The 57,166-nt window shown below is 66.3% G+C and carries 51 protein-coding genes (1 of these 51 only partly in view); 25 read left to right on the forward strand and 26 right to left on the reverse strand.

The window, feature by feature from the left end; translation table 11 throughout:
• Window positions 1-393: 393 nt before the first annotated feature.
• Window positions 394-822 (reverse strand): GFA family protein, encoded by a 429-nt coding sequence (locus IE266_RS07935; protein WP_189679535.1) that lies wholly within the window; start codon window positions 820-822, stop codon window positions 394-396.
• 207 nt (window positions 823-1,029) lie between these two features.
• Here IE266_RS07935 and IE266_RS07940 point away from each other — a divergent pair, with 207 nt between their 5' ends.
• A complete protein-coding gene (locus IE266_RS07940) occupies window positions 1,030-1,263 on the forward strand; it encodes a DUF1289 domain-containing protein (RefSeq protein WP_189679536.1) in 234 nt (77 codons plus the stop codon).
• A gap of 112 nt (window positions 1,264-1,375) precedes the next feature.
• Here IE266_RS07940 and IE266_RS07945 read toward each other — a convergent pair whose 3' ends face one another.
• Window positions 1,376-2,200: a sulfite exporter TauE/SafE family protein gene (locus IE266_RS07945; RefSeq protein ID WP_189679537.1), complete on the reverse strand. Its 825-nt coding sequence runs from the start codon at window positions 2,198-2,200 to the stop codon at window positions 1,376-1,378.
• A 187-nt stretch (window positions 2,201-2,387) separates the two neighbouring features.
• On the opposite strand from IE266_RS07945, the gene IE266_RS07950 reads away from it, so the two are divergent.
• Entirely contained in the window at window positions 2,388-3,563 is a 1,176-nt protein-coding gene (locus IE266_RS07950; RefSeq protein WP_189679538.1) for a multidrug effflux MFS transporter, read from the forward strand.
• A gap of 3 nt (window positions 3,564-3,566) precedes the next feature.
• Here IE266_RS07950 and dusA read toward each other — a convergent pair whose 3' ends face one another.
• From dusA to IE266_RS07975, 5 genes are all read right to left on the reverse strand, one after another.
• Entirely contained in the window at window positions 3,567-4,556 is a 990-nt protein-coding gene (dusA, locus tag IE266_RS07955; protein ID WP_189679539.1) for a tRNA dihydrouridine(20/20a) synthase DusA, read from the reverse strand.
• Between the two features lie 168 nt (window positions 4,557-4,724).
• A complete protein-coding gene (locus IE266_RS07960; protein WP_189679540.1) occupies window positions 4,725-5,216 on the reverse strand; it encodes a hypothetical protein in 492 nt (163 codons plus the stop codon).
• 19 nt (window positions 5,217-5,235) lie between these two features.
• The gene (locus IE266_RS07965) at window positions 5,236-9,330 is read right to left on the reverse strand and encodes a hypothetical protein (RefSeq protein WP_189679541.1); all 4,095 of its coding nucleotides are present in this window, start codon (window positions 9,328-9,330) and stop codon (window positions 5,236-5,238) included.
• A gap of 16 nt (window positions 9,331-9,346) precedes the next feature.
• Window positions 9,347-9,814, reverse strand: coding sequence for a hypothetical protein (locus tag IE266_RS07970; RefSeq protein WP_189679542.1), 468 nt, complete (start codon window positions 9,812-9,814; stop codon window positions 9,347-9,349).
• Between the two features lie 233 nt (window positions 9,815-10,047).
• Window positions 10,048-10,866, reverse strand: coding sequence for an IclR family transcriptional regulator (locus tag IE266_RS07975; RefSeq protein ID WP_189679543.1), 819 nt, complete (start codon window positions 10,864-10,866; stop codon window positions 10,048-10,050).
• 116 nt (window positions 10,867-10,982) lie between these two features.
• Between IE266_RS07975 and IE266_RS07980 the strand changes: the two genes are divergently transcribed.
• The 7 genes from IE266_RS07980 to IE266_RS08010 all read left to right on the forward strand — a co-directional run bounded on the left by IE266_RS07980 (window position 10,983) and on the right by IE266_RS08010 (window position 18,133).
• Complete coding sequence (locus IE266_RS07980) at window positions 10,983-12,131, forward strand: acyl-CoA dehydrogenase family protein (RefSeq protein WP_189679544.1); 1,149 nt, start codon at window positions 10,983-10,985, stop codon at window positions 12,129-12,131.
• Window positions 12,132-12,165: 34 nt separating this feature from the next.
• Complete coding sequence (locus tag IE266_RS07985) at window positions 12,166-13,215, forward strand: acyl-CoA dehydrogenase family protein (protein ID WP_189679545.1); 1,050 nt, start codon at window positions 12,166-12,168, stop codon at window positions 13,213-13,215.
• On the forward strand, window positions 13,212-14,438 hold the full coding sequence (locus IE266_RS07990; RefSeq protein WP_189679546.1) for a CaiB/BaiF CoA transferase family protein: 1,227 nt from the start codon (window positions 13,212-13,214) through the stop codon (window positions 14,436-14,438). The genes IE266_RS07985 and IE266_RS07990 overlap by 4 nt, the downstream gene beginning before the upstream one ends.
• The gene (locus tag IE266_RS07995) at window positions 14,435-15,217 is read left to right on the forward strand and encodes an enoyl-CoA hydratase/isomerase family protein (protein WP_189679547.1); all 783 of its coding nucleotides are present in this window, start codon (window positions 14,435-14,437) and stop codon (window positions 15,215-15,217) included. Before IE266_RS07990 ends, IE266_RS07995 begins: the two co-directional genes overlap by 4 nt.
• Before the next feature lie 24 nt (window positions 15,218-15,241).
• Window positions 15,242-16,264 (forward strand): TRAP transporter substrate-binding protein DctP, encoded by a 1,023-nt coding sequence (gene dctP, locus IE266_RS08000; protein WP_189679548.1) that lies wholly within the window; start codon window positions 15,242-15,244, stop codon window positions 16,262-16,264.
• A 73-nt stretch (window positions 16,265-16,337) separates the two neighbouring features.
• On the forward strand, window positions 16,338-16,847 hold the full coding sequence (locus IE266_RS08005) for a TRAP transporter small permease (protein WP_189679549.1): 510 nt from the start codon (window positions 16,338-16,340) through the stop codon (window positions 16,845-16,847).
• Window positions 16,847-18,133, forward strand: a complete 1,287-nt coding sequence (locus tag IE266_RS08010; protein WP_229863938.1) for a TRAP transporter large permease — start codon at window positions 16,847-16,849, stop codon at window positions 18,131-18,133. Before IE266_RS08005 ends, IE266_RS08010 begins: the two co-directional genes overlap by 1 nt.
• A gap of 164 nt (window positions 18,134-18,297) precedes the next feature.
• Here IE266_RS08010 and IE266_RS08015 read toward each other — a convergent pair whose 3' ends face one another.
• Together IE266_RS08015 and IE266_RS08020 are read right to left on the reverse strand one after the other, a co-directional pair.
• Window positions 18,298-19,035, reverse strand: a complete 738-nt coding sequence (locus IE266_RS08015) for an amino acid ABC transporter permease (RefSeq protein WP_189679550.1) — start codon at window positions 19,033-19,035, stop codon at window positions 18,298-18,300.
• Window positions 19,035-19,775 (reverse strand): amino acid ABC transporter ATP-binding protein, encoded by a 741-nt coding sequence (locus IE266_RS08020; protein WP_308434576.1) that lies wholly within the window; start codon window positions 19,773-19,775, stop codon window positions 19,035-19,037. The genes IE266_RS08015 and IE266_RS08020 overlap by 1 nt, the downstream gene beginning before the upstream one ends.
• Before the next feature lie 144 nt (window positions 19,776-19,919).
• Here IE266_RS08020 and IE266_RS08025 point away from each other — a divergent pair, with 144 nt between their 5' ends.
• The 3 genes from IE266_RS08025 to IE266_RS08035 are packed head-to-tail and all read left to right on the forward strand — an operon-like array spanning window position 19,920 to window position 22,055.
• A complete protein-coding gene (locus IE266_RS08025; protein WP_189679551.1) occupies window positions 19,920-20,699 on the forward strand; it encodes a transporter substrate-binding domain-containing protein in 780 nt (259 codons plus the stop codon).
• Between the two features lies 1 nt (window position 20,700).
• A complete protein-coding gene (locus IE266_RS08030) occupies window positions 20,701-21,330 on the forward strand; it encodes a glutathione S-transferase family protein (RefSeq protein ID WP_189679552.1) in 630 nt (209 codons plus the stop codon).
• An 11-nt stretch (window positions 21,331-21,341) separates the two neighbouring features.
• On the forward strand, window positions 21,342-22,055 hold the full coding sequence (locus IE266_RS08035; RefSeq protein WP_229863939.1) for a creatininase family protein: 714 nt from the start codon (window positions 21,342-21,344) through the stop codon (window positions 22,053-22,055).
• On the opposite strand, the gene IE266_RS08040 is transcribed toward IE266_RS08035, so the two are convergent.
• On the reverse strand, window positions 22,037-23,083 hold the full coding sequence (locus tag IE266_RS08040) for a hypothetical protein (RefSeq protein ID WP_229863940.1): 1,047 nt from the start codon (window positions 23,081-23,083) through the stop codon (window positions 22,037-22,039). The two genes, IE266_RS08035 and IE266_RS08040, sit on opposite strands and share 19 nt — an antisense overlap.
• Window positions 23,084-23,253: 170 nt before the next feature.
• Here IE266_RS08040 and gcvA point away from each other — a divergent pair, with 170 nt between their 5' ends.
• Window positions 23,254-24,192 carry a transcriptional regulator GcvA gene (gene gcvA / locus IE266_RS08045; RefSeq protein WP_189679555.1) on the forward strand — a complete coding sequence of 313 codons (939 nt, stop codon included), beginning with the start codon at window positions 23,254-23,256 and terminating at the stop codon, window positions 24,190-24,192.
• Here gcvA and IE266_RS08050 read toward each other — a convergent pair.
• On the reverse strand, window positions 24,182-25,228 hold the full coding sequence (locus IE266_RS08050) for an aromatic ring-hydroxylating dioxygenase subunit alpha (RefSeq protein ID WP_189679556.1): 1,047 nt from the start codon (window positions 25,226-25,228) through the stop codon (window positions 24,182-24,184). The two genes, gcvA and IE266_RS08050, sit on opposite strands and share 11 nt — an antisense overlap.
• A gap of 89 nt (window positions 25,229-25,317) precedes the next feature.
• Here IE266_RS08050 and IE266_RS08055 point away from each other — a divergent pair, with 89 nt between their 5' ends.
• The gene (locus IE266_RS08055) at window positions 25,318-26,295 is read left to right on the forward strand and encodes an amidohydrolase family protein (protein ID WP_189679557.1); all 978 of its coding nucleotides are present in this window, start codon (window positions 25,318-25,320) and stop codon (window positions 26,293-26,295) included.
• Window positions 26,296-26,418: 123 nt separating this feature from the next.
• On the opposite strand, the gene IE266_RS08060 is transcribed toward IE266_RS08055, so the two are convergent.
• From IE266_RS08060 to IE266_RS08115, 12 genes are all read right to left on the reverse strand, one after another.
• Window positions 26,419-27,288, reverse strand: coding sequence for a YihY/virulence factor BrkB family protein (locus IE266_RS08060; RefSeq protein ID WP_189679558.1), 870 nt, complete (start codon window positions 27,286-27,288; stop codon window positions 26,419-26,421).
• Window positions 27,289-27,478: 190 nt separating this feature from the next.
• Window positions 27,479-29,380 carry a response regulator gene (locus IE266_RS08065; RefSeq protein ID WP_189679857.1) on the reverse strand — a complete coding sequence of 634 codons (1,902 nt, stop codon included), beginning with the start codon at window positions 29,378-29,380 and terminating at the stop codon, window positions 27,479-27,481.
• Window positions 29,370-30,242, reverse strand: coding sequence for a CheR family methyltransferase (locus IE266_RS08070; RefSeq protein ID WP_229863941.1), 873 nt, complete (start codon window positions 30,240-30,242; stop codon window positions 29,370-29,372). Before IE266_RS08070 ends, IE266_RS08065 begins: the two co-directional genes overlap by 11 nt.
• A complete protein-coding gene (locus IE266_RS08075) occupies window positions 30,239-33,337 on the reverse strand; it encodes a hybrid sensor histidine kinase/response regulator (protein ID WP_189679560.1) in 3,099 nt (1,032 codons plus the stop codon). Before IE266_RS08075 ends, IE266_RS08070 begins: the two co-directional genes overlap by 4 nt.
• Before the next feature lie 310 nt (window positions 33,338-33,647).
• Window positions 33,648-34,823: a M20 aminoacylase family protein gene (locus IE266_RS08080; protein WP_189679561.1), complete on the reverse strand. Its 1,176-nt coding sequence runs from the start codon at window positions 34,821-34,823 to the stop codon at window positions 33,648-33,650.
• Window positions 34,824-34,826: 3 nt separating this feature from the next.
• Window positions 34,827-35,318, reverse strand: a complete 492-nt coding sequence (locus IE266_RS08085; protein WP_189679562.1) for an L-2-amino-thiazoline-4-carboxylic acid hydrolase — start codon at window positions 35,316-35,318, stop codon at window positions 34,827-34,829.
• Between the two features lie 11 nt (window positions 35,319-35,329).
• Window positions 35,330-36,628, reverse strand: a complete 1,299-nt coding sequence (locus tag IE266_RS08090) for an NAD(P)/FAD-dependent oxidoreductase (RefSeq protein ID WP_229863942.1) — start codon at window positions 36,626-36,628, stop codon at window positions 35,330-35,332.
• Window positions 36,628-38,250 carry an aminotransferase class V-fold PLP-dependent enzyme gene (locus IE266_RS08095; RefSeq protein WP_189679563.1) on the reverse strand — a complete coding sequence of 541 codons (1,623 nt, stop codon included), beginning with the start codon at window positions 38,248-38,250 and terminating at the stop codon, window positions 36,628-36,630. The genes IE266_RS08090 and IE266_RS08095 overlap by 1 nt, the downstream gene beginning before the upstream one ends.
• Before the next feature lie 9 nt (window positions 38,251-38,259).
• On the reverse strand, window positions 38,260-39,906 hold the full coding sequence (locus IE266_RS08100) for an ABC transporter ATP-binding protein (protein WP_189679564.1): 1,647 nt from the start codon (window positions 39,904-39,906) through the stop codon (window positions 38,260-38,262).
• Window positions 39,903-40,778, reverse strand: coding sequence for an ABC transporter permease (locus IE266_RS08105; RefSeq protein WP_189679565.1), 876 nt, complete (start codon window positions 40,776-40,778; stop codon window positions 39,903-39,905). Before IE266_RS08105 ends, IE266_RS08100 begins: the two co-directional genes overlap by 4 nt.
• The gene (locus tag IE266_RS08110; protein ID WP_189679566.1) at window positions 40,775-41,764 is read right to left on the reverse strand and encodes an ABC transporter permease; all 990 of its coding nucleotides are present in this window, start codon (window positions 41,762-41,764) and stop codon (window positions 40,775-40,777) included. The genes IE266_RS08105 and IE266_RS08110 overlap by 4 nt, the downstream gene beginning before the upstream one ends.
• Window positions 41,765-41,845: 81 nt before the next feature.
• Entirely contained in the window at window positions 41,846-43,441 is a 1,596-nt protein-coding gene (locus IE266_RS08115) for an ABC transporter substrate-binding protein (protein ID WP_189679567.1), read from the reverse strand.
• 195 nt (window positions 43,442-43,636) lie between these two features.
• Here IE266_RS08115 and IE266_RS08120 point away from each other — a divergent pair, with 195 nt between their 5' ends.
• The 5 genes from IE266_RS08120 (at window position 43,637) to IE266_RS08140 (ending at window position 48,173) form a co-directional block, all read left to right on the forward strand.
• A complete protein-coding gene (locus IE266_RS08120; protein ID WP_189679568.1) occupies window positions 43,637-44,347 on the forward strand; it encodes an SDR family oxidoreductase in 711 nt (236 codons plus the stop codon).
• Between the two features lie 31 nt (window positions 44,348-44,378).
• Entirely contained in the window at window positions 44,379-45,239 is an 861-nt protein-coding gene (locus IE266_RS08125; protein ID WP_189679569.1) for a VOC family protein, read from the forward strand.
• Entirely contained in the window at window positions 45,236-45,748 is a 513-nt protein-coding gene (locus IE266_RS08130) for an Lrp/AsnC family transcriptional regulator (RefSeq protein ID WP_189679570.1), read from the forward strand. Before IE266_RS08125 ends, IE266_RS08130 begins: the two co-directional genes overlap by 4 nt.
• 148 nt (window positions 45,749-45,896) lie before the next feature.
• Window positions 45,897-47,621, forward strand: coding sequence for a peroxidase family protein (locus tag IE266_RS08135; RefSeq protein ID WP_189679571.1), 1,725 nt, complete (start codon window positions 45,897-45,899; stop codon window positions 47,619-47,621).
• A gap of 24 nt (window positions 47,622-47,645) precedes the next feature.
• On the forward strand, window positions 47,646-48,173 hold the full coding sequence (locus tag IE266_RS08140; protein WP_189679572.1) for a hypothetical protein: 528 nt from the start codon (window positions 47,646-47,648) through the stop codon (window positions 48,171-48,173).
• On the opposite strand, the gene IE266_RS08145 is transcribed toward IE266_RS08140, so the two are convergent.
• Complete coding sequence (locus IE266_RS08145; protein ID WP_189679573.1) at window positions 48,167-50,632, reverse strand: adenylate/guanylate cyclase domain-containing protein; 2,466 nt, start codon at window positions 50,630-50,632, stop codon at window positions 48,167-48,169. The genes IE266_RS08140 and IE266_RS08145 overlap by 7 nt on opposite strands.
• Window positions 50,633-50,702: 70 nt before the next feature.
• Here IE266_RS08145 and IE266_RS08150 point away from each other — a divergent pair, with 70 nt between their 5' ends.
• Window positions 50,703-51,869, forward strand: a complete 1,167-nt coding sequence (locus IE266_RS08150) for a YcaO-like family protein (protein ID WP_189679574.1) — start codon at window positions 50,703-50,705, stop codon at window positions 51,867-51,869.
• A 240-nt stretch (window positions 51,870-52,109) separates the two neighbouring features.
• On the opposite strand, the gene IE266_RS08155 is transcribed toward IE266_RS08150, so the two are convergent.
• Together IE266_RS08155 and IE266_RS08160 are read right to left on the reverse strand one after the other, a co-directional pair.
• A complete protein-coding gene (locus tag IE266_RS08155) occupies window positions 52,110-52,910 on the reverse strand; it encodes a class I SAM-dependent methyltransferase (protein ID WP_189679575.1) in 801 nt (266 codons plus the stop codon).
• Window positions 52,911-53,067: 157 nt separating this feature from the next.
• Window positions 53,068-54,024, reverse strand: a complete 957-nt coding sequence (locus IE266_RS08160) for a LysR family transcriptional regulator (protein ID WP_189679576.1) — start codon at window positions 54,022-54,024, stop codon at window positions 53,068-53,070.
• 146 nt (window positions 54,025-54,170) lie between these two features.
• On the opposite strand from IE266_RS08160, the gene IE266_RS08165 reads away from it, so the two are divergent.
• The 5 genes in view from IE266_RS08165 to IE266_RS08185 are tightly spaced (at most 55 nt apart) and all read left to right on the forward strand, a layout consistent with a single transcriptional unit that may run on beyond the window.
• Window positions 54,171-54,956, forward strand: coding sequence for a transporter substrate-binding domain-containing protein (locus IE266_RS08165; protein ID WP_189679577.1), 786 nt, complete (start codon window positions 54,171-54,173; stop codon window positions 54,954-54,956).
• A 55-nt stretch (window positions 54,957-55,011) separates the two neighbouring features.
• Entirely contained in the window at window positions 55,012-55,803 is a 792-nt protein-coding gene (locus tag IE266_RS08170) for a creatininase family protein (protein ID WP_189679578.1), read from the forward strand.
• Between the two features lie 10 nt (window positions 55,804-55,813).
• Complete coding sequence (locus IE266_RS08175) at window positions 55,814-56,461, forward strand: amino acid ABC transporter permease (RefSeq protein ID WP_189679579.1); 648 nt, start codon at window positions 55,814-55,816, stop codon at window positions 56,459-56,461.
• 7 nt (window positions 56,462-56,468) lie between these two features.
• Window positions 56,469-57,125, forward strand: a complete 657-nt coding sequence (locus IE266_RS08180) for an amino acid ABC transporter permease (RefSeq protein WP_189679580.1) — start codon at window positions 56,469-56,471, stop codon at window positions 57,123-57,125.
• Window positions 57,126-57,138: 13 nt separating this feature from the next.
• Window positions 57,139-57,166, forward strand: partial view of an amino acid ABC transporter ATP-binding protein gene (locus IE266_RS08185; protein ID WP_189679581.1) — the start only. The gene runs 743 nt beyond the window's last position; only the first 28 of its 771 coding nucleotides appear in the window; the start codon lies at window positions 57,139-57,141; its stop codon lies off the right edge, out of view.

The following is a 57,166-nucleotide window of genomic DNA, read 5'->3' on the forward strand; positions in this document are numbered from 1 at the left end:
CTCCCCTCGGGGGAGAGGGTCAGGGTGAGGGGGCGCACCCCCTCCACCCAAACCACAATTCCGCCAAAAGCCCTCCCCTCTCCCCTCGGGGGAGAGGGCCAGGGTGAGGGGTTCCGCCCCCTCCACCCAAGCCACCATTCCGGCAAAAACCCTCCCCTCTCCCCTCGGGGGAGAGGGTCAGGGTGAGGGGGCGCACCCCCTCCACCCAAACCACAATTCCGCCAAAAGCCCTCCCCTCTCCCCTCGGGGGAGAGGGCCAGGGTGAGGGGTTCCACCCCCTCCACCCAAACCTGCATTCCGGCAAAAGTCCTCCCCTCTCCCCTCGGGGGAGAGGGTCAGGGTGAGGGGGAACCGCTTCCCACACCCCCCCGGCATCCAGTTGCAGCGCGCCCCCTACTCCGGCACGCTCTCGCCGCTGCCGCCCAACTCGGCCGGGAAATCCCTGAGCTTCGGCAACCCGTCCTTCATAGGCAGCACGGTCTCGGCGTAATTGACATGCACCCCCGGCGCGAAGGCGATGGTCGGAATCGTCGCGGCATAGACATCCATCAGCCCCCAATGCGGATGATAGGTCATCACGTGCCCGCCGCACCTGGTGCAGAACTGGCGGTCGCTGCGCTCGGTCTTCTTGTAGTGACCGAGGCTGTCCTGCCCCTTGGTCACCTTCACATTCTCGTTCTTGAACAGGGTAAAGGCGTTCACCGGCCCGGCCGACCACGACCGGCAGGATTCGCAATGACAATAGCCCATGGCCTCGGGTTGACCGGTGACTTCAACTTCAACTGCTCCGCAGAAACAGCTGCCTTTGGTCTTGTCGGACATGTTCCACCCTCCATCGCGCGGCGGCCGGGCAATGCGCCAGGCCCTCACGGCGCGCCGGAATGCTAGCATCTCTCATGCCATTCACAGAATGTTTTCCGGGATTTGACCGCGCGACGCCGCCGCCCGACCCAGGCGCGTCGCTTCCGGACAGGTTGACTCGCAGGCCCGCGCCTATATCTGTCGCAGGATCCTTCAGGGCCCGACGTGATGACCGACGACATCTGGAAACGCGACGAGATCGAATCGCCCTGCGTGCGGGTCTGCATCGTGCATCCGGTCGAAAAGCTCTGCGTCGGCTGCCTCCGCACCACCGACGAGATCGCCCGCTGGTCGCGGATGAGCCCCGAAGACCGCCGCGCGGTCATGGCCGAGCTGCCCGCCCGCGCCCCCCGCCTCGCCCGCCGCCGCGGCGGCCGCGCCGGACGCGTGGACCCCGCCTAGGGTGGGTAAGACCCCCCAGACCGCGCCCGCAAAAAGCGTCCCGGATTCACTCCCCGGAAAATACAAGCGAATCCAATAGCTTGAAAAGCGTCCTAGCTGGGACGCCTGAAAATCACCCCCAGAAGGCCTTCCGAAGCATGTTCAGGGCCACCAGGGTCAGGAAGACCGCGAAGACCCGTTTCAGCGGCTTCGGGTCCATCGCATGGGCCAGCTTCACCCCCCAGGGCGTGGTGATCAGCGTCATCGCGATCACCACCAGGAAAGCCGCTCCGTTCACCGCCCCGACCGTCAGCGGCGGCCGCATCGCCGGGTCGATGTCCAGCATCAGGAAGCCGATCACCGAGGGCACCGCGATCACCACCCCAAAGCCCGCCGCCGTCGCCACCGCCCGGTGGATCGGCGTGTTGAACAGGCTCATCAGCGGCACCCCGAAACTGCCGCCGCCGATCCCCATCAGCACCGACAGGAAGCCGACCAGCGGCGAGAGCAGCACCCGCAGCGGTCCCTTCGGCATCGCCTGCCCCAGCCGCCACTCCGACCGTCCGAGCCCCAGATAGGCGCCGATCACCAGCGCCAGCACCCCGAAGATCCCCTGCAGCGTGGCCGACCGCAGCGAGCTGGCCACCAGCACGCCCGCCACCGCCCCGATGGCGATCCCCGGTGCCCAGCCGCGCAGGATCTCCCAGTCGACCGCACCCTTCTTGTTGTGGCTCGCCACCGAGCGCAGCGAGGTCACGATGATCGTCGCCAGCGAGGTGGCGAGACACATCTGCATCAGCTGCGGCCCGTCATAGCCCAGCGTCTGGAAGGCGTAGAAGAAGGCCGGCACCAGCACGATCCCGCCGCCGACGCCCAGCAGCCCCGCGAGCACCCCCGCCCCCGCGCCGATCACCATCAGCAGAACCAGCATTTCTCCGAGGAGTATCGTATCGGGCATCCTGCTCTCCGCCTTGCCTGCAATCGGCCGGAATAGAGCGAAAAAGCCACAGGACGGCAAGCGCGGTTTGAACATGTCCGCGAAATGCGCCATAGGAGGGCAGCGCCCCGCATTACGGGGGCGTCCCCAAGTGCGCGCCCTGCCCTGCAACGGCCCGTGCTCCCGGCCACATCGGAAGGACTACCAAATGCTGCGCACCGGACTGGTGCTGGGCCTGCTCGCGCTGGTCGGCCCCTTTGCCATCGACATGTATCTGCCCGCGATGCCCGGCATAGCCGCGGCATTCGGCACGCCCGAGACCGCCGTCCAGGCGACCCTGACCGGCTACTTCATCGCCTTCGGGGTGGCGCAGCTTGTTTACGGGCCGCTGGCCGACCGCTACGGGCGTCGCCTGCCAGTCTTCCTTGGCCTTGCCGTCTTTGTCGCGGGTTCGATCGGGGCCGCCACGGCGGGCTCGATCGGCGCGCTGGTGACCTGGAGAGCGGTGCAGGGCCTTGGCGGCGCCGCGCTGATGGTGGTGCCGCGCGCCATCGTCCGGGACATGTATACCGGCCCGCAGGCAACCCGGCTGATGGCGATGATCATGCTGGTGATCTCGGTCTCGCCGATGCTGGCGCCGCTGGCCGGCAGCGCGGTGATCGCGGTCGCCGACTGGCGGACGATCTTCGCCGTGCTCGCCGTCGCCGGCCTCCTCTCGCTGCTGGTCACCGCGCTGGTCCAGCCCGAGACCCTGCCGCCCGAGCGCCGCCTGCCGATCAACGCCGCCGCGCTGATCCGGGGCGGGCGCGACCTGCTGCGCGATCCCGGTTTCATGGGGCTGACCCTGATCGGGGGATTCGGCATGGCGAGCTTCTTCGTCTTCATCGCCTTCGCCCCCTTCGTCTATGTCCGCGAGTTCGGCCTCACCCCGACCGGGTTTTCCGTCGCCTTCGCGGTCAATGCCATCGGCTTCTTCTCGGCCTCGCAATGCGCAGGCTACCTCGGCGAGCGGATGGGGATGCGACAGCTGGTGCGCCGCGGCACCGCCGGCTTCGCACTGTTCACCATCCTGCTCTTCGCGCTGGCGCTGGCCGGGCTGACCTCGCTGCCGCTGGTGGTGGCCGGGCTGTTTTGCGCCAATGCCTGCCTTGGTGTGGTGATCCCGACCGCCATGGTGCTGGCGCTCGACGATCATGGCGAGAATGCCGGGCTTGCCTCGTCGCTGGGCGGCACGCTGCAGATGGTGGCGGGCGGCGTCATGATTGCTGCCGCCGGTCCCTTCTTCGACGGCACCGCGCTGCCGATGCTCGGGGCGATTGCCGTCTGCGGGCTGGCAGCGATGGGGCTTACCGCCACCATGCTGCCGCGCGAGCAGGTCGCCTGAGGGTCAGGTGACGGGCGCGCCCGTCACCGCCTCCAGCGCCTCTTCGAGCAGGGCCAACCCCGCACCCGGACGCGAAGCGCCCTCGGAGAGGATGCGCCGCCAGCTGCGCGCACCGGGTCGTCCGGTGAACAGGCCCAGCATGTGCCGCGTGACCTGGTGCAGCTTGCCCCCGGTCGCGAGATGCGCCGCGATATAGGGCATCATCGCCCGCGCCGCTGCCTCGGCTGAGACCGCTTGCCCCGCGCCGAAGATCACCGGATCGGCCGCACCCAGCACGGAAGCCGGGTCGTGGTAGGCCGCCCGCCCGATCATTACCCCGTCCATCCCGGCGTCGAGCAAAGCCTGCGCCTGTTCCAGCGTGGTGATGCCGCCGTTGATCGAGAGATGCAACTCCGGGAAGCGTTCCTTCATCCGCAACACCAACGGATAGTCCAGCGGCGGGATATCGCGGTTTTCCTTGGGGCTGAGGCCCTGTAACCAGGCCTTGCGGGCATGAATGGTGAACTTCTCGCAGCCCACGTCGCGCAGGCGGGAAAGGAAATCGGGGAGCACCGCTTCGGGGTCTTGGTCATCGACGCCGATGCGGCACTTGACCGTCACCTCGACCCTGACGGCGGCGCGCATCGCCGCGACGCAATCGGCCACCAGCGCCGGGCGCTCCATCAGCACCGCGCCGAAACAGCCGGCCTGCACCCGGTCCGAGGGGCAGCCGACATTGAGGTTGATCTCGTCGTAGCCCGCCTCGGCGCCGAGGGCCGCCGCCTCGGCCAGTTCAACTGGGTCCGAGCCGCCAAGTTGGAGCGCCACCGGGTGTTCCTCGGGCCCGTAGTCGAGCAGATGCAGCGCCCCGCCCCGCACCAGCGCCGCCGAGGTCACCATCTCGGTATAGAGTAGCGCGCGCCGGCTCAGCTGCCGGTGCAGGAACCGGCAGTGGCGGTCGGTCCAATCCATCATGGGTGCAACGGAAAGTCTATCTGCTTGATATTTCGTCATTTACGCAATTCTGCCAGCTTGCTGCGTGACGGCACGCATGTATTCTTTACCCCCATACGCCCCTTCCCGCCGGTTTTCGACCTCGCAATGCAAATATTGGGCCTCTCCGATCCCGAAAGGGTATGGGCAGGTCAAGGGCGCCGGCTTGCCCTGGGCCAGACGATGCCTTCAGAGGTTCTCCAGGGCCTTTCGCGCGTTTTCGGCCCGTTCCTTCAGGACGGGGAAATCCTCGCCTGCCTGCTCGCGCCAGTATCTTTCGACCAGAGCGACATATCGGAGCCCGGCCTCGTACATCGCGCGCAGGTAGGAGGCGTCCGGGAAGCCGCAGGGCTGGCCATAGGTGCTGGAGATATCGATGCTGCCGCCAGCGCGCTTGAACTCATAGCCGTTTTCGGCGCTCCAGGGTTCGAAGAAGGCGGTGCCGGTCTCGACCAGGTTCACCACCACGTCGAAGCACAACTGCGGCACCATCCAGAACAGCGTGTCGGCAAAGCGCATCGAGGTCTCACCGCTGCTTACCGTCAGGCTGCCGAGCTGCGACTGGATGTCGGAGAGCGCCTCGGGATCCTTGCCTATGAAGGCCGCCACCTGCGCCTCGGGCAGCAGGTCGTCCGGCGCGATCCAGAAGCTCAACTCGACCGTTGTGGATTTTGACGTCATGCCTTGTTCGCCCCGGCGCTCACTTCAAAACACTCTTCATTGCTCGCATGTCGTCGGCATTCACCGACACGTGATTATCGCCAGCCTGCGGAAAGAACTGGGTTATCTTGACACTGTTGCCAGTACCCCGGTTGAACCCGACGCGGCTTTGCTCGTTTCCGGACTGCGCGTTGTTGTACTTGGTAAAGGTCCCCGTGACGACAAAATTCGGCCCACGGTACTCTCCAGTGCTAGGATCATTGAGATCAGCGTGCGAGGTTGGCGGATTACCCTTGCCCTGGTTGGGCACATAGTTGCCGCCTGAACGCTTTGTCCCGGTGCAGCCTGTCAGGGTCGCGGTCACGTGGCCCTTCAGCTTTGCTTCGTCCATCTTCGACCCCTTGAAGGTGCGCGGATAGAGAGTCGTCGGCGCGTTCGGGTCAGTGGCGTTACCGGCGAGGTCGTTGTACATCCGGGTGTGGCGCGTGGCGACGTGTCCCAGGTCGAGCTGAGTGTTCGCGTTGAGACTCACATTGCTCTGCGTGACGGTCTCATGTTCGAACGACGCCGCGTTCTGGATCAGTTTCGCAAGGCCGAGATTGGGAGGATTTCCGCCGCCGGCGGGCGCGGCCGTATCGCGCTGCTTAAGCTTGGCAAAGAAGTTCGTGTGCAGCCCGTCGACCTTGTCCTTGTGCTTGGTCGAGGCCAGGAGGTTCTGCAATCCCTTGCCCGGCTGGTTCGGCTCGTTCTGCTTCGAGGCTTCGAGCATCCACGCAGGCGCGGTTTCGATTGCATCCATCGTGGTGCCGAGGTCCGCCATCTTGTTGCCCTTGAAGGCCTCGCAGAGCTTCTGCAGCTTCGCGCCGTCCTGCTTCTTGTTGGCCCCTTTCGGGGTCAGGCCGTAGCGCAGCACGCTTGCCAGCCGGCCTTCCTTGCCCGATTTGCCGAAGCCGCCCTTGGCCGGGTCCATCATGTCCTTGAACTGCTTCTGCTTGTCCTCGGTATTGAAGCCATTCAGCGCGTCGAAGAGGACATCCGGATTCTTCTCGCCCGTGCCGTTCGCGGCGCCGCCGTTGGGGTTGGCGAGACAGCCATGCTTGTACATGTTGCCCAGCACCTTGGGATACTGTCCCAGCGATCCCGTGGTCATGACGCCTTTCATGTTCTTGAGCTTGTTGGCATCGAGCTTTTTCAGCATTCGGGTCAATTCCGCAGGATCGCCGTCGCTGCCGGGATCGAAGAGGTAGGCCAGGCATTCGGTCTTGGGCGGGTTCTTGATGGCCTTGCCATCCTTGTCCGTGAGGCCGAAGCCGCCGTCCTGGAGCATCGACCCGAGCTTCTTGTTGTTCTCGCCCGCTCCGAGTTCCTTGACGAGGTTGCCGAGCTTGACCGGGTCGCCCTTCTTGCAGCCGGTGCCGACCAGTTTGGCGAAGACCTCCGGCTCGCGCCCGAGTTTTCCCTCCTTCATGGTCTTGCCGAGGTTCGTGGCGACGGCCCCGTCAGCCTTCATGCCCTTGAACAGCTTGTTCAGATTGCCAGCGCTGGTAGCATCCAGCTTGCCGTCCGGAGTCTCCGCGACGTTGACGCCGCCGTGTTTCAGAAGCTGCGCCAGGCATCTCGGATCGACCGCCTGCTCGCCGGTATCCTCATCGACCTCGGCCTTCAGGCCACCGTTGTCGAGCAGCGTCTTCAGGCCCGCGCGGCCATCCTTGTCTAGCGCGTTCTGGAAGGTCTTGAGATCCTCGGCCTTTCCCTTGCACCCGGTACCGATCATGTGGCCCAGCGTTTCGGGCGCGTCGCCAAAACCGCCCTCGGTGAGCATCGCGTTGAGCTTCTGGCAATCCGCCTTTGCGAGTCCCTTCAGCAAGGTAGCCGTGGACGTCATCCGCTTGGCCGCCGCAGGCAGGGGTTCGCCCGCCCCGTTCTTGAGCAGTTCACCGAAACAGCGCGGGTCGATCTTCGCCTGCCCCTGCTTGGCCTCCTGCCCCTTGAGGCCACCGTCTTCCAGAGCCTGTTTCAGCGCCTTGACCTCGTTCGCGCCACTGAACGCGGTCGTGAAGGCCTTGACCTGGTCTGCCTTGCCCCCGCATCCGATACCGAGCGCATGGCCGAAGGTCTCGGGCGCGCGGCCCATGCCGCCATCGGTCAGCATGGTCTTCAGTTTCTTGCAGGCGTTCTGGTCGAGCCCCTTCAGCATCGCGGCCATGGAATCCGCGCGCCGCTTGACCTCTGCATCGTCCTTGCTGCCCTTCGGCGCCGGGCCGGCGCCGTGCATGAAGATCATGCCGAGGCATTTCGGATCGACGTGCCCCTCCTTCAGTTCGCCCGCTTCTCCGGCCAGCCCGCCGTCGGTCAGAAGTCTCTTGAGGCTCTTCTTCGCCTCGGCGTCGGACATCGACTTGGTCAGCTGGATCAGCGCCTTGGGGTCGGCGCCGCAGCCAGTGGCGAACATCTCGCCCAAGGCGGCCGGTGCATCGCCCAACCCGCCGTCCTCGATGAGACCTTTCAACCGCGTGCGGTCCTCTTCCTTGGAAAAGCCGTCGCACATCTCCTTGAACTTCTCGGGTTTTCCGCCGCAGCCACGGGTGAAAAGCGCCACCATCGCGGCCGGTTTGGCGGCCAGCCCGGCGTCCTTGGCCAGCTTGGTCAGCGCGCTGGCATCGTTTCCGAACGCCTTGTGCAGCGCCACGACCTCGGCCGCCTTGACGCCGCCGGACAGCAGGCCAGCGGCAAAGCCGGTCCCGAGATCGGTGCAGAGCTTCTTGATCCCCGCCCCGTCCAGCGGGCCGTCCTTGGCAAGCGCGACCAGCTTGTCCGCGCCGCCCAGCCCGGTCATCGCCTTCTTGAGACTCGCCGCATCGCCGAAGGCGGTCAAAAGGGCGCCAAGCTGCGCCGCGCCGCCGAGCGACTTGCACAGTTGGCCCAGTTCCTTGGGCGGGAACACCTTGAGGTGCGCGGCCAGGCCGTCGCGGTTCCCCAGCGCCTTTTCCAGCGCGGCGAAGTCCTTTTCCTGGATGCCGGCGTTTTCGCAGAGCGACTTGATGCCTTCGGCGTCGCCGAGGTCTGCGAGTTCCCTGGAAATCCGGTCCGCCACCTTGCGCAACTCTTCCAGCGCCTGCTGCGCGGCTTCGTTGCGCTTGGTCGTGATCGGCTCCTTCAGGGCCTCGGCAAGTATCTCACGCGCCGCCTGCATGTCGGTGAGCTGATCCGGCAGGTAGCCGACATCGGCGATTTGCTCGCCCGCGGTGCGGATCTCCTTATGGGTCTTGGCGCGGGCGTCGATCGCCTTCTGGATCTCCTGCAGCTTCTCGCCGGCCGCCAGGAAAAGCTCCTGCGCCTTGTCGAGAACGCCTTGCACCAGCGGCTTGGCCTTCAGCGCGTCGGTGACTTTCTGGACCGCGAGGGCGAGTGCCTGCGCCTCCTCCTCTTCCGCCGCCTTGCCGGCCACCAGTTCGCTGCACTTCTGCGCCATCTCCGCGGCCAGCTTGCGCCGCTTGCCGGCGGCCTCGACGACGGCCTGCATGGCCTGTTCCGCCTGCCCCAGGTCCTTTTGCGCCTTCTCGAGAACCTCCGGGCGCAGGGGTGTCGCCTCTAGCGGCCGGCTCACGGCCTCCTTGGCGGTCGACAACCCCGAGATCTCCAGTTCGTCGGCATCCTCATCCGCGGTGAGGCCTTTCAGTTTCTCGAGGATATCGTCCCGAATCCCTGTGCGGGCTTCGACCTCCTGCCGGACATCTTCGATGCCGCGTTCGATCCGATCGATTTCCCCGACCTGCCCTTCGAGCTGATCGGGCGCGCAGGTCTCGATGGTGTTGATCACCGTCTCAGCGGCTCGGATCAGGCTGGCGAGATCCTCGCCGATGCTACCCGGCACGATGGTCGAGAATACCGCGCCCTCGGGAACCGTGCGCCGCATCTGCTGGACCAGCTCGGCACGGCGTTGCGCGATCCTTTCGCGCTCGCGTTCCGCTTCCTCGTCGCCCTCGGCCTGCTCGGGTTCGTCCAGCTCGTCCTCTTGGTCGTCCCGGTCCCATTCTTCGTACAAACCGGGATCGACCCCGACGAAGCGCGCCGCTTCCATGCCGAATTCGATCTCTTCACGCAGCCAGCGCTTGGCACCCTTGTTGTCGTTCATATGTGGGTCCCCGGTCTCACAGCTGGGCTGCCCTGCTGATGGCGTCGAGCGCCTGGCTCAGGGTGGAGCGCAATGTCAGTTTGATCTTGAAAGGGTTGTTCTCGAGAAACGGCAGAAAGGGGTGCGTCTCGACGAACTTGCGCATCTCGCCCACGGCTGCGGCGAGCTTCTTCGTTGCCGTGGCGCGGGCGTTCGCGTCGGGGGCGGAGTCGAAGTCCATCAGGCTGACTTGCAACGATACAAGCTTGTTCTCGGTCACGCTGTTCAGCCCGGCATCGGCCACCCGGACGAAAAGCGGCATATTGCTCGACTTCAGGAATCCCTGCAGCGCGTTCAGCTGGTCGTTGAAGTCATCCTTGGCGTCCCGCCAGATCGGGAGCAACTTGCCCGGGGGATCCCGTTGTTCCGGCACCCCCTGGGAAGGAACCGAAACGTCCAGCCAGGTCTCCAGAAACGTGACCTGCTTGGCTGACAGCTTGGACAAGTGCTCCTCCGGAATGTTCAAACGGTCAACAGAACGAACGTGATTGCCGGCTTGGGCCAAAATGCGCCCAGCCGGATGGCTTGACCGGGATGTTGCGGTTTTCTTGCAGCCCGATCAAGCGTCTTGGAGAAGTTGTGCCGCCTCGGTGGCATCCGCCCCTAAGTTGTCGGCGGGTTTCTGCGAAGCGGCCTGGGAATTGCTGGCGCCAGATGCGAAGCAGCAGCGCCAGGGTGCTAGCTGCGCGATACCCGCGCAACGGCCTCGCGCATTGCGGCGACGATGCGGTCTTCGCTGCGCTCGAACTCGTCCAGCATTCCCGACTGCGTCACCACCAGCGGCCGGTCGCCACGGTCGATTCCGCTCGGCAGCGGCATCGCGATCGCCCCGGCGCCGCGGGTGACCAGCCCGCGCGAGAAGGCATAGCCTTGCTCCCTGGCCATCGCGACCTGGTCGAGCGTCTCGGCGCAGTCGAGACGGGCATCGGGGATCTCGGCATTGGTGCGCCGGACGATGGCGGCGATCTCGTCGTCCGGGCAGGACATCAGCAACGCGAAGCCGGTTGCCGACCGGGCCAGCAGGCGGCGTGAGCCGACCGGAATGTGGAACCGCATCGCCGTGCGGCCGGGGATGACGTAGATGTAATGCGAGAAGATCCCCACCCGCGTCGCCACGAAGGTCGCAAAGGCGGTTTCCTCGGCCAGCCATTCCAATGCGTTCATCAGCCGGCCATCGCGGATCGGGCCGCTGTCGAGCCATGCGCCGAGGAAGGTCACGCGCGGTGTCGGCATATAGGTCTTGTCGTCAGGATCCTGCTCGAGATAGCCGGAATCACGCAGAGCACGCAGCAGGACAGAGGTCGAGGACTGCGGCATTTCGATTGCCGCGGCGATCTCCCTGGCCTTGGCCGGGCGTCGGATCTCGAGGAAATATTCGAACAGTTTCAATACCCTGAATGCTGATTTCACCGTCGGCGCGGCAACTCCGGCCTCGGGGCTGGGCGCACTGGGCAAGGCTTCTCCCAAGGCTGTGTCCAACTCGTGTTTCGGCGCCATAGCCCCCTCCAAATCACATATGTAATTTTTTCAATCTTATATGTGATATCTCTTGTGGTTTCAATCCATATGCGGAACTTCTGTGCCAAGCCGGGAAGAGCCTCGGGAGGAGCAAGATGCAACAGTTCGAATTCACGGGGGCCGTGCTGCCACCCGCAGCAGAAGCTGCGCGCGGAAGCATTCGCGCCTTTCTCGCCGAAGAGGTCGCCGCTGCGCGTTTCCAGCCCCATCGCTGCACCTGGAGCAGCTTTGACAGCGGCTTCAGCCAGCGCCTGGGGGCTGCCGGTTTCATCGGCATCACCTGGCCCGAGGAATATGGCGGACAGTCTGCGTCGTCGCTGACGCGCTTCGTCATCACCGAGGAGATACTGGCCGCCGGATCGCCCTGCGGCGCGCATTGGATTGCCGACCGCCAGTCGGGTCCGCAGATCCTGCGCCACGGCTCGGAACGGGCCAAGCGCGAGATCCTGCCAAGGATCGCCCGGGGCGAGTGCTATTTCGGTATCGGGATGAGCGAGCCGGGCGCCGGATCCGACCTCGCAGCGGTGCGCACGCGGGCCGAGAAGGTCGAGGGCGGTTGGTCGATCAGCGGCCAGAAGATCTGGACCACCAACGCCCACCATGTTCACTACATGATCGTGCTGGCGCGCACCGGCGAGCGTGGTGAAAGCCGCCACGAGGGCCTTACGCAGTTCGTCGTCGACATGCAGACACCCGGCATCGAGGTGCGCGGCATTCGCGACATGGCCGGCAACCACGAGTTCAACGAGGTCTTCTTCGACAACTGCTTCGTGCCCGACGACATGGTGTTGGGCGCCGAAGGCGATGGCTGGGCGCTGGTGACGGGCGAGCTGGCCTTCGAACGCTCGGGGCCGGACCGCTTCCTGTCGGACTACCAATTGCTGGTCGGCCTGATCGACGCCGTTGGACCCGCGCCTGACCGCCTTCAAGCCGTCGAGATCGGCCGCATGGTCGCGGAACTGGCCAGCTTGCGCCGCATGTCAACCTCGATCGCCGGAATGCTGGGCCGGGGCGAACAGCCGGTGGTGCCCGCCGCGATCGTCAAGGACCTCGGGACCGGCTTCGAGCAGGCACTGCCCGAAGTGGCACGGCGGCTGGTCGACTGCGAGCCGAGCCTCGGCGCGGAAGGGCCCTTTGCCGAAGCGCTGGCCGAAACGGTGCTGCGGGCGCCGTCCTTCTCGCTGCGCGGAGGCACGCGCGAAATCCTCAGAAGCATGATCGCGCGGGGCATCGGGCTGCGCTGACGCCCCGGACCGGATTGCGAAGGACCAGGAAAACATGACCGACACCCAGAACGAAATGGCCGCGATCGTCGCGGAACAGGCCGAACGGCTGTTTGCCGGGGCCGTGAGCCGCGAAAGGCTGGAGGCCGCCGATGGCGGGCCCTTCGACACGCAGCTCTGGACCGAGGTGCAGCAGATGGGCCTGCCGCTGGCCCTGCTCGCCGAGACCGAGGGCGGGATCGGCCTGGCGCTGGGCCAGGCCTTCGGGCTGGCCCGCCGGGCCGCCGCCCATGCGCTGCAGCTGCCGCTGGGCGAAACAATGATCGTCGCGGCGCTGACTAGCACGCCGGCGGAGGCGCCGGCGACCCTTGCGCTGGCCAAGGATGACGGCGCCCTGCCCTCGGTCGCCTGGGGTGGCGATGCGGCGCAGGTGCTGGTCGCGGATGCACAGGGCTGGCAACTGGTGGACGCTGCGGATGTCAGCACGTCGGAACGGCGCAACCTCGCGGGCGAGCCGCGCTGCGATCTCACGCGCGTGGCGGAACAAGGCCGTTCCGTGGCGGTGCCTGACTGGCTGAGCGCGGACACCGACAGCCCCGTCGAGGCCCTGCGTGCCGTGGGCGCGCTGCTGCGTAGCGTGCAGATCTCCGGCGCGCTGGGTCGGGCCGTCGAACTGGCCGTGCGTCATGCCACCGAGCGCCAGCAATTCGGCCGACCACTGTCGAAGTTCCAGGCGATCCAGCACATGCTGGCCGTCGCCACCGAAGAGAGCGCCGCTGTCTGGGCGGTCTCGGATGCGGCAGCCGAAGGCTGGGGCCGCCCCGGATTTGTCCTGCGCGCCGCAATGGCCAAGTCCCGTGCGGGGCTTGCCACGGGTCGCGTCGCCGCCATCGTTCACCAGATCCACGCCGCCATGGGCTTCACCCGCGAACACGAGCTGCACTTCACCACCCGGCGGCTGTTCTCGTGGCGCGAGGAGTTCGGCAGCGACGCGCTTTGGGACGAATGGATCGGCCGCCGGGTCTGTGCTGCCGGCGGTGCCGCGCTCTGGCCGCAGCTCGTCGCCTCGACCACTGCCCACGCCACCGGAGAGGACGCCGCATGAGCCACCCTGCAACGGCGCAGGCGGATACGCCGCGCGACTTTTCCGCCGGGCCGCTCAGCGGTGTCCGCGTCGTAGATCTGACCAACGTGATCATGGGGCCATTTGCCACCCATATCATGGCTGACATGGGCGCCGACGTCATCAAGGTCGAAAGCCGCGACGGTGACACGCTGCGCGCCTACAAGCCGTCGCGCAGTGACGGGATGAGCGGGCAGTTCCTGCATCTCAACCGCAACAAGCGCTCGGTGGTGCTGGACCTCGATACCGAGGACGGGCGCGAGGCGCTGGACCGGCTGATCGCCGGTGCCGACGTCTTCCTGCACGCGCTGCGCCCACGCTCTGCCGAGCGTCTGGGTTATGGTCCCGAGCGGGTGCGCGCGCTCAATCCCGATATCATCTATTGCGGCGCCTACGGGTTCTCGGTCGAAGGGCCATACGCCGACAAGGCGGCCTATGACGATATCATCCAGGCCGGTTGCGGTATCGCCGACCTGTTCGCGCGCATCGACGGCGAACCGGCCTATGCGCCGACGGTGCTTTGCGACAAGCTCGCCGGCCAGGCGATCGCCTATTCAGTGATGGCGGCCCTTTTCGCCCGCGAGCGCGGCGCCGGCGGGCAGCAGATCGAGGTGCCGATGTTCGAGACCTCGATCGAGTTCAACATGATCGAGCATCTCTCCGGCTTCGCCTTCGAGCCGCAGCTGGGCGAGCCGGGCTTTGCACGGGTGCTCAGCCGCTTCCGCAAGCCGTTCCGCACCGCCGACGGGCATTGCTGCATCCTGCCCTACAGCGACCGCAACTGGCTCCGCTTCTACGCCTTCGTCGGGCGCGAGGACCTGGCGCAAGACCCGCGTTTCGCCAGGTTGGCGCAGCGTGTGCAGCACATCGACGTGCTCTATGGCCTGATCGAGGCCGAAGCACCGAAACGGACGAACGCCGAATGGGTCGCCTTCTGCGACGAGGCGAACATCCCCTGTATGCCGGTGCTGTCGATCTCCCAGCTTCCGGAGGACCCGCACGTCAAGGCGGTGGGCCTGTTCGGCCAGGCCGAACACCCGACCGAGGGGGCCTACAAGATGGTCCGCCGGCCGGTGCGCTTTGCCGGCTCGGATTTCCTGCTGCGCCATCACGCACCCCGGCTTGGCGAGCACACCGAAGAAATCCTGGAATCGATCGGCATGGGAGCAGATCGCGAGGAACAGCGTCAGAGAGGACAAGCATGACCGACAATCTCAAATACACGGTGGAAGACGGCATCGGCTGGATCGTGCTGGACCGGCCCGAGCGGATGAACGCCTTCACCTTCGAGATGATCGACGCCTGGACCGCCGCCCTGGTCGCGGCGCGCACCGATCCCGAAGTCCGCGTCGTTGTCGTGACCGGTGAAGGGCCAGCCTTCTGCTCGGGCGGCGACATCGTCGAGATGCAGGACCGGCTGGAACAGACCCCGGCACAGCGCAAGGCCGAGCTCTTCGAACGGATCGAGCGGATTCCGCTGACGCTGGAGGATCTCGACAAGCCGGTGATCGCGGCGCTGAACGGGGTGGCCACCGGCGCAGGCCTGGACCTGGCGCTGATGTGCGACCTGCGCGTCGCCGCCGCCTCGGCCCGCTTTGCCGAGACCTATGTCAACGTCGGCCTCGTGCCCGGTGCCGGCGGCGCGCATTTCCTGCCCCGGCTGGTCGGCACGGCCAAGGCGCTCGAACTGTTCTGGACCGGCGATTTCATCGACGCGGAAGAGGCGCTGCGGATCGGCATGGTGAACCGCGTCGTGCCGGACGAGGCACTGCGGGAGGAGGTCACCAAGCTGGCGCGCAAGATCGCGCGCGCCCCGATCCAGACGGTGCGAATGATCAAGCGGGCCGTGCTTTCGGGAATGCGCAACGACCTGCGCACCAACCTCGACATGATCTCGTCGCACTACGCGGTCGTGACCGCGGGCGAGGATCACAAGGCGGCTGTCCGGCGCTTTGCCGAGCAGCGGGCCAAGAAACAAGACTGATTTATTTTTAAGGGAGGACATCACATGAAACGCAGACAACTTCTGGCCGGACTGGCCGCGGGACTGGCCGCACCGATGATCGCGCGCCCCGCCTTTGCCGGCGGCATCGCCCTGCGGGTGGCGGACAGCTTCCCGGCGACGCACCCCTACTCGATCAACACCAAGAAATGGCTGGATCTGGTCACCGAGAAGACCAATGGCGAGGTCACCTTCAGCTATTTCCCGGCCGAACAGCTGGCAAAATCCGCCGACCTTCTCGACGCGGCGCAGAACGGCATTGCCGATATCGTCTATGCCCCGCCGCTCTACCTCTCCGACCGCTTGCCGCTGTCGACGGTGGTGGCCCTGCCGCTGGTCGGCAACGTCTCTGACCAGCAGAAACTGAACGACGCCTTCAACACGCTGGCCATGACCATGCTGAACGAGGTGGAGATCGAGCCACTGGGCGTCACCACGATCCGCAGCCTGGTCACCGCGCCCTACCAGATCATGGGCCGCAAGGACAAGTTCGAGACCCTGGACCAGCTCGGCGGCAAGAAGCTGCGCTCGTCCGGCGGGGTGCAGGAACGCAGCGTGCACGCGCTGGGTGCCGTACCCGTCGCGATCCCCGCGCCCGACCTCTACCCGGCACTGCAGCGCGGGACCGTTGACGGCGCGCTGTTCAACCTGCCGACCGCGGCGGGCTACAAGCTGCAGGAACAGCTGACCTGGTCGACCTCGAACGTCAACCTCGGCCTGTTCCCGGTGCTCTACGTGATGAACGAGCGCAAGCGCGCGGAGCTTCCAGAAGACATCCTAAAGGTGATCGAGGACAGCTCGCGCGCAGTCGTGAGCGACGTGGTCCAGGCCGAGCGCGAGCAGATCGACATCGTGGCCAAGGCGCTCGAGGCCAATGGCGGCGGGCTCTTCGAAGTCGGCCCCGACCAGTTCGCCCAATGGGACCAGCGCCTGACCTCGGTGCGCGACGACTGGACCGGCAGCCTGTCGGCGCAGGGCAAGGGGGCCGAGGCGGTCCTCGCCCGCTGGAGCGAACTCGTCACGGTCTGAGGCCGCAGCACAGGTTGATGGGCGGGCTTTCGGGCCCGCCCGTTTCTTCGGTTCCAGCAGTGGGAGCTATTCGATGACATTTGTCGTGCGGACCCTTTCCGCGCTCGAGGATCTGTTGGGATGGGCGGGCAACCTGTGCCTTGCGATCCTGATGCTGGCGGTCACCGCCGATGTCTGCGGGCGCTATTTTCTCAATACGCCGATCTCCGGGGTCTACGAGATCAGCGAAACCTATTTCATGGTCGCGATCGTCTTCCTGGGCCTGGCGCAGGCGCAGCAGCGCGGTGCGCATGTCCGGGTGATGTTCGTGCTTGAACGGCTGCCCGGCTGGCTGAGCCGGCCGATGGAGGTCGCCTACCTGACCGCCGCGGCCGTGGTCTTCGGCATCATCACCTACATGTCCGGCAAGACCGGCATCGAGAACATCGCGCTCAACCGCTGGACCACCGGCATGGTCGCCATTCCGACCGGTCCGTCCTGGCTGATCGCGGCCTTTGGTGCCGGGGTCCTGTCCCTGCGCCTGGCAGTCGACGCGGTGCTGACCGCCAGCGGTGTCCGCAAGATCGAAGGGGAAACCGCCTGATGATTGCCATTACAGTCATGCTGCTGCTTGTCAGCCTCATCGTCCTCGGGATGCCGATTGCCTTTGCGCTGGCCGTCACCGGGACGATCGGGATGTATGTGACCGTCGGCTTCGAGCCGATGCTCGGCGTGCTCAAGACCACGCCCTACCGCACCTCGGCCAGCTTCCTGTTGTCCACGGTGCCGCTGTTCATCCTGATGGCCGAACTGCTGGCGCGCGGCTCGATCGTGCGCAATCTCTACCGGGCCTGCTATGTCTGGATGGGCCATGTGCGCGGCGGGCTGGCCCTGGCCGCCATCGCGGCCAACGTCGGCTTTGCCGTGCTGTCGGGCTCGTCCACCGCGGCCGCCGCCGCGATGTCGCGGATCTCCATTCCCGAGATGCGCCGCTACGGTTACGACGAGAGCTTCGCGCTCGGCGTTGTTGCCATTGGCGGGACGCTGTCGATCCTGATCCCGCCGAGCCTGCCGCTGATCCTCTACGGCGTGATGACCGAAACCTCGATAGGCAAGCTTTTCCTCGCCGGGATCTTGCCGGGTGTGTTGACCGTCGCGGTCTACATGCTGGTGATCCTCATCCAGGTGCGCCGGCGCCCCGAGATCGCCCCGGCGACCGAGCGGCACGACTGGTCGGAACGCATCGGCGCGCTGCCCTCCACCTGGCCGGTGCTGATGCTGATGGTCCTGGTGCTTGGCGGCATCTATTCGGGCGCGATCACCGCGACCGAGGCCGCAGCCGTGGGCGCCACTGGCGCGTTGCTCATCTCGATCGCCTTCGGAGGGTTGCGCGGACAGGGGCTGAAGGAAGCCTTCTCCTCGACCCTGCGAACGACCTCGATGATCTTTTCGATCATCATCGGAGCGATGATCTTCGGCTATTTCCTGGCAATCACCCAGATGCCGCAGGCGCTGGTCGACTGGGTCGGCGGGCTGCCCCTGCCCCCCGGTGCGATCCTCGCGATCATCGTGCTGATCTACCTGGTGCTCGGGTTCTTCATCGACCAGATCGCGATCATCGTGCTGACACTGCCGCTGATCTTCCCGCTGGTGCAATCGCTTGGCTATGACCCGATCTGGTTCGGGATCATCGTGACGAAGACCGCCGAACTGGGGCTGGTGACGCCTCCGCTGGGCATGAACGTATTCGTCGCCTGCGGCGTCTCGGGCGCTCGGGTCGAGGACGGGTTCCGCGGGATCACGCCGCTGCTGATCGGTGACGCGCTGGTGCTGCTCGTTCTGATCCTGCTGCCGGGGATCGTCACCTACCTGCCGAACCAGATGTTCTGACGCCTGGTCAGCGGACTTTGTCGCCCATGAAAAGAGAGCCGCCCCATGGGGCGGCTCTTCTCGTTTGTGGTGGCTTTGGTCCGCCAACGCTCCGCCTGGTTTCCGGGCGGCCCCTGGCCGGGCGGCATTGTTGCGCTGTATCCCCGCCCGACAAGAACAGCCGATCAGGCCCTCTCGTCGGTCTTGAGCCTGCGTTCGAGCCAGCGCACCCCGGCCGAGACGATCAGGATGAGCACCAGGTATTCCAGCACCAGCACCGTATAGATCTCCAGCGGGCGGTATTCTGAGACCACCAGCTCGTTGGCCTTGCGTGTCAGCTCCTGCATCCCTATCACCGAGACCAGCGAGGACATCTTGAGCATATAGACCAGCTGGTTGCCGAGCGCCGGCAGGATGCGGCGGATCGCCTGCGGCAGGATCACGTAGCTCATGGTGTCGCGGTAGTTCAGCGAGACCGAGTAGGCCGCCTCGTACTGCCCCCGCGCGATGGACTGGATACCGGCGCGGAAAATCTCGGCCTGGAAAGCGGAATCCGAAAGTGCCAGCGCGATCACTCCGGCCCAGAAGACCGAGAGCGACAGACCGGTGATCTGCGGCAGCCCGTAATAGACCCAGAGGATCAGAACCAGGATCGGCACCGCGCGCACCACTTCCACGTAGGTGCGGCTGAGCCGGCGCGGCCACTTGCGCGCCGAGAGGCCCGGCAGGGCCACGAGCAGGCCGACGACGACGGAAATGCAGATCGCCGTGGCAGAGAGCTGGACGGTATAGCCAAGGCCGCTCAGCAGGAACTTGAGGTTCAGCCAGCCCTTGGGCGTCGCGGGGTTGACCACGTACCAGCCCCAGTTCGAGGAACAGCCGGAGAGGAGCAGAAGGCTCGGGAGGAGAAGAAGCGCGCGCATCAATGGTTCAGGATCTTGTCGAGGAAGTCCCGGCAACGCTGGCTGCGCGGGGCGGTGAAGAAGTCTTCGGGCGGGGCGGTCTCGACGATCTCGCCGTGGTCCATGAAGACCATGCGGTCGGCGACCTTGCGGGCAAAGCCCATCTCGTGGGTGACGACCACCATCGTCATGCCGGTCTGCGCCAGCCCGGTCATCACGTCGAGCACCTCGGAGATCATCTCCGGGTCGAGCGCCGAGGTCGGCTCGTCGAACAGCATGATCTCGGGCTCCATGCAGAGCGAGCGGGCGATGGCCACCCGCTGCTGCTGCCCGCCGGAGAGCTGGCGCGGGAACTTGTCGGCCTGTTCCGCAATGCGCACCCGTTCGAGATAGCGCATCGCCGCCTCGCGGGCCCTGGCGCGGGGCATCCCGCGCGCCCGGATCGGGCCAAGCGTCAGGTTGTCGAGCACCGTGAGGTGCGGGAAGAGGTTGAACTGCTGGAACACCATGCCGACCCGCGCGCGCACCTTGGGCAGCGTTTTCTCGGTGACCGGGATGCCATCGACCGTCAGCGTGCCGCCGCCGATGGTTTCGAGCCCGTTGATGCAGCGGATCAAGGTCGACTTGCCCGAGCCCGATGGCCCGCAGACCACGACGCGTTCGCCCCTGGCGACAGCGAAGTCGATGCCCTTGAGGACCTGAAAACTGTCGTAATGCTTGGATACACCCTCGAAGCGGATGATTGGCGCGGTTTCTGTCACCGAAGTTCCTGTCGTCTGTGCCCGCGTTCCGGGCGTCCTGCCTGATGCCTTCAGTTTAGCCATTAGTTTTTCTTGCATCGCAAGTAATTTCGGGAAACCATCGCCCTCAGACAAGGCAATCCTGAAAACCTGAGGGAGATTCCCATGAGACTGCTCAAATCGCTGGCCGTTGCCGTCGCCGTGCTGGCCGTTCCCGTCGTCGCGCAGGCTCAATCGGCGCTGAACGACATTCTGAACTCGGGCGTGCTGAAGGTCGGCACCACGGGCGACTGGAACCCGATGACCATGAAGGACGTCGCGACCAACAGCTATACCGGCTACGACATCGACGTGATGACGGCGCTGGCCACGGACCTTGGCGTCAAGGTCGAATTCGTGCCGACCGACTGGAAGACACTGGTGAACGGCGTCACCGCCGGCACCTATCACATCACCGGCTCGGCCTCGATCTCGGCCAGCCGCGCCAAGGCGGCGGGCTATTCGCAGAGCTACTTCTCGCTGGCGACGGTGCCGCTCATCAACAAGAAGGACGCCGACAAGTTCAAGGACTGGGACGATCTGAACAAGGCCGACGTCTCGGTCGCGGCAACCCTGGGCACCACGCAGGAGACGCAGGTGAAGGCGTTCTTTCCGAACGCCAAGCACGTGATCGTCGAAGCACCGGCGCGGGACTTCCAGGAGGTCCTGGCGGGGCGTGCGCAGGCGCATATCACCTCGAACGTCGAGGCCAACAAGCTGGTGGCGCAGTATCCCGATCTGATGATCGTGCCGGTCAAGGCACCGCGCGCACGCACGCCGGTGGCGATGCTGATGCCGCAGACCGACCAGGTCTGGATCAACTACGTCAACACCTGGATCACGCTGAAGAAGGAAGCCGGGCTGTTCGACGAACTGGCGGCCAAGTGGAACCTGTCGAACAACTGACGTGCTGACGGTCTATGCAATTCCCCCCAGCCTCTATTGCGCCAAGCTGCGGATCCTGCTGCGCGCAAAGGGGCTGGAGTGGCGCGAGGTGCCCCCGCCCGGCGGCTATGGCTCGGCCGAATACAAGTGTGTGGTTCCCTCGGGCAACCTGCCCGCGCTGGAGGACGACGGCTTCCTGATCGCCGATGGCGAGGCGATTGCGGAGTATCTGGAGGAGCGATACCCGGAACCTTCGATTATGCCCCCGGACCCGCGCGGACGGGCGCGGATGCGCGAGCGGGGGCGCTTTCACGACACGCGGCTGGAGCCGGCGGTGCGGCGGCTGTTTCCGCATATCCGGCGCGATGGCCGCGACCCTGCGGTCGTGAACCGCGCGGTGGTCGAGATCGGCGAGCGGCTGGAGCAGTTCGCGCGGATGGTTGCCGACGATCTGCCCTTCGGCCTCGGCGATTGCGGCTGGCCCATCACGCTGACCTGGATCGAACTGCTGGGGCCGGCGATGGACTTCTCGGTGGAACTGCCATCGGAAGTCGCGGCCTACCGGGACAGGTTGGCTAGGGTGCCGGCGGTGGCCGCGGAACTGGCCGACTACCGCCCGGTGGTGGCGACCTGGCTGGCGTCGGCGTCATGAGGCTCGACCGGATGACATGGCCCGCCGTGGAAGCGGCGCTGGCGCGTGGCGCGGGGGTGTTCCTGCCAGTCGGCTCGACCGAGCAGCACGGCCCGATGGGGTTGATTGGCACCGACGCGCTATGCGCCACGATGATCGCCGAGGGGGCCGCGCGGGCGGTTGGCGCCTTGGTCGCGCCGACGCTTGCGCTGACCCCGGCGCCATTCAATACCGCCTTTCCCGGCACGCTCTCGATTTCGGAAGGCGTTTTCGCGGCGCTGGCGGGCGAGGTGATCGACGGACTGGCGGCGCAGGGGTTCCGAAAGATCTACGTGCTGAACGCGCATGGCGCGAACCTCGCGCCGCTGCGCGCGGTGCTGAAGGCCCGGCCCTCGGTGACAGCGCGGCTGAAAAGCTGGTGGGACTTCGAGCCGGTCAACGTGTTGCGGCGGGAATGGTACGGTGACTGGGAAGGGATGCACGCAACGCCCTCCGAGGTGGCGATCACCATGACGCTTGGCGACCTGCCGCTGGTCGAGGCGGCGCGCAAGCCGCCGGAGCGGCTGACGCCCGAGTATATCAAGGCCCATGCCGGCGACCGCCACGGACCGCCCGATGCCCATCGGCGCGACTTTCCCGATGGCCGGGTCGGTTCACATTCCGCGCTGGCCACGCGGGCGCAGGGCGAACAGCTGCTGGCCGCCGCCGTACAGGCCGTGGCCGAGGATTACCGCACCTTCGCCTGAACCGGCGCGGTCAGCCTCCCCTCCGGCCCCAGCCCGATCTCCCGGGCCGGGGCCGCAAAAGCCGCCGCCGCGCAGGGGTAGCGGGCGAGGATGTCGGCGCCGCCGGCGATCCGGTCGGGGTGCAGGCGGCCGCGCTCCCAGACTGCCACGCCGTCGAGGGCCACGGTCGGGTCGATCACGTTGAGCGAGATCTCCCCCGGCGCATAGGCGCCGCAGGTGTGAAAATGCAGCACCCGTGGGCTGCCGAAGGCGCTGCCGGCCCAGCGTTCGGGGGCCGCGCCGGCCAGACCGGCAAAACTGCAGCCGGGATGGATGCCAGCGTGCCAGGAATGCACGAAGGACCAGCCGATGCCAAAGCGCGCGCCGATCTCGCGGTAGTGGCGCGCGGCGCGATCGACATCTGAGGCGGTGCCGGCAAAGCCGGTGATGCGGTTTCCCTCGAAATGCACCAGCAGCACGTCGTCCAGAGCCAATGCGTAGGGGTCGTAATAGCGCGAGCCTGTGCCGATCAGGAAGCCTGCCTGCGCGATTCGACCGGAGTACGCACCGGCCGGCACCGGGGCGAAGACCGCCATTGGGAAGCGGGCGATCCCGACCTCGCCCCCGGTCTCGGGAAACCGCGCGCCAGGCCCGGCGAAATCGGTGCCCAGCGGGCAGGTCACACGGATCTGCCCTGCCCCGGCCAGGGCGGTGTTGATCCGGCTCTTGAGCGCCTCGAAGGCATGGTGATGCGCGCGCCCGAAATCGGTGCCGAGCGTTGCGGCGTCAAGCGCGTAGCTGACCACCGGGCGGATACTGTCCAAGGCCGGATCGAAGCGGAGCTGATCACCGAGGCGCGCGAGAAACAGCACTCGGTCCGCCGCGCCCATTTCGGCAAGCAGTGCGGCGTCTGGCGTGACGGCATCCGGCGAAAAGGCGACTTCGCGCAGCCGCGGGTAGACGCCCATGCCAAGCGCCGCCTCGATCACCGCGCCGGCGATCTCGGCATCGTAATAGCCCAGCCGCGGATCTTCGGCGAGGACCAGCAAGGACTGTCCCGGCGCCATTCCCGCGCAATTTGCCAAAAGATTGCGCGCGCCGTCCCGAATTGCCTTGCCCACTGCCACACCACCGTTTCCCCGTTCCCGACGACAGGATAATGCGGAATGGAACATCGAGCCATTTGACTAATGTAATGCGGCTCGTTAGCAAAACTAATATGAAGCCGAACCTGCCCTTCACCTCGCTGCGCACCTTCGAGAGCGTCGCCCGCCTGCGGGGCTTTGGACGCGCCGCCGAAGAACTTGGCGTCACCCAGAGCGCGGTGTCCCAGCATGTCAAATCGCTCGAGGAATGGCTCGGCCTGCGCCTGCTGAACCGGGGCGGTGGACGGGTCAGCCCCACCGAGGAAGGCGCGCGGCTGGCGGCGGCGGTGACCGAAGGGTTCGGCATGGTCACCTCGGTCTGCCGCGAGCTGCGCGACGGCAGCACGCAGGACCTGAACATCGTGCTCTCCTGCCTGCCTGGGTTCGCCTTCAACTGGCTGTTCCCACGGCTCATCAGTTTCGACCAGGCGCATCCCGACCTGCCAGTTTCGATCAACACCTCGGCCAAGTTGGTGAATTTCGACGACGAGGACGTCGATCTCGCGATCCGCTATGGCCTGGGCGATTACCGCGGGCTGCATGTCGAGAAGCTGCTGAGCGAAGAGCTCTTCCCGGTCTGCGCGCCCGAACTGCTGGCGCGGGGGCCCAAGCTCGAAACCCCGGCCGACCTCGCCGGTCACACGCTCCTCTACGACGACATCGCCGATATCGGCGGCTCGCCCCCGACCTGGGAGTTCTGGGCCCAGTCCAGCGGCGTCGTGCTGCCCAAGCCGGCCCGCATACGCCGCTTCGGCCAGTCCAACATGGTGGTGCAGGCGGCGATCCGGGGCTTGGGCGTGGCGCTGGGGCGCGAGCCGCTGGTGATCGACGCGCTGAACGACGGGCGGCTGGTGCGGCCCTTCAGCGGCGCGGTAAAATCGCAGTTCGCCTACTGGATCGTCTGCCCCCACGACGCGCTGAAATCGCCGCGGGTGCGGGCGTTGCGCGACTGGCTCCACGAGGAAGTCGCGCGTCAGCCCAGGCTCGACGGCGCGGCGCCGGTCAGGCCGTAACCTCTGCGGCTTCTTCGGCGATCCGGCGCTCGACCATGCGCCGGAACCGCATCGCCCCGGCATCGAGTCCGAGGTTCAGCGATGGTGTCTTCGGCGCCTTCATCCCCCGGTGCACGGCTTCCAGCACCTCCTTGTCCTCGTTGAAAGCCATCGTCGCGCCCTCGAACATCTGCTGGTTGATCGCCGCGTCATCGGCACGGGCGTTGCGGTGCTGGAACCAGAAATACATCGTGTGGTCATCGTCGACCGGGGTCATGAAATTGTAGGAGATGTTGAGGAAGGCATTGCTCGAGAGCGGCCGGTCGGCCCCGCCTTCGCCCGCAGGGGTATAGACCGACATGTTCACGGCGGTGGATGGCAGCCGGCATTCGTAATGCTGCTTGCGGTCGCAGTTGCCGGGATAGTTCAGGATCGGCTTGTAATAGGGCGGCGGAGGCTGGTCGAGGATCCAGCGCCAGACCGTGAGGCGGCCGTCCTCCTCGGTGATCTCGAGCGGGCGGTTGTCGGTTCCCGCGCCGCCGAAGGAGGTGACGTGCACCCAGGCCACGTGGCTCGGGTCGAGCAGGTTGTCGGTTACCCAGAGGTAATGGCAGGCGATATCGAGCGCGCCACGCCTGGTCTTGCCCCAGGTGGGATCGTCATAATGAGGAATGTCGATGATCAGGGCCGGATCCGCGCGATCGGCCTCGCCCATCCAGATCCAGACGAAGCCGTAACGCTCGGCCACCGGGTAGGCGGCGACACGGGCGCGGCGGGGCACGGCATCGGGCTGGGTCGGCGCGGCGACGCAGGTGCCGCTGCCATCGAACGTCAGCCCGTGATAGCCGCAGACAACCCGGTCGCCTTCGAGCCGGCCCATCGAGAGCGGCAGCTTGCGGTGCGGGCAGGCGTCCTCGAGCGCGGCGACGGAGCCGTCCGAACGGCGGAAGAATACCAGGCCTTCGCCAAGGATCTTCAGCGGTTTCAATGTGTTGGAAATGTCCTCGCTGCGCGCGGCGACATACCAGGTATTGCGGATGAAGCCGTGCGACGCCATGGGCCTGACCTTTGCTGGGAACGCTTGAGTCGATTATTAGCATATGCTTTAGTTCAACTAAAGAAAGCATTGCTCTGAGGAACCGCGCCATGCAACGCATTGACATGCACGCCCATTTCTACGGCGGCGGGCTGGTGGATTTCCTGCACGACCGCGCCGAACGGCCCTGCCTGCGCACCCGCGCCGACGGGGTCGAGGTGATGCTGGCCATGAACGGCGAGTTTCCCTTCACCCCTGCGCATCACGACGCGCAGGTGGGTCTGGCGCGGATGGCGGAGATCGGGTTGACGCGGCGGATGCTGACCTTTCCCGGCGCGCTCTGCGTCGACTCCCTGCCTGCCGGCGAGGTGGCGGCACCGATTACCGCCTTCAACGACCACCTGGCTGGCTTGAAAGGAGATCGGCTCACCGGGCTGGCGGGGCTGCCCCTGGCCGACATGCAACTCGCAGCGCGTGAGCTGCGGCGGGTGCGCCGCGAGCTGCGGTTGCCGGGGGCGATCCTGCCTTCGGATTACTTCAACTCGATCGAGGACGCCCGGAAGCTGGCGCCGGTGCTGGAGGCGGCGAGCGAGGAAGGCTCCCTGCTGATGCTGCACCCGGGTCCGATGGCGGGCCAGTCTCCGGCCCCGCTTGCCCCCGATTTCCCGCAGTATCGCACCTCGGTGATCCAGTTGCAGGCGCAGGCGGCGCAGACGGCGCTGACCGTGGTGCTGGGCGGGTTGCTCGACCACTATCCGGGCATCCGCTTCCAGGTGGTTAATCTGGGCGGCACCCTGCCCTTCGTCTTCGAGCGGCTGGAGGCCGTGGCGCGGCACCGCAACGCCGACCAGCCCTTCCCCACCGGTGCTCTGCGGCGCATCTGGTATGACTGTGCCTCGCTGGGGCCGCGGGCACTGGAAGCGGCGGTGGCGCTCTACGGGGCGGATCGGATCATGCTTGGGTCGGACTATCCGATCTTCCACGACGACCCCTGGGAGAACGCGCTGGCTCCGGCGCGGATTACCGAGGAAGAACGGGAACAGATCGCCTGGCGCACCGCGGCCAGCCTGCTGGATGGGCTGGAATAGCGGGACGGCCAAACGCGCCTCGTCTGGGCATGAGTGCTGCGCCATCAACAGGCGCAGAATACCCCGTTAATCGGTTCGCACGGACCGGCGACGCTTGGACAGCAAGACGCCGCTTTTTATGTCCTATCTCTCGGCCACGGCCTCTGGCCGCATCGCAACGCGTCCCGGCCTCGAAAAGCCCGCCTTCCCAGACTTCTCGACGCTGCTGTCCAGCGTCGCGTTCAGCTCGGCTCCGAAGAGGATGACCAGCGCCGAGATCCACAGCCACGTCAACAGGGCGATTGCCCCGCCCAGCGTGCCGAAGGTCTCGTTGTAATCGGCGAAGTTGGCCGCGTAGATGCCGAAGGCAAGCGTTCCGGCGACCCAAAGCACCGTGGCCAGAATCGCGCCGGGCGTGATCCAGCGCACCCGCGGGTTCCGATGCCGGAGCGACAGGCGGTAGAGCAACGAGATCGCCAGCGTGACGATCCCCGCGACCAGCGGCCAGGCCACGAAATGCACGTAGTCGGGCAGTTCCGCCTCTGAGGTCAGAACGGAAGTGATGCTGAGGATGCCAACACTCAGCAGCAGCGCGGCGATCAGGAAGGCTGTCATGCCGATCTGGAAGGCATAACGAGCGATGAACCCACGGTCGTCGACCTCGTCATAGGCGACATGGATGCCTTCGATCAAAGCACCGACTGCAGAGGAGGCGGAGTAGAGCGACACAGCCAAGCCGCCGATGAAGGCAAGCGTCAAGCCGCCCTCGCGCGATCCGGCCAGTTTCGTGGCCTGGTTGATGATGATGTCGCTGACCGCAGGCGACAGCATGTCGGACGCCGCGCTCAGTGCATCGACGAAGGACTGCGGCTCGACGATCAAGCCGGCGAGTCCCACGGCGGCGGCGAGGCCGGGAAAAACCGACAGCAGGCCATAGAATGCGATCCCGGCGGCGACGACCGGCAAACGGTCGCTGGATACCTCTTCCCACAGGCGCTTGAGAAATTTGAACATGTTTGCCCCTCTTGATCCAAGAGAGGAACGTTTACTGCACCGGTCAGTTCCGGCCCTCTGCCTTTCGGCCAGGGCAAAAGCGGGCGACGGCCGCGTTTACTGACATCGGAGCCTCTCCTATCGGGCCACTCCAAGCTCCCATCCCCGGGGCGGAGCGATCCTTATTCGTCCTTTTGGCGCACCCTGCCCTTCAGGCCATCGCCGAACTGGGCATTGCCGGCTGCGACAGCAAGGAGACGAGCACGCCGCTGATCTCGCCGTAGATGAAGGGCTTTTCCACCTTGGTCACGAAGTTCATGCCCTCTGGCAGATGTTCCCGACCGTAGCCACTGGCGAAGCAGAAGGGTATGCGGCGGTTCAGCAACTCCTCGGCAATGGCATCGACCCGCTCGCCGCCCAGGTTGCCATCCAGGACAACCGCATCGGGGGCGGTCTCCTTGATCATGTTCATGGCCTCCGAGACATTGCCCGCGATCCCGACAACCTCGCCACCGACGCCCTCGATCTCGCCTGCCACGTCCAGCGCGATGATCGGCTCGTCCTCGATCACCAAGATCCGCGCGCCATCGAGCGTCGGCGTTTCGACCACCTTGTCCTGGGTGATCGCCTCTTCCCCCCGCTGTTCGGGCGCGGTGTGAGAGTTGGCGGCAGGTGCGCCCGTGGCGAAATGGTCCGCTTCTGAACTCGGCGCGGTTTCCGAACGGTTCCCGAGAGCCACGCTGATGGTCCAGACGACCCCCTCGGGTCGCCAGTCCACGCTGGCGCCACCGCCCTCGCCCGAACCGCCCCGGATCAGCGTTGATCCGAAGCCGCAGCGATCCGGCGCAGCGACACGCGGGCCACCGGTTTCCGACCATGTCAGCACGACCGAGCTGCCCTCGATCCGCCACGCGATTGCCACCCGGCCCTGGGGGGTCGAGAGCGCCCCGTATTTCACCGCGTTTGTGCCGAGTTCGTGCAGGGCGAGCGCGAGGCGCAGGGCCGCCGCGGGCGGCAGCCGCACCGGGGGCCCGGATATCGACAGGTGATCGCCAAGCCCGCGCTGCTCGACCTGCTCGGCCACCAGATCGCGCAGCTCGGCGCTGGTCCAGCTTTCGGCGCTCAGGATGGCATGGGCACTGGCCAGCGACTTCAGCCTGCCACCGAAGGCCTCGGAAAACTCCTTGGGATCGGCGGTCTGGCGCAGCGTCTGACGGGCAATTGCCTGGACATTGGCCAGCGTGTTCTTCACCCGGTGGTCCAGCTCGCCGATCAGAGTGGATCGGATCTCCTCGGCCCGGCGGCGTTCGGTGATGTCGTGGAGTTGCAGCGTCACGCTGTGGGGGACGCCCGGTTGCCCGGTGATGACCGAGACGTAGCATTCGCATTCCAGGACCGAGCCGTCGCCATGCCTGGCCGACAGCACCAGCGAACGGCGGCTGGATTCGGCGCTCGCATCGACTTCGGCGACAAAGGCCGTCAGGGCATCGGCGGAACCCGGCATCAGCCAGCCACAACTGTCGATCCTGCGGCCCTCGATTTCGCGGGCCTGCCGGCCGAACATCCGCTCGGCCCCCGGCGTCCATTCGCGCACGACGAGGCCGCAGTCCAGTTCGACCACGCCCAGCGGAGAGTTGTCGCGATGCGCCTTTACCCGCGCCAGCGCTCCGGCCAGTTCCCGCGAAACGCGTGTCATGCGGTCGCGCTGCTCGGCCAGTTCCTGGGCCTGCAATCCCAGTTCAAAAAACACCTGCGCCTTGGACTTCAGGATCATCGGGTCGATCGGCTTGGTGATATAGTCGACCGCCCCCGCCTCGTATCCGCGGAAGACCCGGCGTTCGTCGAAATCGGCCGCTGTCAGGAAGATGATCGGTATCTTTCGCGTCCGCGCCGAGCCGCGCATCAGCTCGGCGAGATCGTATCCATCCATCTCGGGCATCTGCACGTCGAGCAGCGCCAGCGCATATTGATGCGAAAGCATCTTCTCCAGCGCCTCCGCCCCCGACCGTGCGCGGTGCAGTTCCAGCCCTTCACGCGCCAGAAGCGCCTCGAGGGCGTTGAGATTGTCGACCAGGTCGTCGACCAGGAGAAACCGGACGGGTTCAGATGGCACGGAGTTCCTCCTCTCTCGCCTTGTAGCTGGCGATGCGCTTCCAGATGCGCTGCCCTTCGTGGAAAGGGCCGAATTCGTTCGAATGGTTCGAGAACCGCAGCGTCTCGTGCGAGCCGAGGCCCAGGAAGCCACCATGGATCAGCGAGTCGCGGAACAGGCCTATGGCGCGGTTCTGCAGGTCCTGGTCGAAGTAGATCAGCACGTTGCGGCAGGAAATCAGGTGCATCTCCGAGAACACGGCATCGGTCGCGAGGCTGTGCTCGGCGAATACCATGTTGGACCGCAACGACCGGTCGAATGCAACCCTTTCATAAGCGGCGGTGTAATGGTCCGACAGCGGCGTACGGGCACCAGTCTTCTGGTGGTTCGCGGTGAACTTGGCCATACGCTCGATCGGGTAGACGCCGGCCTCGGCGCGGGCCAGGGCACGGCGGTTGATCTCGGTGGCATAGAACATGGTGCGGTCGAAGAGCCCCTCCTCGCGGAAGAGGATGGCCATCGAGTAAAGTTCCTGGCCCTCGCTGCAGCCCGCCACCCAGACCTTGAGCCGGGGAAAGGTCCGCAGGTAGGGAATGACCTGCGACCGCAGCACGGCGAAATAGCCCGGATCGCGGAACATCTCGCTGACCTGAACGGTCATGCCGTCGATCACATCGGGCAGCAGGCTCGGGTCGTGCAGGATGCGACCCTGCGCCTCGGACAGCGTCGCGCAGCCCAGCCGCTCGCAGACAAGCTGCGCCCGCCGGACCAGCGACGAGCGGGAATAGGACCGGAAGTCGTAGTGGTAGCGACGGTGGAGCGCCTCGAGAAAGAGGTCGAGTTCGATCCGGTGAGAGGAGGCGCTGTGCAATTCTTCGGTCACCGTGGCATCCAGACTCGGGTCAGCGAAAGCAGTTTGTCGACGTCGAGAGGCTTGGCGACATAGTCGTTGGCCCCGGCGGCCAGGCATTGCTCCTGGTCATCGGCCATCGCCTTGGCCGTCAGCATGATGATCGGCAGCTTCTTCCAGCGTTCCTGGCGCCGGATCTCGCGGGTGGCGGTCAGGCCGTCCATCTCGGGCATCATCACGTCCATCAACACGAGATCGACCGGCGGCGCCGCGCTGTCGGCCGCGCGCCCCAGGTGTTCGAGCGCTTCGCGACCGTTGCGGGCGATCTGCACCTCGACGCCGTGCGGCTCGAAGATTCCGGTCAGCGCGTAGATGTTGCGGATATCGTCCTCGACCACGAGGATACGGCGCCCGTCGAGAACCGAGTCCCGGTTGAGCGACTTCGTCAGCATCTCGCGCTGCGGTTCGGGAAGGTCCGAGACGACCTGGTGCAGGAAGAGCGTCACCTCGTCGATCAGCCGCTCGGGCGACTTGGCGCCCTTGATGATGATCGACCGCGAATGGCGGCGCAGGCGCAGTTCTTCGGCCTCGGTCAATTCGCGCGCGGTGTAGACGATTACCGGCGGGAACGGGCCTTCCTCGCGGTCCAGCGTTTCGAGCACGTCGAACCCGGAGGCATCGGGCAGCGTCATGTCGAGCACAAGACAATCGAAGCTCTCGCTGCGCAGCTTTTCCAGTCCTTCGGCCGCGGTCGAGGCCCCCACCGTCTCGACCCCGTCGCCGCCCAGCAGCGCCTTCAACCCTTCGAGCTGCGCCGGGTCGTCTTCGAGGATCAGCAGGCGCCGGATCGACCGGTCGAACCGCGCACCGATATTACGCAGCGAGTCCAGCAGTTGCTCGCGGCTCACCGGCTTCATGATATAGTTGGCCGCCCCCTGTTCGAGCGCCTCGCGCTGCGCGTCCTGCGCCGAGACCATGTGGACCGGGATGTGCCGGGTCCGGATGTCGCGCTTGAGACGGTCGAGGACCGACAAGCCCGAATGGTCGGGCAGCCCGACGTCGAGGATCACCGCCTGCGGCAGGAAATGCCGGGCTGCAACCACGCCCTCCTCGGCCGAACCGGCGACGAGGCAGCGGAACCCGAGTTCATGGGCGAGGTCGACGAGTATCCGGGCAAAGGCCGGATCGTCCTCGACCGCCAGTATGACGCGATCACCCGCGGACAGCCGATCCCGGTCGTCCTCCACACCGGCAAGCGGTGCGGGGAAGCGGATGCCCGTTTCCGACTCTGCGGGTTCGGACTCACGTGGCACCGGCTTCTGGCTACGGCGCGGTTGCGCCGGAGCGCGCGCCCTGCCCGTCTCCTCTATGCTGCGCATGGGCAAGCGGATCGAGAAAGTGCTGCCCTGTCCGGGCGCGCTTTCGACATCGATGTCACCGCCAAGCATCTCGGCCAGTTGGCGCGAGATCGACAGGCCCAGGCCGGTTCCGCCGAACTTGCGGCTGATCGTGCCATCGGCCTGGCGGAAGGCTTCGAAGATCACGTCCTGCTCTTCAGGCTTGATGCCGATCCCGCTGTCCTTGACCGCGAAGACGATATCGTTTCCGTCGCGCCGGACGGCCAGATCGACACTGCCACTATCGGTGAACTTGATCGCGTTCGACAGGAAGTTGCGCAGCACCTGTTCCAGCCGATTGGGATCGCTCATGAACTCGGGGAGTGTCTCGTCGACCTGGCAGGTCAGTTCCAGCCGCTTGGCCGCCGCCTGGGGCGTGAAGGTGCGCATCACCTTCGCGACCAGGTCAGACGGCCGGACAGGCTCGGACACAAGGTCGAGCTTGCCGGATTCGATCTTGGAGAGGTCGAGGATATCGTTGATCAGCGCCAGCAGGTCCTTGCCCGAGCTTTCGATAGTCTCGGCCCAGGTCAGCTGTTCCTTCGTGAGCGTGCCTGCCCGGTTGTCGTGCAGCAGGCGCGCCATGATGAGAAGCGCGTTCAGCGGCGTGCGCAACTCGTGGCTCATGTTGGCGACGAACTCGGACTTGAACCGGCTCTCGCGTTCCAGCGTCTCGGCCTGTTCGCCAAGCAGGCGTTCCGAGCGCGCCAGCGAGTCTCGCTGCAATTCCAGCTCGGCCGTCTGGCTTTCGAGCTGGGTGTTCTGTTCTTCCAGTTCGGCCTGCTGCTGTTCGAGCCGCTGCTGGCTTTCCTGCAGCGCGCGGGTTTGCTCCTCCAGCTCCTCGTTGGTGGCTGCCAGTTCCTCGGTGTGGGCCTTGAGTTCCTCGGCCTGGCGGCGGGTTTCCTCGAGCAGGTCACGCAGCCTGGCCCGGTCGCGCGCGGAACGGACGGCAATCCCGACCTGGTCGCCGATGCGCTGCAGAAAGATGCGCCCGGCCTCGCTGATCGGCCCCGTCAGGCCGAATTCCAGAACTCCGTTCGCCCGCCCGCCAACATGCACGGGTACCAGGATCGCCTGCCCCGTCGCGCCGCGCACCAAAGCGGTTCCGAATGGCAGGGCCTCGTCCCCGAGATCGCCGATTTCGAGAACCCGGTTGTCCTTCAGGCAGCGCCAGAGGTGGCCTTCGTTCTCGACCACTGTCATGGGCACGCCGTGACCTTCCGGCAAACCGAATGACCCCGCGCATGTCAGCGTCGCGCCATCCCGCACATAGAAGACTGCCGAGCGCGCCCCGATCTGTTCGGCCAGCGTCGCAAGTATCCCATCCGCCATCACTTCGAGGGTTTGCTCGCCTTCGGCGGCACGACCGACGGCGACCTGCCCCTGCTGCAACCAGTCGGACATCTTGAGCGCCGAGCGGAACCGCACGAAGAAGAAACCACCCGCGCCCAGCAGGAGCATGACCACGACGCCCATGGTCCGGTTCGTCGCAGCCAGGTCCGCGTCCAGGTTCGACGTGTCGGTGAAATAGCCTGCGATGATACCCAGCGACGCCAGGAAGGCGGTCTGCACGGGGCGGAGCTGCGAATTGCTGAGGAAGCTGATGAAGAGCGGCAGCAGGTAGATGACCCAGACCGCGATCCCGAGAGGCGCGAAATAATCGATGGCGAAGACAACGAGCAGCAGTGAAACAATCACCGCCGAGAGCGCAGCGTCTTTATTTAACGGCAATCCATAACCCCCGGAGATGCTAACCCTGGTGGTTCAGAACGTTCCCCGGCACGATCGGTTCCCTGAATTGATCATTTTTCTTGCGAATGTTCCGCGGCTGCGGCGCGTGGCAGAGGGAAGTTGCCAAATTCCATGGCAACGCCGGCAGCCCTGTCGCACCCAGACAGGCCAGGTTTCCAGGGCCCGCGGGAAGGCGGGCCAACTGCGAAATCAGGACTTTCCAAACCGGGCGCGCCTTCGGTTCCACCGCAACGGCAACAGGCGGGGAAGACTCCCCGCCAAATCCGTTTCGCCCCTGCAGGCAGTCGACCTAGGCCTGGCCCTGGGGCAGCCGCTGGCGGACCAGCGTCGTCCAGTAGGAGCAGCCCCAGGTGATGACGTCGTCGTTGAAGTCGTATTCGGGGTGGTGCAGCCCGGCCGAGGGGCCGTTGCCGACATTGATCATCGCGCCGGGCACCTCGTTGAGCATGAAGGAGAAATCCTCTCCGCCCAGGGTTGGCGGCATGTCGAGCAGCACGTTGTCGGTGCCCGCCACCTCTTGCGCGGCCTGCGCGGCGAGGGCGGTTTCGCGTTCGTGGTTGACCGTCACCGGGTAATGGCGGACATAGTCGAGTTTGCCCTCGGCGCCGAAGGCGGCCGCGATATTGGCGACCATGGTGCCGAGGCGCTCCTCGATCATGTCGCGCACCTCTTCGCGCAGGGTGCGCACGGTGCCGGTCATGGTGAGATCCTGCGGGATCACGTTGAAGGCATTGCCCGCCTGGATGGTGCAGAGCGAGATCACCGCGCTGTCGATCGGGTCCATGTTGCGCGAGGTCAGCGTCTGGACCGCCTGGAGCAGCGCCGCGGCGATCGGCAGCGGGTCGATGGTCTGCTCGGGGCGGGCGGCGTGGCCGCCGCGGCCGGTGATGGTGATCCTGACCTCGTCGACCGAACCCATGATCGCGCCCGAGTTGATGGTGAACTGGCCGACCGGAAGGTTCGGGCGGTTGTGCATCCCGTAGACCTCGTCGCAGGGCCACCGTTTGAACAGGCCGTCCTCGATCATGGCGCGGGCCCCTGCCCCGCCTTCTTCGGCGGGCTGGAAGATCACGATGACGGTGCCGTCGAAGGCGCGGCTTTCGGCCAGGTGGCGCGCGGCGCCCAGCAGCATGGTGGTGTGGCCGTCATGGCCGCAGGCGTGCATCTTGCCCGGCACCTGCGAGGCATAGGGCTTGCCGGTCGCTTCCAGGATCGGCAGCGCGTCCATGTCCGAGCGCAGGCCGATGGTGCGGCCCGAGATGTTGGTCTGGCCCCGGATGACGCCGACGACGCCGGTGCGGCCGATCCCTTCGTGGACCTCGTCGACGCCGGCGGCGCGGAGTGCCTCGGCGACGCGGCCGGCGGTGCGCTCGACGTCATAGAGCAGTTCGGGGTTCATGTGCAGATCGTGGCGGAAGGCAGTCAGATCCGCGATCTGCCCGGCGACCCAGTTCTCGACGGCCATGGATCAGGCCTCCTTCTTCATGCGGTAGCGGAAATCGCAGTGGCTGGCGCCCTTCATGATGGTCTGCGTCCGGGTCATCTCGATCGCCGGATTGTAACCGATGCAGAAGTCGCCATCGCGGTTGCAGGACAGCAGGTGGCCGATGTCGCCCAGGCCCATCTCGCGATACATCTCGGCATAGCGGCACTTGACGACGTTGAAGTCCATCTTCTCCTCGGACATCTCGACCGGCTCGATGCGCAGGGCGTCCTCGCGGGTCCAGGCGGGCTGGATCGCGGCGAAATCGGTCAGGTCGGGCGCGCGGCCAAGCTGTTCGGCCAGCATCTTGCCCTGTTCGATCGCCGATTTGGAGCAGGCGGCGCCGATCACCGCCTCGGCCTCTTCGCGGCCCGAGCGTTCGGTGATCACGTCGAGGACGTGCTTGAGCATCATCGCCTCGATCCTGCGGCGCAGCAGGATCGGAATGTCGTTCAGGTCCATCTTGGCGTCGGTCATGGCGGTCTCCGTCAAAGGTTGATTTCCTTGTGGTCCTGGCGTTTCAGCCAGGCGAGATAGGTCGGGGCGACCCGGCGCACGATGCCGTGCATCGGGAAGGGTGTCGGTTCGGTGACCGGCAGGGCCAGTTCCTCTTCGGGCTGGCCGGTGGCGGCGCGGGCGAGTTCACGGCCCAGCGAGGTGCCGAGCGCCACGCCGCGCCCGTTGCAGCCGACCCAGGCCCAGCCGTCGGGGCCGAGTCGGTGGATGCGCGGGAAGCGGTCCCAGTTCATGCCGATGTAGCCGGACCAGACGTGGGTCATCTCGGGCACGCCGAGTTCGGGGAAGGCCTCGGCCAGGCTGTTGGCGGCCTTGCGGCGGACCCGGTTGGCGATATCGTAGGACCCCATCACCGCGCCGCCGGTAATGAGCCGGTTGCGGGCGTCGTAGCGGAAGAAGCGCAGGTCGCCGCGGGTGTCGGAGACGGCCTGGCGGCCCGGCAGGATCTTGCTGCGCAGGTTGTCGCCCATCGGCTCGGTCGCCATCTGCCAGCTGAGGATCGGCACGATGGAATGCGCGATGCGGGGGGCAAGGCGCGGGACGAGTTCGCCGGTATAGGCGTTGGTGGCCAGGATCAGCGCGCGGGCCTTGAGGGTGCCGTTGGCGGTCCGGATGACCCATTGGCTGCCGACCCGTTCATAGGAGGTGACCGGGCTTTGTTCGCGGATCACGGCGCCCAGATGCTCGGCCACCCGCGCCATCTCGCGCGCCAATGCCAGCGGGTTGATATGGCCGCCGGTGGGGTTGAACATGCCGCCGTACCAGAACTCGCTGCCCAGCATCTCGGCGCATTGGCGGGCGTCCTTGAGTTCGGCCGGGAAGCCGTACCGCTGCCAGGCCTCGACCCGCTTCTGCGAGAGCTTGACCCGGCCGGGGCTATGGGCGGGCTGGAACCAGCCATTCTGCTCGGCCTCGGCCTTCATGTCGAATTCGCGCACGAGGTCGAAAAGCACGTCGGCGGAATTGCCGATCAGGCGGACCATGCGGCGGCCGGCCTCGCCGTAGCGCGAAACCCAGACGTCGGGTTCGGCCGAGGTGAGGATCGGGATGACCTGGCCGTTGTTGCGCCCCGAGGCGCCCCAGCCGGCGGCCTTGCCTTCGAGCACGGTGACGGCGCGGCCGCGGCGGCGGGCCTCGATGGCGGCCGAGAGGCCGGTGAAGCCCGCGCCGATCACCGCGACGTCGGTTTCCTCGGTGCCGGACAGCGGGGCGTTCGGAGTGCGTTCGGGCGCGGTGGCGGCCCAGAGGGATTTCGGGAATTCGACCGACATCAGCGCGCTCCTTCCCGGTTCAATGCGGCTTCCTGCGGCAGCCAGAACCAGCGCAGCGACTCTTCCTCGGGCGAGAGGACCGGACCCTCGGCGCAGGGAACGGTGGCGGCGGCGGCGGCGAGGCGGTGCGCCTCGGCCAGGCAGGTGGCGAAATCGGGCACGTCAGCGGTGGCGCCGGCGCAGCCCTCCCACAGAGTCGAGAGCGCCTGCGGGCAGCTGTCCTCGAACGGGGTCACCGCCCGCCAGATCCCCTCGTCCGCGTCGAGCCGGTAATAAGCCAGCATGTCGAGGCCCTTTTCGGCGATGAAGCCGACGGCGGTGGCGATGCGGTCGACGTCCTCTTCGTCGAAGAACCAGTTCACGCCGAAGCGCGCCCAGCCGGGGCGGAAGATCGAATGGCCGTGATGCACGGCCGAGGCATGGCGGGCGCTGCGCTCGGGGTCGATGTCGAGCAGCGCGTGGCCGTATGGTCCGGCGCAGGAACAGCCGCCGCGGGCCTGGATGCCGAAGAGGTCGTTGAGCAGCGCGACCACGTAGTTGTGGTGCAAGAGCTTGCCCCTGACGCGCAGGTTGAAGGAGAAGATCCCGAGGCGCGGCACGTTGCTGGGGCCGAGCAGCTCCATCCCCGGAATGGCGCGCAGCGCGTCTTCCATGCGCCGCGTCAGCACCTGTTCCCGGCTTTCGACCCGGTCTTCGTCCATGTCGCGCTTGAGCTGGAGCACCATGCCGGCGCGGATGTTGTCGACGATGGCGGGGGTGCCGCCCTCTTCGCGGTGTTCCGGGTCGGAGATGTAGCTGTGGCCCTCGGCGGTGACATAGCTCACCGTGCCGCCGCCCGTCAGCGTCGGGCGCGCGGTGTCGAACAGGCTGCGGTCGGCGATCAGCAGGCCCGAGGCACCGGGGCCGCCGGGGAACTTGTGCGGCGAGAGCACGGCGGCGTCGATCCGGTCACGCGCGCCGGGGGCGGTTTCGGCCAGGCGCACCGGCATATAGGGCGCGGCGGCGGCGAAATCGGCCACGCAGAAGGCGCCGTGATCATGCAGCAGGCGCGCCAGGGCGCGCAGGTCGGTGCGCACGCCGGTGACGTTGGAGGCGGCCGAGAAGGCGCCGATCTTGAGCGGGGCCGCAGCATGTTCGGCCAAAGCGCGTTCCAGCGCGGTCAGGCAGATGGTGCCCGCATCGTTCAGCGGCACGCGCACGACAGTCGCGCCGCTTTCGCGCCAGGGCAGATCGTTCGAGTGGTGTTCATAGGGGCCGACGAAGACGACGCCCTGCGCCAGACCCTTCATGGCGAAGGCGCGCACCAGCTTGTCGACCGCGCCGGTCGCGCCCGAGCCGGTGAAGATCACCGCGTGGTTGTCGTCGGCGTCCACCGCCCCGCGCACCGCCTCGCGCGCCATCTCGCGCAGCTGGGTGGTACGGCGGCCGACGAAGGAGGTTTCGGTATGGGTATTGCCGTAGAAGGGCAGCACATGGGTGCGGATCGCGTCCTCGATGAAGCCGAGCGCGCGGCCCGAGGCGACATAGTCGGCATAGATCAGCGAACGGGGCCCGAAGGGGCCGGACATCGCGGTGCCCTCGCCGATGAGGGCGTTGCGGATATCTTTGAATTCCAGTGACATTCTTGGTCCTCAGGCGGCATCGGTGCGCAGCGACGGAGGTGTCCAGTCGCGGCCCGGTATCGATGAAAGCAGGTTCTGCGTGTAGGGATGTTGCGGGTTGGAAAAGACCTCGGCGGTGAGGCCGCTTTCCACGATTTCGCCCTTCTGCATGACGATGATCCGGTCGCAGAGTTGCGCCGCGACGCGCAGATCGTGGGTGACGAAGAGCAGCGAGAGGTTGAGCCGGTCGCGCAGGTCGGCCAGCAGTTTCAGCACCTGCGCCTGCACCGAGACGTCGAGCGCCGAGACCGGCTCGTCGGCGACGATGACCTTGGGTTCAAGCGCGAGGGCGCGGGCGATGCCAATGCGCTGGCGCTGGCCGCCGGAAAATTCGTGCGGGAAGCGGTTGGCGGCGGCGGGCGAGAGTTCGACCAGTTCGAGCAGCCGCTTGGCGTCCTCGCGGGCCTTGGCCGGGTCGGTGCCATGCACGATGGGGCCCTGGGCGATCAGGTCGACCACCCGCTTGCGCGGGTTGAGCGAGGCCATCGGGTCCTGGAACACGATCTGGATGTGCTTGCGCAGGGCGCGCAATTCGCGCGGGGTGGCGGCAAGCAGGTCCTTGCCGTCGAGCTCGACCGAGCCCTGGTCGCATTCCAGCAGCCGGGTGACGATGCGCGACACCGTAGTCTTGCCCGAGCCGCTTTCGCCGACGACGCCCAGGGTTTCGCCCTGGCGCAGTTCAAAGCTCAGGTCCTTGACCGCGGTGACGGCCTTGCGCCGTCCGGACAGCAGGCCGCCGCGGGCGGCGAAGGTCTTGCGCAGGCCGGTGCCCTTCAGCACCACCGGCGCGTCGGAGGCGGCCTTGACCGGCGGCGGCGTCAGCGAGGGCACGGCGGCGATCAGGGCCTGGGTATAGGCGTGCCTGGGGTGGTTGAGCACCTCGTCGGTGGTGCCGCTTTCGACCAGCTCTCCGCGGCAGAGCACAGCGACCTTGTCAGCGATCTCGGCCACCACGCCGAAGTCATGGGTGATGAAGAGTACCCCTGCCCCCTCGTCCTTCTGCAGCTCGCGGATCAGCTTGAGGATTTGGAGTTGAGTGGTCACGTCGAGCGCGGTGGTCGGCTCGTCAGCGATGATGAGCTTGGGCGAGAGCGCCAGCGCCATGGCGATCATCACCCGCTGGCGCTGGCCGCCCGAGATCTGGTGCGGATAGGCATTGTAGGCCGAGAGCGGCTCGGGGATATGGACCCGTTCGAGCAGTTCGATGGCGCGGTCCTTGCGCTGCACGCGGTTCATCGGGGTGTGCAGGCGCAGCACCTCGTCGATCTGCCAGCCCACCGTCTTCTGCGGGTTGAGCGCGGTCATCGGCTCCTGGAAGATCATGGCGATGTCAGCGCCGCGGAGCTTGCGCATCTCGGCCTCGGTCTTGCCGCGCAGCTCCTGCCCCATGAAGCGGATCTCGCCGCCGGTGACGCGCACATGCGGTTCCGGCAGCAGGCCCATGATCGCGCCGGCGCAGAGCGACTTGCCCGAGCCGCTTTCGCCGACAAGGCAGACGATCTCGCCCGGGTTGATGGTCAGGTCGAGTCCTTCGAGCGCAAAGGGGCGGTCGGCGCCCTTGGGCAGGCAGATCTGCAGCTGGCGCAGGTCGAGGATGGGCGCGCTGGTGTCGGTCATTTCTTCTGCCTCGGGTTGAGGGCGTCATTCAGCCCCTCGCCCAGGAGCGAGAAGGAGAGCACGGTCAGGACAATCGCGATGCCGGGGATGACGGCGCAATAGGGCGCGGTGCGCAGCACGGCGCGGCCCTGGCCGATCATGTTGCCCCAGCTGGCATAGTTCGGGTCACCCAGCGCCAAGAAGGCCAGCGCGCTTTCCATCAGGATCGAGAGCGCCATGATGACCGAGGCATAGACCACGATGGGCGGCAGCGCGTTGGGCAGGATCTCGCGGAAGATGATCGCGGTGTTCGAGACCCCGAGGTTGCGCGCGGCATCGACGAATTCACGGCCCCGGAGCGACATGAACTCGGCCCGCACCATCCGGGCCGGCGCGGTCCAGCTGACGATGCCGATGGCAAGCGTGATCCACTCGATCTTGGAGCCCATGATGGCGACCAGCGCCAGCAGCAGCACGAAGTTGGGGATGGTCTGGAAGGCCTCGGTGATGCGCATCAGCACGTCGTCGACCCAGCCGCCGAAATAGCCGGCCAGCGCGCCGATCACCACGCCGATGGCGATGGCAACCAGGGTGGCGACGACGCCGATCATCAGCGAGATGCGCGCGCCGTACAGGACGCCGGAGAGCACGTCGCGGCCGAGCTGGTCGGTGCCAAGCGGGGTCTCCCAGTTTATGAAGGGCGGGGTCAGCGGCTCGCCCGCGCGGCGCAGCGGGTCGCCGGGATCGACGATGCCGGCGGAGAGCGCCATGAGGATGACGATGGCGAAGAGCACCAGCCCCAGCAGCGCGGCGCGGTTGCGCTTGTAGCGGCGCCAGAACATCACGTAGCGCGGCGGTTCGGGCGGAGCGATTTCGGTGTCTGCAAAGGTCATTTGAGTTCGATCCGGCTGTCGAGGCGCGCATAGAGCAGGTCGGTCAGGAAATTGACGACCACCACGATGATGGCGCAGAGGAAGATGATGCCCATGAGCGTGTTCAGGTCGCGCTGCACCACGGACTTGTAGGCGAGTTGCCCAAGGCCCGGCAGCGAGAAGATGGTCTCGACCACGATCGAGCCGCCGAGCACGGTGGAGAATTGCAGGCCCAGCAGCGTGACCACCGGCAGCAGCGCGTTCCGCATGATGTGGTGGATCATCAGACGGCCCTCGCCGGCCCCCTTGGCGCGCGCGGTGCGGACATAGTCAAGATCGGCCACTTCCATCACCGAGGCGCGCATCAGGCGCAGGTAGAAGGCGAGGTAGATCAATGAGAGGGCAGCGGTCGGCATGATGAGGTGGCGCACCACGTCCCAGACGTGGTCCCAGCCGGTGTAGAAGGCGGCGATGGTCTTGATCCCGCCGACCGGCAGCCAGCCGAGCTTCACCGAGAAGACCAGCATCAGCATGAGCGAGAGGAAGAACGAGGGCGTGGCGTAGAACACCAGACCCAGCACCGAGATCAGGTTGTCGGTCAGCGAATAGGCGCGCCGCGCGGCGATGGCGCCGAGCGCGATACCGGCGGTGAAGGCGATGCTGAGCGAGGTCGCCATGAGCAGCAGCGTGGTGCCGAGGCGCTCCATCAGGACCGTGGACACCGGCTGTTCATAGACGAAGGACCAGCCGAAATCGAAGGAGGCAAGCTTGACCATGTAGCGCCAGAGCTGGACCCAGACCGGCTGGTCGAGCCCGTATTCGGCGCGCAGACGGTCGATGAAGGCGGCATCGGCCCCGCCCATGTCCCCGACCAGCGCGTCGATGGTATCGCCCGGCGCCAGCTTGAGCAGAAGGAAGGTGCCGATCATGATCAGGATGATCACGGGGATCGCCTGCGCGAAGCGCCGCAGCGCATAGGCCAGGATCGGGGGCATGTGGAGGGTCATCGTCTTGCGGATCCTTAGCGGTGGTCGGCAGGGATCGGGAAAGGTCGGGCGCGACCGGAGCCGCGCCCGCCGGGGTTCAGCTTACTGTTCGAGCCAGAGGTCGTACCAGCTGGACGAGTTCCACCGCGGGTTGTTGTGGTGGTTGTGCAGCTTGTTCGACGTCACCGAGATGAACGGATGCTCGATGGCGAAGATCACCGGCAGCTCGTTCATCGAGCGGGCCTGGATCTCGTGGTACATCTCGGCGCGCTTGGCCGGGTCCAGTTCGGAGGCCGCGTCGTCGATCAGCTTGTCCATCTCGTCGCTCTTCCAGCCGAACTGGTTGGTCCAGGGCGAACCCTCGGGCTGACCCGAGCGCAGCCAGACCGTGGTCGAGACCGCCGGGTCGGAGCGGAACTGGTGCCAGCCGTTGGCGGTGTCGAAGTCGTGGTCACGATAGACGCCGTTCAGGAAGCCGGGCGCGTCGTTGGTCAGCAGTTCGACGTCGATGCCGATCTCCTTCATCGCCTGGGCGTAGTATTCGGCCCAGAGCTGGGTGTATTCGCCCCAGGGCGCCGGACGGTGGCGCAGGTGGAAGCGGAAGCCGTCGTCCTTGACCGGGTAACCGGCCTCGTCAAGCATCTTCTTCGCCAGTTCCGGATCATAGGCGTAGGTGGTCACCTGGTCGGTGTAGTTGTCGCCACCGGCGCTCGGGACCGGACCACGGCCCGGCTTGGCGAAGCCGCGCATGATGGTCTTGATCGCATAGTCGATATCGAGACCATGATACATCGCCTGGCGGACCTTCAGGTCGGCGAGGATCGGGTTGCGGTGGTTGAACTCGACAGTCGAGTGGGCCACGTTGTTCTCGTAGCCCTGGGTGCCGACGGTGAAGCGGTCGTCCTTGCCCAGACGTTCGATGTCGGCCATCGAGACGCCGATGAAGCCAGATTCATGCACTTCGCCCGCTTCCAGGGCGGCCGCGGCGGCAGACTTGTCGGTCATGAAGCGCCAGACGATCCGGTCGAGGTAGGGATAGCCCTCGCGCCAGTAGTTCTCGTTCTTCTCGGCCATCACATACTGGCCGCGCTCGTATTCCACGAACTTGAACGGACCAGTGCCGACGGGCGCGGTGTTGTATTCGTTCTTCAGGATGTCGGTGCCTTCGAACAGGTGCTTGGGCACCGGATGTCCGAGGTCGGGCATGGCGGCCACGAAGAGCGCCAGCGGCATCGGCTTGGAGTAGTTGAAGACCGCGGTATGCGGGTCGGGGCAATCGACGCTTTCCAGGTTGGCCTGCAGTGACGAGGAATAGTTCAGCAGCTTTTTCCACAGCTCGATCGCCGAGAAGGAAACGTCATCGCAGGTGAAATCCTTGCCGTCGTGCCACTTGACGCCTTCGCGCAGCTTCAGCGTAATGGTCTTGCCGTCCTCGGAGCCGGACCACTCGGTCGCCAGCACCGGCACGTAGCCGTCGTAGGACTTGTCGATCAGCGGCTCCATGATCTTGCCGGTGATGTTGTAGACACCGGTCGAAGCGCGCAGCGCCGGGTTCAGGATGCGCTGTTCGGAGTTCATGTGGATGATGGCGGTGCCGCCCTTCTGCACGTCTTCGGCGGCATAGGCCGAGAAGGCAGCCGAACTCAGAACGCCGGCCATGGCCAGCGCAAGCTTGGTCTTGTTCAATGTCACTGTCATCTTTCCCGAGTCTCCTAGTCGGTTGGTTCGGCCTCTCGCGGCCCGTTCGTCATCTCGCACCTTACCTGACGAAAGGGATCGGCGCGCGTCAATATGAAAACCAACTTATCGTTCATGATTGGAAAAAATTTCTACACACCAGCCGAAACTTGGTGCTAGGCTCGGCCTGAAAGCCAGTTTGAAGAGAACGGACACATGTCAAAAACTGCATGGATCACCGGAGCGGGGTCGGGAATCGGGGCTGCAATGGCCAGGGCCTTCTCCGGGGCCGGATATCGAGTCGCGCTGACCGCGCGGCGGCGGGACACGCTGGAGGACGTCGCGGCCTCGCTCGCCGATCCGGCGGCGGCGCTGATCGTGCCGGGTGACGTGACCGACCGCGATGGGATGGCCCGCACGGCGCAGGAGATTGTCGCTTGGTCCGGCGATCTGAGCGTGCTTTGCAACAACGCCGGGCTGAACATCCCGAAGCGTACCTGGGCCGAGCTCGACTGGGAGAGCTGGGACCAATTGCTGGCGGTGAACGTCACCGGCGCGCTGAACGTCATCGCCGCCTGCCTGCCGATCATGCGGGCGCAGAAGGATGGCGTGATGATCCACACATCGAGCTGGGCCGGGCGGTTCCATTCCGCCGTCAGCGGGGTCGCCTATGGCGCCTCGAAACACGCGCTGTCGGATATCTCGCTGAGCCTCAACGACGAGGAAGGCAAGAACGGCATCCGCTCCACCGCGCTCTGCCCCGCCGAGGTGGCGACGCCGCTGCTGGCCAAGCGGCCCGGATTCGACGCGAGCAAGATGGCCGCGATGATCCAGCCCGAGGACATGGCCAAGACCGCGCTCTTTGTCGCCGAAATGCAGCCGGGCATCGTCTTGCCGGAAATCCTGCTTTCGCCCGTTCGCCGCTGATCAGACCCGATTTTCCACGAAGGACCGTTTCATGACCCACCCTGTCAAAGGCATCGACCACTGTTTCGCCCTTGTCGATGATCTCGACGATGCTGCCGCGCAATATGGCGCGCTTGGCTTCACCCTCTCGCCGCGCGGGATGCATTCGGCGGCCAAGGGTACTGCCAACCACACGATCATGTTCCCGGAGGATTACTTCGAGCTGCTTGGAATCCTGACGCCGACCGAGATGAACCTGTCGCGTCGCGGGATACTGGAGCGGATGGGACAGGGGCTGCACGCCATCGCCTGCCGGATCGACGACGCCGAAGCGGCGGCGCAAGCGCTGGCCGAACTGGGGTTGCCAACGCAGGGTCTGGGCAGCTTCTCGCGCCCGGTGCCGATGCCCGATGGCAGCGAGGATATCGCCGCCTTCTCCACGGTGTCCTTCACGCCGGCGGATACGCCGCTGGGCACGGTCTTCATGTGCCAGCACAAGACGCGTCATACCGTCTGGATCCCGGAACTGCTGGAACACGCCAATACCGCCTGCGGGCTGAGCGCCATTCTGGCGGTCTCCGCTTCGCCCGAGGCGGATGCGGCGCGCTTTGCCCGGCTCTGGGCCGAAGGGTCGGTCAGCACCGACGACGGTTTCACCACGGTGCATACCGGACCCAACTCGGCCCCGTTGATCCTGGCGGATGCGGAACGGATGGCCAGCGCCTACCCGGGTCTCGACCTCGCCCGCACCACGCGAGGGGCTTTCACCGCCCTGCGTGTCAAGGTGCGCGACATCGGCGCGGCGCGGGGATGTCTGGAGAAGGCGGGCGTCGGCTTTATCGAGACCGCGCAGGGCATCGCCGTCGGGCCGGAGGCTGCGGCGGGCGTGATCGTGGAGTTCGTCCCGACATGAGCGATCCCAAGCCTCGCAAGACGGGGTCAAAGCCGATCGAGAGCATCACCTTCGACGAGATCGACCAGCGCATCCTCGAAATGCTGCAGGCCGATAGCGACACGCCAATCCAGGCGATCTCGGAGGCGGTCGGGCTGTCGACCAACCCCTGCTGGCGGCGCATCAAGCGGATGGAGGAGGCCGGCGTCATCAAGAAGCGCGTCGTGCTGGTCGACCAGACCCGCGCCAACGTGCCATTGACCATTTTCATCGGGCTCAGCACCTCGCGACACGGGATCGACTGGCTCAACACCTTCCGATCGCTGATCGACGAGATTCCCGAGGTGGTCGAAGCCTATCGCCTGACCGGGACGGTGGATTACATCCTCAAGGTCGTGGTGCCGGATATCGCGGCCTATGACGCGGTCTACAAGAAGATGATCCAGCGTCTGGAGTTCAGCCAGATCAACTCGATGATCTCGATGGAAGAGCTGAAGTTCACGACCGCGATCCCGACAACCTATCTCTGACCGCGGGCGCGGCCTGCCGTCCTGCCCCGTCCGAACGGCCCGCCGGATTGCCCCGGCGGGCCGTTTTCGGATCTGGCGCGCCGGATAATATTAGGAAAATCAATCGCGAGAGAGTAGTATCGCTGGAATTCAACCGGCGAGGCCAGAGATGTCCTTGACGCACGGAGGCGGGCTGACCTTCGTACGCGACAGGCAGTCCCAAGGCGCGAACGCCTCCAAGTTCTGGAGGTTCTCTCTGCGTGGGAGCGAGGAGCAGGCGACGCTGGGGGTCGTCTTTGCCGATATCGACACGCCGGGCGGAGAGCCGCTGCGGGCGGCGGTGCCCGACCTTGGCACCCAGGCGAACGGGGCAGTGCTGAGCAGCATCCTAAAGGCGGCGGCGTCGCCGCAGGAATCGCGCATCCGCACCTTCAACGACACCGCGAATGTCACAACAAGCGGGTTCGAGCATATCGACCTCTACGGCAGGCTCGGCCCTGAGGCGATGGCGGCGGACGCCGGGCCCGAGGACGGCATCCTCGACCAACTGGGCGCGGCGATGCTGGTGGACTCCGGGGTGACACATGCGCATGTGATCCCGGCGGCCTACACCTATTTCGGCCAGTACCTGGCCCACGACATGTCCTTCCTGGACTGGAGCGACACGGCACAGGTCAACGGTGTGACCGGGGCCTGGATCAATGCGCGCAACCTTCATGCGCTGAGCTTCGATTCCCTGTTCGGGACCGCGCCCGTGGCCGGAGCGCCGACGAGCACCTGGATCGACCAGGCGGGGGCCAGCCTGGGGCGCGCAACGCCGCCGCCCGCCGGGCTGGAAGAGACCTTCGACCTGCCGCGCACGGCGCCGGGCGGGCACCATGCCTGTCAGGACGCGCGGGTTGACAGCAACCTCGGGCTGGCGCAGATGCACGTACTGCTGGTCCGGTTCCACCAGCAGATCGCGGCGCTGCTGAACCTCTCGCCCGACGAGGCCCGCGTGCAGACCCGCCGGCATCTGCAGGCCGTGGTGCTGACCGACTACCTGCCCAAGATCGTCCCGCCGAACGTCTACACGACGGTCAAGAACACCGGGCGGATCGTGGTGACCGGCCCGGTGGGCGACTTCCTCGTGCCGATCGAATTCGCCGCCGCCGTCTTCCGCTTCGGGCACAGCATGGTCGGCAACACCTATCCGCTCTGGACCATTCCTTGGCCGCAGGGGTCCTACATGCAGAGCCAGGCGGCCGATCTGAACGCCCTGCTCGCCTACACCCAGGCTGGAGGCTCGCTGCCGCTGGGCAAGGTCGCTTTCCACTGGGCGCAACCCTGGCGGCACATGGTCGAGGCGCAGAACCCCTACCTGTCGGTGAACGGCGTGGCGGCGCGGCCGATCAGCGCCAGCATCTCGGGCATGTTCGGCGCGCTGAAGCGGGCGAATTTCCCCGACCCGAGGGACCCCGGCAACCTCGCCCCGTTCAACCTGGCGCGGGTGACGCTGGGCCGAGGCCGGCGCTTCGGGCTGCCCAGCGGACAGCAGGTCGCCACCCTGGCCGGCGGCGGGCCGCTGTCGGTCCAGCAGTTCCTGACCACGCGGGCCTCGCGCTTTCCCGGATTGGCAGGCGACAACGCGCTCTGCACCCAGACTCCCTTGTGGTTCTACACCCTTGCCGAGGCCGAGGCGCATGGCGATGGCCGGCTCGGCCCGGTGGGCGGGCGGGTGGTGATGGAGACCATCCTGGCCGCGCTGCTGAAATCGCCGGACAGCATCGTCACCGAGGGTCCGGCCGGCCAGATTGCCTCGGATTTCGAGCGCAAGGTGCGGCTGGACCCGAGCAAAATGAACAGCTTTTCCCTGACCGATGTGGTCGCCGTGGCCTACGGCGGCGTCGATTGAAACGCGCAACAGAAGGAGAACGCGATGACCAGCATTTTCGTAGAAGACAGTGCCGCCGCGAACACGCTCGCGGAAAAGTTGCAACGGCGGCGCGACGGCATGGTCGCCGCCGGCGAGACGATCAACACCTGGATGCTGGCCACCAACCCGGTCACCGGAAACAAGCTCGACGATGATGATTTCTTCGACGATCTCTGGGACAAGCTCGAAAAGAACGCCGGAGCGACCCCGTCGAACAAGTATACCTTCATCTTCGACGACACCGCGATTGCCGCGCCCCTGTCGAAGCCGGCCGGGAAATACATCTACCAGGCCCCGCACGGCGGGGTGCTGACCGACCACCGGCTGAAGGTGGAGTGCCGCGAGGACAAGATCACGCCGGGCGTGTCCAAGGACATGCGCATTCCAATCCCCGAGGAGCGGCCGATCGACCTGCTCAGCGGCTATGTCTCGCGGCTGGCCGACGACTTGGCCCACCTGATGGGCGGCGCGGTGACAGACGAGGCGAAGAAATACCTGCTGGCGACGATCTTCCTCAACCGCTGTCAGTAACCGGCATGGGCATGGGCCGCCCGGATCGCGCCGACGAGCACCTGGCGGTCGCGGTCCTCGCGCAACGGGAAGGCCGAGCCGAACCACTCGGCGATGGCCGCGGGCGTGGCCGGTTCCGACCCGGCCCAGGCAGGTGTCACCGTCTCGACCAGACGGGCGAAGGCCGCGCCGGCCTTGGCTTCGTTGCCCAGCCGCGCGTGGATCGCCGCGACCCAGCCGTGACTGTCGAGGATGCTGGTGCCGCCGAGTTCCGCCGCCTCCAGCGCCGCGTCGAGACGGTCAAGGAAGAAGTAGGTGGCGGCATTATAGGCCCATCCCCAGGGGGGCAGCATCCGGCTCACCGCGAGGCAGCGCGTCAGGGTAGTTTCGGCCTTGGTCCGCTCGCCCAGCCAGGCAAAGCCCATGGCGCAGCTGGCGAGCGTCGCCGGGCTGATCGGGTGCAGGTTCATCGCCAGGTCCATGTGCATCGACGCGCGGGCGAAGGCGCCGGTCATCGCCGCACTCCAGGCCACGGTGCGCTGCACGCGCGCATCCATCGGATCGAGGTCCGCTGCCTTGCGGGCGAAGCTGTCGGCGCGGGCGTATTCGGCGGCGCTGCACTGGCGGCCGGGACGGATGATGTGCTCGATATTGGTGATCGAGGCGAGGCGGAACAGCGAGGGAGCGTGGTCGGGGTCGTCGCGCAGGATCTCCTCGAAGATCTTGCGGGCTTCCTCGGCGCCCTCCGGGGTCCAGCGCATCAGAGCGCGGTCGCCGCGTAGCCAGGCGTCATGGCTGGTCAGGTCCTTGCGGGAGCCGTCGACCACCAGCGCCAGGCGGTCGGCCGAAATGTGGCTTTCCAGCGTGGCCGCGATGTTGCGGACGATGTCGATCTGCGACCGACTCCAGTCGGCTGACAGGAGCGAGACGCTGTCGGCCCAGACCCTGCGCCCGCTGGCGGCCTTGCTGAGACGGAGCGAGAGCATCGGGTCGCCGTCGCGGGTCAGCACGTCGCCCTGGAACAGGTAGTCGATCTGGTCGCGTTCGCCCTCCGCCGCCAGCGCCACCTGTTCCCCGTCGATTATCGACCAGTCGCGGAAGGGTGTGAGGTTTTCGAGCAGGTCGGCGCGGAAGGCGGCGACGCGACCGTGCGCCTGTTCGGGCGCGTCCGGGGGTTCGTTGAATTCGGCAACCGCGATACGCAGCAGCCGGCGCCGCCTGGGACGGTCGCCCGAAGCCGCCGCTGCGGGGGCGACCCTTGCCCGTATCGAGCGTATGAGATCGAGGATGCGGGCACCGGGCGAGACGGCATGGGTTTCCTTCAGGTAGCTGTCCAGGCGCCGGAACTCGTCCAGCGCGGCGGATTGGTCGCCCAGGGCGTGGCGCGCCGAGATGCGGGCGTATGAGGCGATCTCGTTGCCGGGTTCCAGCAGCAGTATGGCGTCCGCGGCGGCTTCGTGGGCCTCGTCGCTAGGGTCGGTGCGGCCGATCACCCGTTCCAGCTGGCCCAGCAGCCGCCGTCGCCACATCGAGCGCATGATGCGGACCCAGCCCCGGAACATCGGGCTGACCTCGTCCAGGCCGGCGAGAATGTGCTCGGGCCAATTGGGGTCGGTAGCAAGGCGCAGGGGAATGCGGTCGTGGCGGAGTTCCGCGAGGAATGCCTCGAGATCGCTCTCCGTCGCGCGGATGTCCAGCGCGACCATCTGGTCGAGCCGGTGAAGCGGCAGCGCGGTGGTACCGGAAAGTTCTTCCAGCGCCTGCGAGACCCGCCTGGCCGATCCGATCAGCGCCTCGAGCCGGTCAAAGGCGTCAGCGCGGCCGGAACAGAGCACGAGGTAGCCCAGGAGCGCCCGCGCATCGGCGCCGAGGAGGCGGCTGTCGGGGCCGAGAAAGCCGTCGGGCCGGCCCAGGACCTCGATCCGGTGAACCTGCGGCGGGTCCGGGTTGGTATGGGCGGACCCGAGATCGACGACCCGGTACATAGCGACCTGGTCCCGGATATTGCGCAGCGTCTGCGCGCCGAGCGGCTCGAAGCCATAGTCGGTTTCCTCGCGGATCGCGTCGAAGACCGCCCGTGAGAGGACGCAATCGCCTGGCCGGGCCTTTTCCTGCAGGCGGGCGGCGATGTTGACCGTATTGCCGAAGACATCGCCATTCCGGAGCTGAACGTCCCCCAGGTGGAGACCGACGCGGAACATGAAGGGATCCGGTGTGCCGGTCTGCCGGTCTGCGACGATATTCTGGAACTCCACCCCGAAGCTGATCGCATCGACCGCCCCGTCGAAGAGCAGCAGCGCGCCATCGCCCAGCGTCTTGACCAATGTTCCGTTGAACCGGCGCGACAGGATGCGGAAACTGTCGAAACAGCCGGCCATGAATTCGAGCGTCGCGGCTTCGTCGAGGCCGATGTGGCGGCTGTAGGAAACCATGTCGATGAACAGGACGACGCGTTCCGCGAACTCGACTGGAGGCGGCACGGGCAAAAGCGAACTTTCGTTGCGGGCTTCCATCCTATCGCGGGCGTCGTTCGGGGCGTAACGTCATCCCATGAGCTTAACCGATCTGGAGCCGTTTTTCGACGTCGTTCCCGTGTCACCGGCGGGATGGCCGGTGTTTTGCACCCTTGCCGCCCCAAATCGCGCCGCCCTGGAACGGTTGCCCAACTGGCCGCGTGCCGGGTTGCCCGCGGCCGGGCGCGCCGCAGGCGGACGCGGCCTGGATTGGGAGACCGCGAAGCTGAGCGGGCTGGGCGAAGCGGTCGAGATCGCAAGCCTGTGCCGCTGGGGCGACGAAGCGACGGTGACCGCCCGCGCCGGTGACCTGCAGCGCGAGGTCTGGACGGCTGCCGCGCTTGGTGGCTTTGCCGAGCCGCAGCTAAGCGCGCGGGATGCATGGAACGCGCACATGGCAGGAACCGACCGGGTCGTGCAGCGCGATGACGACGCCGAGATGGAATGGGTCGCGGCGCGCGACCTGGAGGGCGGCTCCGTCTGGGTGCCGGTGGATTGCGTCTTCCTCGGCGCGGGCCTGGCCGATACCAACGGCTGCGCCGCCGGCCAGTCGGACCGGGACGCCCGCAGCCGCGCGCTGTTCGAACTGATCGAGCGCGATGCCACGGGGCGGTGGTGGTATGGCCGCCGGTCGCGGCCATTGCTGTCGGACGCGCAGCTCGACGATGCCGGCCGCGCGCTTTGCGAGCGGTTCACGAACCAAGGCTTTACTCTGCGCCTGTTCGATATCACCACCGACCTCGGTGTGGCCTCGGTCGCGGCGGCAGGCATGTTGCCGGGCGGCGCGCCGGCGCTGGGGTTCGCCTCGGGCGCCGATTTCGCCTCGGCCGCGACAAGGGCGCTGACCGAGATGGGGCAGGTGGCGCTGGTACTGCGCGGGGCGGGTGCCGCGGTGCTGCGCGCCGACGGCGCGCGGTGGCTGGAGGAGGTGAGCTTCGCGACGCCACCGATCTCGCTGGGCGTGGCGGGGATCGACCCGCCTGCCCCCGCCGACCGGATCGGCAGCGCCCTGCGCGATGCGGGCATCCGCGTGGCCTTTGTAAACCAATCACGGGCCGAGCTTGGGGTGCCGGTCTGGCGGGCCCTGTCGCCGGACCTCTGCCACTGGAAACCGCGGCTAGGTCGCTCGCGCCTCCTGGCACCCGACCCGCGCGACCTGGGTGGGCCGCCCGGCGCGATGAACCCGGTGCTCTTGCGGCTGTGAACGCCGAACGGTTGCCGCCCAGCGCCGCCGTCACGGGCCGCTTGTCGCTCCGGCAGGAGATCCGCGGGGAGCTGGTTGAACAGGCCGGGCGTCTCCAGTTGGGCGTTGTGGGCGCAATGGGGCGGGCCAGGCATCGCCTGGCTGCCGCTGAGCCTGGTATCGGCACCCACCGGCTGGAGCGGAACGCCACCAGGCCCGGCTGCCGATCTAGCGGCCCAGCGCGCCGTCGGCCTGAGACGTCTACGCCGTGGCGAGGGGCAATCCCCGCGTCGTCGTCCTGTCGATGATGCCGATCCCCATCCAGAGCCCGCGCGGACCCACGCCCTCGCCCGGCACGGCGTGGCTGAACTCGATCATGGTGGACTGCCGCGCCTCGGTCGCGCGCAATTCGCGCCAGAAACCGAAGATGCCGCCTTCCTCGGAGACGTATTCCTGGCCGTGGATATCGTGGAAGGCGCAGATCATCTTGGCGTGCCGGCCCATGTTCAGATAGTCCCGCTTGGCCCATCCATAAGAATGGTCGCCATCGATGAACACGACGTCGAAGACCTTGCCCGCGTGGTCATCCGAGGTCGAGGGGATGTGGAACGCGAAGTTCAACCGCTCGCGGATGCGAGGCAGGACGTAGAAGCGGTCCTTGATGTCGATGCAATGATATTGGCACGCGGGGTTCAGCGCCTGGAAGAAAGCCGCCGAAAAGGTCGCCATGCCGCCGTTCGCCACGCCGATCTCGGCCACGCTGGCCGGACGGTGGCGGCCGGCATAGAGGAGGTAGTCGACCATCTCAGTCGGAATCTGCAGCGGGCCGACGACGCTCGTGTTGATCCAGTCGGCATAGCTGGCCAGCCCCTTCCAGGCCGCGGTCGACCCTGACAGGCCGAATTCCTGCAGGTGGGCGAGCAGACGGGCCCGATCGAGCAGGGCTTCGCCCTCTTGCAGCATGGTCTCGATCACCTTCGCCTGCCGGCGCAGGTCGTTGCCTCTCGGCTGGAGGCGCATGTTGATACGTCCGACGACGTCAGTGGCGGAACGAAACTTCACTGCATACCTCCTCGCATGCCCGGCTTTGCCGCATCTCAACAGCTGCGGTGCCGAAGGCCAAGTGCTCCCTGTCGCCTGATTGACAGGTTCCCGGGGGAATTGCCAAGAGCTTGCCGCAATGATGGGCGTTGCGCCTATGCGCGGGCAGACCAACTCCCTAGCGGTAGGTCCGCTCGTCGATGCTGACCCTCGCCAGCATCTCGTCGATCATCGCGAGGAAGGCCACCTCGTGTGGCGGCAGGCTCCGGCGCGGGTTGGTGAGCAGGTGGATGTCGACCCTCGGCAGATTGGAATAGGGCGGCACCTGCCAGAGTTCGCCCAGCCGCACGTCCTTGCGCGCGACATGCACCGGCAGCGCACCGATGCCGATATTGGCGACGATCATGCGCCGGACCTCGGGCAGGCTGGACGAAACCCCGTGCAGCCCCGCCGCCAGCCCGGCGCGTTCGCGCAGTTGCCCGACCGAGACCAGCGGCCCGCCCTCGATCTCGGTCTGGAACGAGGCCGAAGGCTCGCCGGCGAGTTCGTCGAGCGCAATGTTGCTGCGCCCGAAGAGGCGGTGGCGCGGGCCGCAGTAGAGGCCGAAGAATTCGCGGAACAGCACCCGTGTGGTCAGGTTGCGCGGGGTTCCGTTGAACAGGCAGATGCCGAAGCTCGCGCGGTTCTGGCGGATATGCGCGGCCACCTCGGCGCTTTCCTCGACCACCATCGAAAAGGTCACTCGGGGGTGCCGCCTCGCATAGGCCTCGAGCACCTCATCGAAATGCGGCGAGACCACGTGGCTGGCCAGCACGATGCTGATATGCCCGGTCAGCTCCTCGCGGTCGGCATCCATCAGCGCCGGCAACTGCGCCACCGCGCCGAAGATCGCCGCGCATTCCGAGTAGAGCACCCTTCCCGCGTCGGTCACCTGGAAGCGGTTCGGCTTGCGGTCGACCAGCTGTTGCCCAGTGACATCCTCGAGCCGTTTCAGGGCGCTGCTGATCGTCGGCTGTTTCAGCCCGAGGAAATCGGCCGCGCGCGAGATGCCCTTCTGTTCGACCACCACCATGAAGGTGCGCAGCAGGTTCCAGTCGAGGTTCCAGGGGAAGCGTTGTTCATAGGGCCTGAGCATAGATTTCATCAATGATTTGGATCGCAATTATCTATTTGCCCGATGCACTACCCTCATGCAAGCCTGTGCGCCGAGCGCCCGGACACTTTTATCGCGCCTGGGGCCAAGGCCCCCAACATGCAACTGAACCGAACAGGGAGACCCAGATGACCAACCGCAGAACCCTTCTCAAATCCGCCGTGCTGGCCGGCTTTGCCGCCATGGCCACGCTTGGCACCACCAGCTTCGCCATGGCCGACGAGCTCGACACGCTGAAGGAAAAGGGTGTCATGCGCATCGCCATGAGCGGCGCCTATCCTCCGTTCAACTTCGTCAACGAGAAGAACGAGGTTGTCGGCTTCGACCCTGCCATCGGCACCGAGATCGCCAAGCGCATGGGCCTCGAGGTCGAGATCATCACCACCGCCTGGGACGGCATCATCGGCGGCCTGCTCGCCAACAAATACGACGCCATCGTCGGCTCGATGTCGATCACCGAAGAGCGTGACAAGGTGGTGGACTTCGTCGGCCCCTACTACACCACCAAGCGCGCGATCTTCACCAAGCCCGACAGCGGCATCACCTCGGTGGCGCAGGTCAAGGACGCCAAGGTCGGCGTGACCCTGGGCGAGACCCACGAGGAATGGGCCCGCGAGCAGGGCTACAACGTGCGCACCTACAAGGGCCTGCCGGAACTGCTGCTTGAGCTGGAGAACGGCCGCGTCGACGTCATCATCAACGACTCGATCGCCGCCATCCTGGCGATGAAGGAGCGCGGCTACAACTTCGTCGCCCTGTCCGACCTGCAGACCGACGCGATCGGCGCAGGCATCGCCATCCGCGAGGGCAACCCGAAGCTGGCCGAGGCCATGCAGACGGCACTGCAGTCGATGATGGACGACGGCACCTACCTGGAGATTGCCAACAAGTGGGTCGGCGGCGACATTCGCTGACATCAACACCACGCCCGCCGGATCAACCGGCGGGCGCATTCTACAGGGGACGGGAATGAAGACGGAATACGGCAAGCTGACCTGGGAAGAGGTGCGCGACGCGGACAAGGACCGCGTGGTGATCCTGAATGTCTCGGCGACCGAGGACCACGGGCCGCACATGCCGCTCGACACCGACACCGTTCTGGGCATGGCGGTGGCCAATGGCGTGGCGAAGGCCGCACCGGACGAGGTGTTGGTGATGCCGCCTGTCGCCTACGGGTTCAACGAACACCACAAGGATTTTCCCGGCGTCATCTGGATCCAGCCCGAGACTCTGATCGCCTTTGTCACCGACATCACCCATTCGCTGGCGCATCACGGCTTCCGCCGCATCCTGCTGCTGAACTCGCATGGCTCGAACCACCCGGTGCTGGACCTCTGCGCCCGCAAGACGGTGATCCGGGACGAGATCATCTGCGTCTCGGCCTCGTATTGGAACCTCTGCGCCGACCGCGTGAACGAACACCGCAAGTCCGAGATCGGGGGCATTGCCCATGCCTGCGAGTTCGAGGCGGCGATGTACATGCACCTGGAGCCCGAGCACGTGGACCTGTCGAAGGCCACCAACCAGAACCTGCACAACCCCAACAGCAGGTTCTTCAACCTCGACCTCGCCAAGGGCGGCGGCAAGGCCATGCTGATGCGCTGGTGGTCTGAGGTTTCGCCCGAGGGCACGATGGGCGACCCCACCGTCGCGGACCCCGAGACCGGCCGCAAGTTCCTGGAAGCGGCTGTCGAGGAAACCACCGCGCTGGTGCGCGAGATCCGGGCGCTGCCGATCCTGCCGCGCCGCGACCACCACTAGGGGCGGGCCGGTGGATATCGAGCTCATCCTCAAGGTCTATCCCTATTTCATCGAGGCGGCCTGGGTCACGATCCAGCTGTCGGTGCTGACCACCCTGCTGGGGCTGACCTGCGGCGCGCTCGGCGCCGCCGCGCGGCTGTCGCGGCTGGCCGTCGTGCGATTCCTGGGGGCGGCCTATGTCAGTTTCTTCCGAGGCACCCCTGCCCTGATCCAGCTGTTCCTGCTGTATTTCGGTGGCCCGCAGATCGGCATCCAGTTGGATGCCTTCGAGGCCGGGGTGATCGGGCTTGGCGTGAATATCGGCGCCTATATGACCGAGACCATCCGGGGCGGGATCATCGCCATAGACAAGGGCCAGCGCGAGGCCGCCCGCACGCTGGGCATGAGCCGCTGGCAGGCGATGCGCTATGTGATCCTGCCGCAGGCGGCGCGGCTGATGATCCGCCCGCTGGGCGTCAACATCAACGCGCTGATCAAGGGCACCGCCTTGGTTGCCGCGATCTCGGTTGTCGAGCTGACCTATACTGCGCAGCGGTTCATCGGATCGACCTACAAGCCATTCGAGATGTTCCTGATTTCGGGCATTCTCTACATGGCGATCATCTACGTGACCGGCCGGGGCATTGCCTGGCTCGACCGTCGCGTCCGGATCGTGTGAGGCGCGCATGGGACTCGATTTCTCCGTCGTACCGAAATACCTCGACGTCATCTTCCTCGGCGCGCTCTGGACCATCGCCATCACCGTCGCGGCGGCGCTGCTGAGCTTTGTCGGCGGCATCCTCTTCGCGGTCATCGCGCTTTATGCGCCCAAGCCCGTGCGCCTGCCCTTCCGCGCCTTCGAGTGGCTGTTCATGGGCACGCCGCTGCTGTTGCAGCTGTTCCTGATCTATTTCGGGCTGGTCCAGGTCGGCATCGACCTGCCCGCCTTTGTCGCCGGGGTGATCGGGCTGGGGCTGCATTTCGCGGTCTACAACTCGGAACTGATCCAGACCGCGATCCTTGCCGTCGACCGGGGCCAGATGGAGGCCGCGCGCACGCTGGGCCTGAGCCGGGGCCAGGCGCTGCGCCGGGTGGTGGTGCCGCAGGCGGTGCGCGACGTGATCCCGCCGATCGGCAACAACATGATCGCCCTGCTGAAGGATTCGGCCCTGGTGTCGGTGATCGGCGTGGCCGAGCTGACGCTGTCGGCGCAGCTGGCAATCGGGCGCACCTACCGGCCCTTCGAGTTCTACGTGGTGGCCGCCCTGTTCTACTATGTCATCAACCTAGCGATGGAGGCCGTCCTGCGCCGCGTCGAACGCCGCATCCAGGCCAGCCGCTGAGGGAGACCGCGAAATGACCGAGAAACCCTTTGTCGACATCC

The organism is Seohaeicola zhoushanensis (genome assembly GCF_014656415.1).
Taxonomy (GTDB): Bacteria; Pseudomonadota; Alphaproteobacteria; order Rhodobacterales; family Rhodobacteraceae; genus Seohaeicola_A; species Seohaeicola_A zhoushanensis.

Excerpts from the sequence above, each read along its gene's own strand:
- IE266_RS07935 (WP_189679535.1), bottom strand. The coding sequence starts at position 822 with ATGTCCGACAAGACCAAAGGCAGCTGTTTCTGCGGAGCAGTTGAAGTT.
- IE266_RS07940 (WP_189679536.1), top strand. The coding sequence starts at position 1,030 with ATGACCGACGACATCTGGAAACGCGACGAGATCGAATCGCCCTGCGTG.
- IE266_RS07945 (WP_189679537.1), bottom strand. The coding sequence starts at position 2,200 with ATGCCCGATACGATACTCCTCGGAGAAATGCTGGTTCTGCTGATGGTG.
- IE266_RS07950 (WP_189679538.1), top strand. The coding sequence starts at position 2,388 with ATGCTGCGCACCGGACTGGTGCTGGGCCTGCTCGCGCTGGTCGGCCCC.
- dusA (WP_189679539.1), bottom strand. The coding sequence starts at position 4,556 with ATGACGAAATATCAAGCAGATAGACTTTCCGTTGCACCCATGATGGAT.
- IE266_RS07960 (WP_189679540.1), bottom strand. The coding sequence starts at position 5,216 with ATGACGTCAAAATCCACAACGGTCGAGTTGAGCTTCTGGATCGCGCCG.
- IE266_RS07965 (WP_189679541.1), bottom strand. The coding sequence starts at position 9,330 with ATGAACGACAACAAGGGTGCCAAGCGCTGGCTGCGTGAAGAGATCGAA.
- IE266_RS07975 (WP_189679543.1), bottom strand. The coding sequence starts at position 10,866 with ATGGCGCCGAAACACGAGTTGGACACAGCCTTGGGAGAAGCCTTGCCC.
- IE266_RS07980 (WP_189679544.1), top strand. The coding sequence starts at position 10,983 with ATGCAACAGTTCGAATTCACGGGGGCCGTGCTGCCACCCGCAGCAGAA.
- IE266_RS07985 (WP_189679545.1), top strand. The coding sequence starts at position 12,166 with ATGACCGACACCCAGAACGAAATGGCCGCGATCGTCGCGGAACAGGCC.
- IE266_RS07990 (WP_189679546.1), top strand. The coding sequence starts at position 13,212 with ATGAGCCACCCTGCAACGGCGCAGGCGGATACGCCGCGCGACTTTTCC.
- IE266_RS07995 (WP_189679547.1), top strand. The coding sequence starts at position 14,435 with ATGACCGACAATCTCAAATACACGGTGGAAGACGGCATCGGCTGGATC.
- dctP (WP_189679548.1), top strand. The coding sequence starts at position 15,242 with ATGAAACGCAGACAACTTCTGGCCGGACTGGCCGCGGGACTGGCCGCA.
- IE266_RS08005 (WP_189679549.1), top strand. The coding sequence starts at position 16,338 with ATGACATTTGTCGTGCGGACCCTTTCCGCGCTCGAGGATCTGTTGGGA.
- IE266_RS08010 (WP_229863938.1), top strand. The coding sequence starts at position 16,847 with ATGATTGCCATTACAGTCATGCTGCTGCTTGTCAGCCTCATCGTCCTC.
- IE266_RS08015 (WP_189679550.1), bottom strand. The coding sequence starts at position 19,035 with ATGCGCGCGCTTCTTCTCCTCCCGAGCCTTCTGCTCCTCTCCGGCTGT.
- IE266_RS08025 (WP_189679551.1), top strand. The coding sequence starts at position 19,920 with ATGAGACTGCTCAAATCGCTGGCCGTTGCCGTCGCCGTGCTGGCCGTT.
- IE266_RS08035 (WP_229863939.1), top strand. The coding sequence starts at position 21,342 with ATGACATGGCCCGCCGTGGAAGCGGCGCTGGCGCGTGGCGCGGGGGTG.
- gcvA (WP_189679555.1), top strand. The coding sequence starts at position 23,254 with ATGAAGCCGAACCTGCCCTTCACCTCGCTGCGCACCTTCGAGAGCGTC.
- IE266_RS08050 (WP_189679556.1), bottom strand. The coding sequence starts at position 25,228 with ATGGCGTCGCACGGCTTCATCCGCAATACCTGGTATGTCGCCGCGCGC.
- IE266_RS08055 (WP_189679557.1), top strand. The coding sequence starts at position 25,318 with ATGCAACGCATTGACATGCACGCCCATTTCTACGGCGGCGGGCTGGTG.
- IE266_RS08060 (WP_189679558.1), bottom strand. The coding sequence starts at position 27,288 with ATGTTCAAATTTCTCAAGCGCCTGTGGGAAGAGGTATCCAGCGACCGT.
- IE266_RS08080 (WP_189679561.1), bottom strand. The coding sequence starts at position 34,823 with ATGGCCGTCGAGAACTGGGTCGCCGGGCAGATCGCGGATCTGACTGCC.
- IE266_RS08085 (WP_189679562.1), bottom strand. The coding sequence starts at position 35,318 with ATGACCGACGCCAAGATGGACCTGAACGACATTCCGATCCTGCTGCGC.
- IE266_RS08090 (WP_229863942.1), bottom strand. The coding sequence starts at position 36,628 with ATGTCGGTCGAATTCCCGAAATCCCTCTGGGCCGCCACCGCGCCCGAA.
- IE266_RS08095 (WP_189679563.1), bottom strand. The coding sequence starts at position 38,250 with ATGTCACTGGAATTCAAAGATATCCGCAACGCCCTCATCGGCGAGGGC.
- IE266_RS08100 (WP_189679564.1), bottom strand. The coding sequence starts at position 39,906 with ATGACCGACACCAGCGCGCCCATCCTCGACCTGCGCCAGCTGCAGATC.
- IE266_RS08105 (WP_189679565.1), bottom strand. The coding sequence starts at position 40,778 with ATGACCTTTGCAGACACCGAAATCGCTCCGCCCGAACCGCCGCGCTAC.
- IE266_RS08110 (WP_189679566.1), bottom strand. The coding sequence starts at position 41,764 with ATGACCCTCCACATGCCCCCGATCCTGGCCTATGCGCTGCGGCGCTTC.
- IE266_RS08115 (WP_189679567.1), bottom strand. The coding sequence starts at position 43,441 with ATGACAGTGACATTGAACAAGACCAAGCTTGCGCTGGCCATGGCCGGC.
- IE266_RS08120 (WP_189679568.1), top strand. The coding sequence starts at position 43,637 with ATGTCAAAAACTGCATGGATCACCGGAGCGGGGTCGGGAATCGGGGCT.
- IE266_RS08125 (WP_189679569.1), top strand. The coding sequence starts at position 44,379 with ATGACCCACCCTGTCAAAGGCATCGACCACTGTTTCGCCCTTGTCGAT.
- IE266_RS08130 (WP_189679570.1), top strand. The coding sequence starts at position 45,236 with ATGAGCGATCCCAAGCCTCGCAAGACGGGGTCAAAGCCGATCGAGAGC.
- IE266_RS08135 (WP_189679571.1), top strand. The coding sequence starts at position 45,897 with ATGTCCTTGACGCACGGAGGCGGGCTGACCTTCGTACGCGACAGGCAG.
- IE266_RS08140 (WP_189679572.1), top strand. The coding sequence starts at position 47,646 with ATGACCAGCATTTTCGTAGAAGACAGTGCCGCCGCGAACACGCTCGCG.
- IE266_RS08150 (WP_189679574.1), top strand. The coding sequence starts at position 50,703 with ATGAGCTTAACCGATCTGGAGCCGTTTTTCGACGTCGTTCCCGTGTCA.
- IE266_RS08160 (WP_189679576.1), bottom strand. The coding sequence starts at position 54,024 with ATGCTCAGGCCCTATGAACAACGCTTCCCCTGGAACCTCGACTGGAAC.
- IE266_RS08165 (WP_189679577.1), top strand. The coding sequence starts at position 54,171 with ATGACCAACCGCAGAACCCTTCTCAAATCCGCCGTGCTGGCCGGCTTT.
- IE266_RS08170 (WP_189679578.1), top strand. The coding sequence starts at position 55,012 with ATGAAGACGGAATACGGCAAGCTGACCTGGGAAGAGGTGCGCGACGCG.
- IE266_RS08180 (WP_189679580.1), top strand. The coding sequence starts at position 56,469 with ATGGGACTCGATTTCTCCGTCGTACCGAAATACCTCGACGTCATCTTC.